The organism is Clostridium mucosae, assembly GCF_024622765.1.
Lineage (GTDB): Bacteria > Bacillota > Clostridia > Clostridiales > Clostridiaceae > Clostridium.
The window spans coordinates 115,343-173,013 of record NZ_JANKAF010000005.1; the positions used below are offsets into that span (position 1 = coordinate 115,343).

Here is a 57,671-nt window from a genome sequence, read left to right on the forward strand (position 1 = left end):
AAGAAGACATATTATATAACTACACCAATTTATTATCCATCAACTAAACTTCATATTGGAAACACTTATACAACTGTAGCAGCAGATGCTCTTGCAAGATATAAGAGATTAACAGGATATGATGTAATGTTTTTGACTGGAACAGATGAACATGGTCAAAAGATACAAAGAATAGCAGAAGAAAAGGGAATAACACCAAAGGAACACGTAGATGAAATAGTATCAGGAATAAAAGACTTATGGAAGATGATGAATATTAGCTATGATAAATTTATCAGAACAACTGATGATTATCATATAAAAGCTGTTCAAGATATATTTAAAAAATTATATGACAAAGGAGATATTTATAAATCATCATATGAAGGTTTATACTGTACTCCGTGTGAATCTTTCTGGACAGAAACTCAATTAGTTAATGGTAATTGTCCAGATTGTGGTAGACCAGTAGAAAAATCAAAGGAAGAAGCTTACTTCTTTAAGATGAGTAATTATGCTGATAAGTTAATGGAGTATATTGAAGCACATCCAGATTTTATACAACCAGAATCAAGAAAAAATGAAATGGTTAATAATTTCTTAAAGCCAGGCTTACAAGATCTTTGCGTATCAAGAACTAGTTTTAACTGGGGAGTTCCTGTAACTTTTGATGAAAACCATGTTGTTTATGTCTGGATAGATGCACTTTCAAACTATATAACAGCATTAGGATATGGTAGTGATAATACAGATTTATATGATAAGTATTGGCCAGCAGACGTACATTTAATAGGTAAGGATATTTTAAGATTCCATACTATCTATTGGCCAATTATGTTAATGGCATTAGATTTACCGTTACCAAAGCAAGTATTCGGACATGGATGGTTACTTGTTGATGGCGGAAAGATGTCTAAATCTAAAGGTAACGTGGTTGACCCAGTAACTTTAGTTGAAAACTTTGGTGTTGATGCAGTTAGATATTATCTATTAAGAGAAATACCATTTGGCTCAGATGGATTATTTAATAATGAGATATTTATAAAGAAGATAAATTCAGATTTATGTAATGATTTAGGAAATCTTTTATCAAGAACTGTAGCTATGATTGAAAAATATTTTGATGGAGTAATTCCAAATAATAATGTAAAAGAAGCTATAGATGATGAATTAATAAGCTTAGCATTAGAAACTCCAAAGAAAGTTAATAAGGCTATAGATGATTTAAGAATCCCAGAAGCATTAGAGCATATATTTGAATTAATAGGTAGAGCTAATAAATATATAGATGAAACAACTCCTTGGATATTAGCTAAGGATGAAGAAAAGAAAGAAAGACTTGGAACAGTTTTATATAACTTAGTAGAAAGTTTAAGATTCTCATCAGTTTTACTATCTGCATTCTTACCAGATACAAGTAAGAAAATTAATGAGCAAATAAATGCGAGCAATACTACATTTGAATCATTAGATAATTTTAATGGAACAATAGTTGGAACTAAGGTTCAAAAAGGTGAAGCTTTATTCCCAAGAATAGATGTAGATAAAAAATTAGCAGAGTTAGATGCATTAAGAGAAGCACAATTAGCAGCTAATAAAAAAGAAGAAAAAAGAGAAATAACTCCAATTAAAGAAGAAATAACTATAGAGGACTTCGAGAAAATAGATTTAAGAGTAGTAAAAGTATTAGAATGTGAGCCTATAAAGAAAGCTAAAAAGTTATTAAAACTAAAGGTAGATTTAAATGGAGAAGAAAGACAGGTAGTTTCAGGAATTGCACAATACTACAAACCAGAAGAACTAGTTGGTAAATATGTAGTATTAGTAGCAAACCTAAAACCTGTGACATTAAGAGGAGAATTATCACAAGGTATGATATTAGCAGCATCAACAGATGATGATAGCTTACTAAAATTAGTAAATCCAGGAGAACTACCAACAGGAAGCGTAGTTAGATAATTAAAGAATGAATAATGGATAATTGACAATGGACAATTTTGGATGAAATTTCTCCAAAAGGAGAAATTTCTAATAATATATTTATTACAAAAACTCAGCTATTAGCTGAGTTTTCTCCATAATTATCAATTGTGCATTATAAATTGTCAATTAAATATAAGGGGGTTTTTATGAATATAATTGTTGGAAACGCATGGCCTTATGCAAATGGTCCATTACATTTAGGAAGAATTGCAGTATTACTTCCAGGTGATATAATTGCCAGATATCATAGACTTATGGGAGATGAAGTTGTATTTTTATCAGGAACAGATTGTCATGGTACTCCAGTAACTATGAAAGCAAAGGAAGAGGGGATAACACCATTAGAAGCAACTATTAAATATCATGATAAGTTTAAGAGATGTTTTGATAGTTTAGGATTCTCTTTCGATGTGTTTGAGAAGACTCATTCTGATTATCACGAAGAAAAGGTTAAGGCATTTATCCTTGAATTATATAATAAGGAGTATATATATGAAAAGGAAATCGAGCAAACGTATTGTGAAAATTGCAATGAATTTTTATCAGACAGGTATATAGAAGGAAAGTGTCCACATTGTGGAGAGATTGCCTCAGGAGATCAATGTGAAAACTGCTTGGAGGTAATAGATTCAGAAGAACTTTTAGATAGAAGATGTAAGCTTTGCGGAAATGAAACAATATTAAAAGAAACAAAACATTTATTTTTCTCACTTTCAAGTTTTGAGAATGACGTTAGAAGACTTTTAATTAGGCAAAAGGGTTGGAGAGAAAATGCTCAAAAAATAGTAAAGAGATATTTAGATGAAGGATTAAGAGATAGAGCGGTTACAAGAGATTTTAATTGGGGAGTAGATGTTCCTTTAGAAGGATATGATGATAAAAAAATATTCGTTTGGATTGAAGCTGTAATGGGGTATTTAACAGCTAGTATGAAGTGCTTAGAAGAAAGAAATAAAGATTGGAGAGAATATTGGCAGGGAGAGGACTCAAGGGTTTACTTTGTTCATGGTAAAGATAATATTCCTTTCCATACTGTAATATTTCCAGCTATATTAGCGGGAATTGGAATAAAAAATCCTAATTTGAGAGTTATATCAAGCGAATATATGAAATTAGAAGGAAAAAATTTTTCGTCAGTTAAAAATTGGGCTATATGGGGTGACTATATAGTTGATAATTATGATGTTGATGAATTTAGATATTACTTAGCATTGAATTCTCCAGAAGTAAAGGATACTGATTTTACTTGGAGAGATTTTATAAATGTAGTAAATAGAGATTTGGTTAGTTCATTAAGTAATTTTGTTAATAAAACAATTGATTATATAAATGAAAATTATGATTCGAAGATACCTGATGGAAATATATCAAATGATTTCAAAAATGAAATACTAAATTTATATTTTGATGTAGGAGATAATATAGAAGAAGGAAAGTTTAAAAATGCAATTTTAGATATTATGTCTTATGTGAAAAAAATGAATAAATATATTGAAAATGAATTATTAAAGACAAGATCAGAAAAGAGTAACAAAGAAATTAAAAATAAGGTTTATGAGTGCATACAGTCAGTTGTAAATTTATCCAACTTATTAGAACCTTTTATACCTTATACTTGCAACAAGATAAGAGAATCTTTAAGTTTAGAAGAGCCTATATGGAGCTATGTAGAAAAGCAGAGTGGAGAAATTTTAAATTTAGAAATATTATTTAAAAAACTTGACAAAAAAAGGGCTTCTGAAGAAGTTAAAAGACTAAAAGAAGAGAAGTTTTAATATTAATTATAGAAAAACCCTAGATTAAATCACTTTGGGGAATAATTTAATCTAGGGACCATTAGATGGTTTTAGGGGTAAATAATAATGCTTTAACTACTTTACAGTTATTATAATACATTAATAATATGACAATAGTGTGACAAAAAAATAAATAAACTGTGAATACAATATAAATATTCTTCTTAAAATAACTAGATAAATTTCAAAATAAGGATAACTTTACATGCTATTTAATATTTACAATTTTAGCTATTAGTTGTATAGTAATTTTGTTAACAAAATATTAATTTTATGTTAACGGTTGAAATTATTTAAATTATAAGGAGAATAATTGATGGACAAGTTCGCTATTTTAACAGGTTTAATAGGTGGATTAGGCTTATTTTTATATGGCATGAAGCTTATGGGAGATGGTCTAGAAAATGCTGCAGGTGAGGGCCTTAAATCAATACTAGAAAAGTTAACGAGCAATAAGTACATAGGAGTTTTAGTAGGGGCACTAGTTACTGCGATAATACAAAGTTCCAGTGCAACGACAGTTATGGTTGTAAGCTTTGTAAATGCTGGATTAATGAACTTATTTCAAGCGGCAGGAGTAATAATGGGAGCTAATATAGGAACAACTATTACAGCTCAAATGGTATCTTTTGATTTAGATGCAATTGCACCATTATTCATAGGCGCAGGTGCTATAATAATGCTAATAGCAAAGAAGAAAAGAGTTAGAGATATAGCAAGTATAGCTTTAGGATTTGGGATTTTATTCATGGGTATGGGCGTAATGGCTGATGCTATGAAACCAATTGCTGAAGCAAGTTGGTTTAAAGATTTTGTAGTTGTAGTTGCAGACAATAGTATTTTAGGTCTAATGGCAGGGCTTGGTATGACAGCTGTTGTGCAAAGTTCATCAGCAACAACTGGTATTCTAGTTGCTTTAGCGACAACTGGTGCAATAGATATGCACTTGGTATTTCCTGTAATATTAGGTTGTAATATAGGAACTTGTGTAACAGCAATATTAGCATCATTAGGAGCAAATAGAACTGCAAAAAAAGCTGCATTAATACACTTACTATTTAACTCATTAGGAGCATTAATTTTCCTACCATTTATAAATCCATTTATAAGATTGGTAGAATCAACTGATCCAACAAATGTAGCAAGACAAGTTGCTAATGCGCATACTATATTTAATATTACTGTTACTGTGTTATTATTACCGTTATCAGCATATTTAGTTAAAATAGTTAACATGATTCTTCCAGGTGATTCTGAAATAGAAAAAGAAGGAGCTATTTATTTAGACAAAAATTTATTAGAAACTCCTATCGTAGCGAATGGACAAGTATTTAAAGAAACAATAAGAATGGCAAATAAAGCAAAAGAGAATTTAGAGTTAGCTATGAAAGCACTCACAGAAAATAGTACAGAATCAGCCGAGAAGGTATATAAAAATGAAAAAATAATAAATGCATTAGAAAAGGATATAACTGATTACTTAGTTGAGCTTTCACAACTGGATTTACCAGAAGAAGACATAAAATTATTTAGTTCAACATATCACGTAATTAATGATATAGAAAGAATTGGCGATCATGCAGAAAATATAGCAGATTTAGCCTTAGAAAAAATGAACAAGAACATTCATCTTGGAGATAATGCTAAAGAGGAATTATCTTTAATATTTGATAGAACTATTAAGGCTATTGAGATTGCTATTGGAAGTTATAATAGTAAAAATTCAACAGCTCCAAAGGAAATAGAGCAAATAGAAAATGAAATAGATAAATTAGAGAAAAAGTTTAGAGAGAATAATATAAAGAGATTAAATGAAAAATCATGTTCTGCAGCATCTAGCGTTATATTCTTAGATTTAATAAGTAATCTAGAGAGAATTGGAGATCATGCCAATAACATTGGAAATGCAGGGAAAAAGCATAATTTATAATAGTATATAAACAATATAAGAGAGTCTGCTTAATTTTTTAGCAGACTCTTTCTATTTTTAGTTATAAAGTCTAATATATATTAGATAAAGATAAAATGTGTATTATATCGCTTTTTGTAATATAATAATATTTATAATAATTTCAGAAGGGAATTGGAGGAATAGATATGGAAAATAAATATGTAATATTTGATACACATGCTCATTATGATGATGAAGCTTTTGATGAAGATAGAGAAAGTGTATTTAAGCAAATTAAGGAAAATGGAGTTATAGGGATATTAAATTGTGCATCTAGTTATGAAAGTATATCAAAAACAAATAAATTGACTTTAGAAAATGATTTTATCTATGGAGCTTTGGGAATACATCCAGAAAATGCAAATGAATTCAATGATGATGTAGAAGAAGAGATTTTAGATTTAATTGAAAAGAATAGAAAGATAATTGCTGTTGGGGAAATTGGATTAGATTATTACTGGGATGAGAATCCATCAAAAGATATACAAAAGAAAGTTTTTAGGCAACAAATGAAGCTTGCAGAAAAGTTAAACCTTCCTGTTGTAATACATGATAGAGAAGCGCACGGAGATACATTGGAAATTATGAAGGAATTTCCTAAAGTAAATGGAATAGTGCACTGTTTTTCAGGTAGTACTGAATTTGCTATGGAATGTATAAAACTTGGATACTATATTGGAATAACAGGCGTAGTTACTTTTAAGAATGCAAAAAAAATAGTTGAGGTAGTTAAGCATGTCCCATTAGAAAAATTATTGGTCGAAACAGATTGTCCATATATGGCTCCAGTACCAAATAGAGGAAAAAGGAATAAATCGGACTATATTGCTTATATAATAGAACAAATAGCTATAATAAAAGAATTAGAGCCTAAAGAAGTTAATTTGGCCGTAAATGATAATTTTAAGAGGTTGATTGGAAATAGTTTATAAAGTAAAATAAAAAAGTAATAATTTCAAAAATTTAACAATTTTGATGTTTTGTTATTACATAATGTTGAAATTGTAGAAAACTTAAGTCTACTTTTTATGAAAGGCTGCAAAGTTGCTATAATTTATAATTTATATTTTGAGTATGCATATGATGCATTTATCCGCAGTTTTATTAATGCAGGAGGTCTTAATTTGACAAAAGCGCTTAATTCAATTATAATGCAAAAGACGCTCTTGCCAAAGGAGGTAAAGTAGATGGTAGAAAAATGTAAGGAATACATGAAAAACAACTTTTCTAACGGTCCAAAGGCAAAAATACTGATAGGTGTAGTACTAGCTGCTATTGTTTTATCAGTGACGTTCATAAACATGAGAAAGACAGTAACAATGAAAATAGACGGTAAAGAAGAAACGTTTGTCACATATAAGGGGACTGTTAAAGATTTGTTGGATACGAAAGGGGTAGAAGTTAACCCTAAAGATAAGGTTCAACCAGCTTTAAATGGTAAGGTATCTGAAGGAGATACAATATCTATTAAGAGAGCTGTTTCAGTAGAACTGACTGTAGGAGATAAACAAGTAAAAATTGATACTGCAGAAGATACTATTGAAGAAATGCTAGAAGTAGAAAAAGAAGAACTTAAGAATCAAGGAATTGAATTTAATGAAAATTTGGACGAGATAGCTCCTGCATTAAGTACGAAAATTACATCGGATTTAAAAATTAACCTTGTTAAGGTTGAAGTTAAAAAAGAGTTAGCCAAAGAGGCTATTGATTTTGATGTAGTAGTTGAGTCAGACGAAAACCTTGATAGTGGACTAGAAGAAGTGAGACAAGATGGAGCTTCAGGAGAAAAGGAAGTCACTTATGAAATAGTTTATAAAAATGGTGCTGAATTTTCTAGATCTGTAAAAAGTTCCAAGGTATTAGCAGAGCCAGTTAATAAAGTAATTGCACAAGGAACAAGAAAAGCTTTTGCAAGTAGAGATGGTCAGCTATTAAATTATAAGAGCGTAATATATTGTGAGTCTACTGCATATAGTGGAGGTGGGATTACAGCAACAGGAAGTGTACCTGTTAGAGATCCAAATGGCATAAGTACTATAGCGGTTGACCCAAGGGTTATTCCTCTAGGAAGTTTAGTTTATGTAGAGGGATATGGAAAGGCTGTAGCGGCAGATACTGGTGGTGCTATTAAAGGAAATATCATAGATGTATATGTAAATTCTGAAGCAGAAGCATATACCGACTGGGGAAGGAAGTATAACGTTCCTGTTTATATTTTAGCTTATCCAGGAGAATGGTAAAATAAGAGGGTGCTCTAAAGTTAGAGCACCCTTTTATTTTCTAATTAATTTGACATAATAAGAATATAAGGATAAATTATTATTTAGATGTAATAAATAAAGTATATCTTTATTTACGGAAAGGAAGTAAATATTTTGATAAAAGAGGTTATTGTTGTTGAAGGTAGAGATGATATAACTGCTGTTAAACAAGCTGTTGATGCTGAAGTTATAGCCGTTGGTGGATTTGGAATAAATGCTAGAGTAATAGAAAGAATAAAAGAGGCTCAAAAAAGAAAAGGTGTAATAGTTTTAACAGATCCTGATTTTGCAGGAGAAAAGATTAGAAGCATAATAGCAAAAAGAGTAAAAGGAATAAAGCATGCATATATAGCTCAAGAAGATGGAATAAAAGGTGACGATATAGGTGTAGAAAATGCAACTCCTGAGGTTATCATAGAGGCATTAAATAGAGCAAAAATATCAGAAGAAGTAGTTAACGAAATATATACTTCAGAAGATATGTTTCATTTTAAACTTACGGGCGATGTTGACTCAAAAAGAAGAAGAATAATCTTAGGAAAAGAGTTAGGAATAGGGTATGGTAATGCAAACCAAATGCTAAGTAGATTAAATAAATATTCTATAACAAAAGAAGAATTTATTGCAGCAATAGAGAAAATAGAAGAAAATTTAGGGGTGAAAAAGTAATGGAGATACAAGATGTAAAAACGGCTGAGTTAGTTAAAAAATATAATTTTAAGTTTTCTAAGAGTTTAGGTCAAAACTTTTTAATAGATGATTCAGTTCCAAGAGATATAGTAGCTGGAGCTGAAGTAGATGAAAATGATTTAGTAATAGAGATAGGACCAGGAGTTGGTACGCTAACAGCTCAATTATTAAATAAGGCTAAAAAAGTAGTAGCCATAGAATTGGATAATGATCTTATACCTATTTTAAATCAAGAAATAGGAGATAATCCTAAATTTACATTAATACATAATGATGCTTTAAAGGTTAACTTTAATGATATAATCGGAGAAGAAAAAAGTGTAAAACTTGTTGCTAATTTACCTTATTATGTTACCACACCTATAATTGTTAAGTTATTAAAGGAAGGTTATAAATTTAAATCATTAACTATAATGATACAAAAGGAAGTTGCAGAAAGAATGAATGCAGATCCTGGGAATAAAGATTATGGATCTCTTTCATTATTAGTTCAATATTACTGTAATACTAAAATAGTTAGAAGAGTACCGCCTCAATGCTTCATACCAAGGCCAAAAGTTGATTCTATAGTTATAAGATTAGATAAATTAAGTGAACCGAAAGTTAAGGTTCAAAATGAAAAATTATTTTTTGATATAATTAGGAATTCTTTTAATATGAGAAGAAAAACTCTTTGGAATGGTGTGAAAAATATTGGATTAAGTAAAGAAAATTTAGAGTTAGCATTTAATGAAGCTGGAATTGATCCAAAAAGAAGAGGGGAAACTTTAACTATAGAAGAGTTTGCAACTTTGTCAGATAGAATATATGAAAAAATGTAGTATTTTTAATTCTTAACTTGAATTTATAAAATTATTTTATAGCTTAAATAAGGCTCGTGAGAAATTTGGTGTAATATCAAATAATCTCACGAGTTTTATTTTTAACATATTTAGATATGCAATGCATATAATGTATTGAATTAATGTAAAGTGGAGGTTCTAGAGGTTTGTCACAATTAAATAAGTTGTATAGAAATTTTATTATTTTACAAGAAGATGAAAGAGGTTACTCTAATTCTAATGACAAAACCTTATCAGGATATTCAAAGATAGAGGCAAGGGGAGATACATGCAAAATTTCTTTTTATGCTCAAAATCTAAGGAATGATGATGATTATTGCATTATGGCTATATGCAATAAGAAAGATACTAAGAAAATAGTAGACTTAGGCAAGATCACTATTTCAGATGGTGGCAAAGCAGAAATAACAAAGGAATATTCTGTTGATGATATAGCAGGATTAGGATTATCTTATGATAAGATATCAGGAGCGGCAATAGCTAAGGTGAAGGATGGAATTCCAATTATAATAATGTGTGGATTTATAAATGGAGAACAACCAAGTGAAAGTTGGAAGAATTACAAGATAGTAAAATCTGCTCATGAAAAAATAAAGGATAAGATTGAATACATTAAGAAAGATGAAAAGAAGAAAAAGGAAGAAAATAAACATCACGAAAATAAACATCATGAAGAGAAGAAAGAAGAAAAGATCTGTGATGAACATAGAGAAGAAGATATTAGAAGTGAAAGACCTATTATAGAGGAAATTGATAATATTGATCCTATAAATGTAGAAGATGAAGAATATTTAGAAGAAGCGAAAGAAGAAAAGGAAATTGCAGAAGAACCTACTGATTTAGAAGGGATTATTAGCGAAGATAATCCGTTTATTAATCAAAAGATTGCAGAAAATCCATTTGATAATAAAACTGGGGATCTTAACTATTATGGAATGAATTCATTAAATAGAGATAGTGATAAGAGTAATATTGATGAAGAAGAAACTATCAATGAAGATAATCCATTTGTTGATAAAGATATTGCAGAAAATCCATTTGAAAATAAAGCTGAAGGCATTAATTATTATGGAATGGATTCATCAAATAGGGGCAATAATAGAAATAAATTTGATGAATACGAAGAAAAGATAGAAGAAAAAGTAGAGGAAATGGTGGAAGAGGATCCAAAGGTATTTACAATAAGGGGAAGTGTCGGAGAATACTTCGAGGGAATTGCTAATGGATTTGAACACTGCAGAGGAGAATATCAAGAAATAAAATACTGTAAGTGGTATAAAATTCCGGTTCATGATTTGCATGAAATGTGCAATATGTCAAATTATAATAGATATACAGTAGCATATTATCCAATGCTTAATTATTATCCATATATAAGAAAGTATGGACATTTTATGCTTGGATATAAGTGTGATAAGGATGGAAATCTAAGATATATAGTTTATGGTATTCCAGGAAAGAAAAATAGGGATGAGCAACCTTATGAAGGAAAAACTGGATTTGTAACTTGGATTAGTAATGAAACTAGGGATGGAATGGGATGTTGGTTAATGTTCTACGATTTCAGAAATTCAACTGTTGTAGTACCTATGCAATAGAGTACTATAATAAGGTGTACTTATAAATCCTAATGAGTATATTAAATGAATAAGAAAAAAATCTATGTAATAACCCTAATGGTATTCCTGATGTTTCTTATAGTCTGTATGAAAAATCTATTTATAAATGATATAAGGAAAGTTGCAATTTCAAATAATAATATAGAAAAATTTGATGTTTATTTGTTGAGAGAGGGAAAATATAAAGTTTCACTACCAGTAGGGTGGGAAATAGATGATAATTCTAATAGTTATATAAATATTAATTTCAATGATGGGAATGATATTTATGGAAATATATCTATAACAAATGGTGATATTGAAACTATTTGTAATGATATAGCTATAAATAAAGATGATATAAAAATAGTAGAAGATGATAGTACTTGGCATATTATAAATAAGGAAAAAGACAATACTATAAATAAATATTATCTTAGAGATTACTCAGAGGGAAAAGTTCTTATGATTAAATATTCCTATATAAAAGGGAACGAAAAAAATAGCATAAATGTTGTCTTTGATAGTATATCAAAGAGTTTTCAATAATCATTTAATAAGATTTGCTATTAAAGAATTAAAGTATTATAATTTATTTATAATTAGGAGAAGCTAATGCTTCTCCTAATTAACTATAAGTTATTGTAGGGATACTATTGACTTTTTAATAGAGGGGGAAGGATATAATTGAAAAAGCCAATAAAGAATATAATCACTATATTAGTAATAATACTGTCGTTTAACTTAACATCTTGCGGGATGATAGATAATATAAAAAATAAATTTAGAAGTGACAATGGTTATTTTGATTACTTAGGAAGTGGAAAAGTAGACGTTATAAGTATTCAAAGTGTTAGGGATAAGTCATTCAAATTTCTTGTAACAGATGATAAAGCTATATTAAACATGTATAACCTTTTATCAAAAGCAAAGGTAAGTGAAAAAAAATCTGATTTACAGCCAGACTATATTTTTGAAGTGAAAATTGGTGATGAAGTTAAAACTTTTAATTATGTAGTTGGAGCTTATGATGGAAACTTTTATAACGATGATATAAGTTTTACAGTTTCTAAAAGATTAGATGAAGGGATTCTTCAAAATTTATCAATAATTAGGAAGCCTAGGGATTTTGAATACATATATTATAATCCTATATTAGATGTTATGAATTTGCAAAAAGAAGCTCTTAATAATGAGAATAATAAGATTGGAATTGATATACAAGAAGATGTAGATTGTTTAAAATATATATTTTCTTCAGATATAGAAGATTTTCTTACGAGAGCTAGAAAGATTACACCTAATGTAGAGATGGTAAATAATAATCAAAATGATTTTGATATTGTTATAAACATCAAAAATAGAGGTCATAATTCAACTAATTATAAGAGCAATATAACGGTGCAAGATAAGAAAAATAACATAGAGTATTATTATTATGTAGTTGGGGAAAATGAATTTAAGGAATGGAATATTTCGATTTATACAAAGGATAATATTCCAAAGGAAATAGAGAAAAATTGGTAGGAGGTAAGTGATATGTCAGGTTGTTCAACTTGTCCAAGTCAAAATAAATGTAGCTCAAAGGATACTGTTGGAGCACAAGGTTGTGGTAAGTTATTACCGAAGTATGGTGAAATAAAAAATGTAATTGGAATAATAAGTGGTAAAGGTGGAGTTGGTAAATCTACAGTTACTGGAATACTAGCAAGTACATTAAGAAAAAAAGGATATAAGGTAGGCGTTTTAGATGCTGATATAACAGGTCCTTCAATGCCAAGATTCTTTGGTATAAGTAATAAAAGAGCGGTTATTGAGCCTATTGATGAAAATAATTTTAAATATAATCCAGTAGAATCAAAAGGTGGAGTAAAGGTACTATCAATGAATCTACTAATACCAAAAGAAGATGATCCTGTTGTTTGGAGAGGTCCTATAGTTACAAGCGTTCTAACTCAATTATTTACTGATACGGTTTGGGGAGAACTGGATTACTTATTAATAGACATGCCGCCAGGAACATCAGATATAACTTTAACAGTAATGCAAAGCTTCCCTATTACAGAGCTTATTATTGTTTCAACACCACAAGACATGGTATCTATGATAGTTAAAAAGGTAATAACAATGGCAAATAAGATGCCTTTACCAATAAGAGGTGTTGTGGAGAATATGTCTTATATAAATTGTCCAGGTTGTGATACTAAAATGAGAGTATTTAGTAAGAAGTCAGCAGAGGAACATGCTGAATATTTAGGGGTGCCTTTAATTGGAGAACTTCCTATAAATGTAGATTTAACTGAAGCTTTAGAGCAAGGAATAGCAGAGGAATATGTAATAAATAATGATTTATATTCATTAATTTTTGAAGGTTTGTATTAGTAGGAAATACATAAAATATATATTGATGGGTAAAATATTATTGATATTAATATAGAAAGGAAGATTATAGTATGGAAGCTCATGTAGATAAAGATACTTGTATTGGATGTGGATTATGTACATCAATTTGTGAATCAATTTTTGAAATGGATGATGATGGGAAGGCTGTAGCTAAAAATCCTGATGTTCCTAGTGAATTAGAAGATGAAGCTAAGGATGCAGAAGCTAGTTGTCCAGTAAATGCAATAAGCGTATCATAATAAAAAGATGCTTGATATCAAGCATCTTTTTATTATTAAAAAAAATCTACTATTTTATCTTGAGTCATTTTAGGCTTATTACTAGTGCTACAGCTCAAGTTATTAGAATCAATATTAACTATTGCACCAACACTTAAATAATCACTTACTTGAGTAAGTGGAACTTTAACAACAGTATCATCATCTAAAGCCACAAAAGCTTCAAAATAATTATAGTCAATAATTTTACCTTTCAAAATAACACCACCTAAATATTGATAATGTTATTTTGTGCAAAATCAAAGAATATAATACAAGAAGTAAACTATTTATAAAGGTCCTTATAAATTATTTTAAATACCTTTAATGCTTCTTCTATCTTAGGTTTTAAAAGGTTCTTCCTAGATTCATATTCTTCTTTTCCCTTTTGAGTTAAGGAATAAACTTTTTGAAATTTCTTTTTAGGATCATCCCATTCACCAATTACATATTCATCTTTTTCTAGTTTTTTTAGTAAAGGATAAATACCACCAGTACTAGGAACCCAAAGTCCGTTTGTACGCTCACCTATCTTATTTGCAATGTCATTTCCATTTGAAGGACCAATGCTAAGTATATGAAGAACATATATAGGTAATAGTCCTTTAGTAAATACTTGACCAACGGATTCCTTTTCCTTTTGAATTTTTTTTAATTCTGAAAGTTTTCTTTTGTATTCTTCATGGAGTCTTTTTTCTTCCTCTTTTATATCTTCTATACTGCTTAGGTGAAGGTTGTAATTATCCATATTAATTAACCTTTTGAATTGCTAGTCCAAGTAACCCTGGTCCTCCATGTACTCCTAAAGCAGGGCTTATTTGAGAGATATCAAGACTAACTATGTTTTCTAAGCCCTTTAGAGATTCCATGAAATTTTTGGCTTCTTCTAGAGCTCCACCTTGAAGTACCCAAACTTTACAAGGTCCTAAAGCAAGTTCATCCTTTAATATATTTGTAAGCTTTAATATTGATTGTTTTCTTCCTCTAGCTTTACATACAGTATAGTAGATACCTTCTTCATCAACAGTTACAATAGGTTTTAAATTCAACATTTCTCCTATTGTACCAGATATCTTTCCTATTCTTCCGCCTCTTTTTAAGTATTCTAATGTATTTATCGTAAAGTATCCAGTAATACGTTTTCTTATTTTTGGAATTTCAGATACTATTTCTTCAAATGTTTTTCCGTCATTAATTAAATTAGCTACTTCTAATGCAACAATACCCTCAGGCATAGCTAAAATTTTTGTATCAAATACATAAGATGTTAGCTTAGGATGATCCTCTAGTGCTAATCTTATTGAGTTAAAAGTTCCTGATAGGCCGCTAGAAATAGTTACAGCAATAACATGGGTATATCCTTCATTTTCTAATGAAACTAAAATTTCTTCCATATTTTCTGCACTAGGTAAAGAGGTTTTAGGAACTTCTTTTTCTAAGTTATTGTAAATTTCGTCAGCAGATATATCTATCTTATCTCTATATTCTTTATGAGAATAAGCAATTCTAAGTGGAAGTAAATGAATATTTTTTTCTTTAAGTGTCTCAAGAGATAAATCACACGCGCTATCAACTATTAATGCTATTTTTTGCATAAAAATCCTCCTAATATCAAATCATTTAATATAATTCTATCATCTCAAAATCTTCAAAATCTATACATTTTTATTATATCATAGCAAATGTATATATCAATACTGATAATTAAAAACTATATCACTATTGATATAGTTTTGTTAAGAGAAATTTTTATTTGTCAACTTTAGATAAGTATAAAAAGAAGTAAATATAGAAGAAAATACCACGTATTGGAAGTATATCTATTGAAATCTAGTTATATTATAATTTGAAATGAATATTTTTAGAGCGTATAATGAATACTATAATAAATACAATATATTGTGTAACGGGGGTAGTTTAAGTGCTATATGTAGTAAAAAGAGATGGGAGAGAAGTTTCCTTCAATTCAGTGAAAATAGCTACGGCAATAAGAAAAGCAGGGGATGAAATAGGGGAAAAGCTTAAGGAAGTTGAATTATTAGATATTGTAAAAAAGGTAATAAATTATATTGAAGAAACAGGCAATGAAAAGATAACAGTTGAAGAAATTCAGAACTTAGTTGAAAAATCTTTAATTGATAGTAATTATAGAAATATAAAAATTGCATATTCGAGCTATAGAAAAGAGAGAACTAAGGTTAGAGAAATAAAATCAGATTTAATGAGGGCTATTGAACAGATAGGTATAGAAACTGATAGGGATAATGCTAATGTTGGAAATAATTTTAGTTCTAAATTATTAAGAATAGCATCAGAGTCTAATAAGTGGCATAACTTAGCTATGATGCCAAAACATCTAGCAAAAGCACATGAAAATGGAGATTTATATTATCATGATTTAGATAGCTATAATCTAACCATTAATTGTTTACACATACCGACAAAAGAAATATTAGAACGAGGATTTAATACAGGTTATGGAACTATTAAAGTCCCTAAAAGGATAGAAACAGCGGCGGAACTTTCTTGTATATTACTTCAATCAAGTCAAAATGATATGTTTGGAGGGCAGTCACATCCTGACTTTGATAATGATATGGCTGTATTTGTTGATCTTACAAGAAAAGAAATAAAGTTAGAATTAGAAGAGCTTGGATTAGATAAGGATAAGATAGAAAAATTAGCAGAAGAAAGATTAAAAAAGAAGATACATCAAGCAATGCAAGGTGTTGTTTATAATTTGAATACAATGCATTCTAGGGCAGGCTCACAGGTTCCTTTTAGTTCTATAAATCTAGGTATACCAAATTCAGAGGATGCAGCATTAATATGTGAGATATTCTTATTAGAATATGAGAAGGGATTAGGCAAGGGTGAACAACCAATATTCCCTAATATAATATTTAGAGTTAAAGAGGGAATAAATAGAGAGCCAGAAGATAAATATCATTATTTATATCAATTAGCATGCAGAGTTGCAGCTAAGAGGATGAATCCTACATTTATGAATATAGATGCTGATTTTAACAAGGAATATTATGATATGGGATATATGCCAGCAACTATGGGGTGTAGAACTTATTTAATGAAAAATATTAATGGAGAACCAGGATGCAAGGGAAGAGGTAATATTGCTCCAGTGACAATGAATTTACCTAGAATAGGAATTCAAGCAAAAGGAAATATTGATGATTTCTTTGATATCTTAGATAAAAGATTAGAGTTAGCAAAGGAATCATTACTTTATAGATATGACGTATTAAAGAAACTTAAGGTTAAGGATTTACCTTTTGTTGCAGGGCAAGGCTTACTTAAGGGGTCTGAAGGTCTATCTCAAGAGGATTCTATAGAACCTATATTAAAGCAAGGAACTTGGGGGATAGGATTTATTGGGCTTGCAGAAACTTTAATTGCATTAACTGGCCATCATCATGGAGAAGATGATGAAGCTAGAAAGTTAGGATTTAAGATTGTTAGTCATATAAGAAGTTTCATTGATAGAGCAACAGAAGAAACAAAATTAAATTGGAGTTGTTATGCTACACCAGCAGAAGGACTTTCTGGAAAATTTATAAAGAAAGATAAAAAATCATTTGGAATTATTAAAGGTGTAACTGATAAAGATTATTATACTAATAGTTTCCATATATCAGTTAAATATCCTATATCAATAAAAGATAAAATTGACATTGAAGCTCCTTATCATAAGCTATGTAACGCTGGACATATAAGTTATATAGAAGTAGATGATACTCCATCAGGAGAATCAATAATGGATATATTAAATTATGCATATAAGTGCACAAATATAAGTTACTTAGGAATAAACTTTCATATAAGATATTGTAAGAGTTGCGGAAAGTATTTAAATAGTAGTGAGAGAAAGTGTCCAGATTGCGGAAGTGAGGATATTCAAGGGGTTTCAAGAGTGACTGGATATTTAAGTCTTGATGAAAGGTTTGGACCTGGTAAGTTTGAAGAAAGAGCAGATAGGATATCTCATTCTGGAAGTAAAAAAAATAATTATAGAGTTTTATAGAAGTTTATAATTATTAAAAAAGTAGGGTTTTTAAATAACCCTATTTTTTTTATGCTTTAAATAAATGCAAGATTTTTTATTTTTATTGCAATTTATTGTATTTATTTAGGCTATTAAAATATAATGAGCATAAAATTTGAAATAATTTTCTTAAAACTTGCAATTTTTATAATAATTAACCTTGTTTTACTTGTTTGAAGCTAGTGGATATGATAAAATGATTATTAATAATTTTCAAAAAATTATGAATTATTATCTGGAGTTGGGGTTAATTAATTAGCAATAAGTAATAAGTAAAATTAAAGGGGGAAGCTTATGTCTGTTAAAAATTTAAATAATGGCAAAGAAGTCTTTATTGTAGATACTACTTTAAGAGACGGAGAGCAAACAGCAGGAGTGGTTTTTGCAAATGAAGAAAAAATTGAAATAGCATCTATGCTAAGTGAACTTGGGGTTGATCAACTAGAAGTAGGGATTCCTACTATGGGTGGAGATGAAAAAGAAGCCATAAAACAAATTGTAAAAAGAAATCAAAAATCAAGTATTATGGCTTGGAATAGGGCAGTTATAAGAGATATACAAGAGTCAATAGATTGTGGAGTAGATGCAGTGGCAATATCAATATCAGTTTCTGACATTCATATACAGCATAAACTTAAAACTTCTAGAGAATGGGTTTTAGACAATATGGTGAAATCCGTAGAGTTTGCAAAGAAAAATGGTTTGTATGTATCTGTAAATGGAGAAGATGCTTCAAGGGCTGATAGAGAATTTTTGATTCAATTTATAGAAGCTGCAAAACAAGCAGGTGCAGATAGGTTTAGATATTGTGATACAGTAGGAATAATGGAGCCATTTAAAATCAAAGAAGATATAAAATATCTATGTTCTCAAACAAATTTTGATATAGAAATGCATACTCATAATGATTTTGGAATGGCAACTGCAAATGCTATTGCAGGAATCATGGGCGGGGCATCTCATGTTGGGGTAACTGTTAATGGTTTAGGAGAAAGAGCAGGAAATGCCGCATTAGAAGAAGTTTTAATGGCATTAATGTTTGTATATAACTATGAAGGTAATATAAATACTACTATGTTTAGGGAAGTTTCAGAATATGTATCCAGAGCATCAGGTAGAATATTACCGTCATGGAAAGCTATTGTAGGAGATAACATGTTTGCGCATGAGTCAGGAATACATGCGGATGGGGCAATAAAAAATCCTAAAAATTATGAAGCTTTTGATCCTGGAATAGTTGGGTTAGAAAGGCAAATAGTTATAGGAAAACATTCCGGTAAAGCTGGAATTATAAATAAATTTAGAGAGTATGGAATAGAGTTAGATACTAATTCAGCACAAGATATATTAGAAATGGTACGAGCTACTTCAGTAAGATTAAAGAGAAGTTTATTTGATAAAGAACTTGTTAAAATATATAAAGAGTACTTGAGGATAAATGAAGAGAAAGTTAATTAAATAAAAGGGGGCAATAAATTAATGGGGGACAACTTAGTTTACAAGATACTAAAAAATCACTTGATTGAAGGTAGCGTAGGAGTTGGCAGGGAAATAGGAATTAAAATAGATAGAACATTAACACAAGACTCTACAGGAACAATGGCGTATTTGCAACTAGAAGCAATGGGAATAGATAGAGTTAAAACAAAGAAGTCTGTAGCCTTCATAGACCATAATATGCTTCAACAAGGATTTGAAAATGCTGATGACCATAAATTCATACAAACGGTGGCATCAAAATATGGTGTTTATTTTTCAAGGCCAGGTAATGGAATATGCCATCAAGTATTTTTGGAAAGATTTTCAGTTCCTGGAGATACTCTTATAGGATCTGACAGTCATACTCCTACAGCTGGTGGAGTTGGAATGCTTGCTATGGGAGCAGGTGGATTAGATGTAGCATTAGCCATGGGGGGAGGAGCTTATTATATAACTACCCCTAAGGTATGTAAAATTAATTTAATTGGTTCATTAAAACCAATGGTTACAGCTAAGGATATAATACTTGAAGTTCTTAGGATGATAACAGTTAAAGGTGGTGTTTCTAGAATATTTGAATATTGCGGAGATGGAGTAAAAACACTTTCAGTTCCTCAAAGAGCTACAATTACTAATATGGGAGCTGAACTTGGAGCAACTACATCTATATTCCCTAGCGATGAAAAAACATTAGAATACTTTAAAGCACAAGGGAGAGAAGAGGATTGGATAGAGTTTAAACCAGATGAAGATGCTGTATATGATGAGGAAATTACAATAAATTTAAGTGATTTAAAGCCTTTAGCAGCTAAGCCGCATAGTCCAGATAATGTTGAAGAAGTAGAGTCAATCGGAAAAATAAAAATAGATCAAGTTGCTATTGGAAGTTGTACAAATTCCTCTTATGAAGATTTAATGAAGGTAGCTAGAATATTAAAGGGGAAAAAGGTGCATAAAGATGTAAGTTTAGTTATAGCACCTGGTTCTAGACAAGTTATGGAGATGATAGCTAGAAATGGAGCTTTAGGAGATATAATAAGTGCAGGAGCAAGAATATTAGAAAATTCTTGTGGACCATGCATAGGAATGGGGCAAGCTCCTGGAACGGATGGAGTATCATTAAGAACCTTTAATAGGAACTTTTATGGAAGAAGTGGAACACTATCTGCTAAAGTATATTTAGTAAGCCCTGAAACAGCTGCAGTTTCAGCGATAAATGGAGTTCTTACAGATCCGAGAGAAATTGATGTAGATATTAATATAGAAATGCCAAAAGAATTCCTAATAGATGATTCTATGATTATAGCTCCTGAGGAAGAGGGAGATAAAGTAGAAGTTGTAAGAGGACCTAATATAAAGCCTTTTCCTGTAAATAAAGAGTTAGGCGATAAGGTTGAAGGAAAAGTGTTAATTAAGGTTGAAGATAATATCACAACTGACCATATAATGCCATCTAATTCAAAATTATTACCATTTAGATCTAATATACCTTATCTATCAGAGTATTGTTTCAATACAGTTGATGAAGAATTTCCAAAGAGGGCTAAAGAAAACAATGGTGGAATAATAGTTGCTGGTAATAATTATGGACAAGGCTCAAGTAGAGAACATGCAGCATTGGCACCTTTATATTTAGGAGTAAAAGCTGTAATTGCTAAATCTTTTGCAAGAATTCATAAGGCAAACCTTATAAATAATGGAATTATACCAATGGAATTTGAAGCAGAAGTAGATTATGATAAGGTAGGGATTTTAGATGAGCTTTTAATAAGTGATATTAAAAGAGCTTTAGTTGATGGTAAAGCTAGAATAAAAGATATAACCAATGGAACTAGCTTTAATGTATATATTAACTTAACTAAAAAGGAGATTGATGTAATAAAGGCTGGCGGAAGGTTAAATTATGTTAAGATAAATAGATAATAATAAAATGAATAGACAATAATAAAATGAATGGCATGCAAAATTTAATTGTTTTGTATGCCATTTTTTATATTTAATAGGATATAATAAAGGTAAAAGTGTATAACATAGGGGGAATTATGAAAAGTAAGGGAAAAAGAATCATTTTATTAATGGCTATGGTTATTATAGTGACAGTAGGGGTATTTTTTATTCCTAGAGTTGAGGTGTTATTAAATAACTTTAATAACAAAGCTGTAGAGGATACTGACAATATAAGCCCTGATGAATATTTAAATGAAGATATAGAAAATATAGAAGTAAAAGATAATGATATAAAAACCATAGAAATAGTTGCTACAGGGGATTTTTTAATACATAAGGAGATACTGGAAACTCAATATAATGAAGAAAATAATACATATGATTTCAAAAATACTATTCAATATGTAAAAGATTATTTAAATAGTGCAGACTTAACTATTGCGAATTTAGAAGGAACACTTTCTGGTATAGAGAATTATGGATATTCAGGGTATCCAAGCTTTAATGCTCCAGATGAATTAGCAGATGCTATGAAGTGGGCGGGAGTAGATGTTGTTAATAATATGAATAATCATTCTTTAGATAGAGATGTACGAGGGTTTAATAGAACTAGAAGTATTCTTAAAGAAAAAAGTTTTGATATAATAGGAACAAGAGAGAGTACGAATGATAATAGGTATGTAATAAAGGATGTTAATGGAATTAAGGTTGGTATAATATCATATAGTTATTCAATGACTGCTGAAGGTGGAGCAAGGGGATTAAATGGTACAACTATACCAGAAGAACTTTATCCATTAATGAATACATTTAGAGAAGATACATTAGATTTAGATCTTCAAGAAATGAAAGAACAGATACTTGATATGAGAAATAATGGAGCGGAAGTTATTATTTTTTATATGCATTGGGGAGAAGAATATGAATTAGAACCAAATAGCACACAGATAAATATGGCTAAATTTCTAGCAAATCAAAATGTAGATATAATATTTGGGACACATCCACATTCATTACAACCTATAGATATTATTAAATCAGAAGATGGGCTTAACGAAACAGCTGTAATTTATTCAATGGGTAACTTTTTATCAAGTCAAAGAACTGAGAGAATACAAAATCCATATACAGAAGATGGAATTATTGTATCAGTAAAATTAAAAAAGAACATCAATACAAATGAGATTGAAGTTGAGTACCCAACATATATACCGACTTGGGTTAATTGGTATGAAAAGGACGGAAAATTATTTTATGAAGTTGTTCCTGCTACTATTAATGATGCAGATTACTTAACTGAAGAAGGAAAAGGTAGAGTGATTGAATCATTAAATAGAACTAAAGGAATAATAGAAAAATATAATGATAAAATTAAAATAAGAGATTAATTTAAATAGAGGAGTAATTTAAAAATAAAAGGGGATGTAGTCATAGATGAAAGATACTATAAGACTTTCAGGGATAGCTTATGAAAGTTTAGTTAATGGTCCAGGAATAAGAAGAGTATTTTTTTCTCAAGGATGCAAACATAACTGCGAAGGATGTTTTAATCCGGATACACATGATTTTAATGGTGGAGAAGAACGTAATATAGATGAACTAATTAAAGATGTAGTAAAAAATCCTATGATTAAAGGAGTTACTTTTAGTGGAGGAGATCCTTTTGAAAGAGCAGAAGAGTTTGCATATATGGCAAAAAGTTTTAAAGAAAATAAATTAAATGTATGGAGTTATACAGGATATACTTTTGAAGAAATATTAATTAATTTAGATAAAAGAAATGGTTGGCGAGAATTGATTAGTAATATAGATGTTTTAGTAGATGGTAAATTTGATAAAAATAAGATGAAGGATGGTTTGAGATTCAGAGGCTCAACCAATCAAAGGATAATAGATGTAAAAAGAACTTTGCAAGAAAAAAAAATATGTGAATTAGAGTATTAGTTATATTTTGCGAATATAAAGGCGAAGGTAAATAGATATGTTCCATAAGCTAATAGTTGCGCAAAGAAGTACTAGGTTCAGAAAAACTACTATGCCAAGAGTTTTGGTTAACTCGCTAGGCTCAAACAAACCAACAACACTAAGGCATAGTAGCTTCTCTTTCACCAAGTACTTCTAATCGCTCGCTATAAGCTTATTTCTCATATTCTATTTAACTTCGCCAATTTATATTTATAATTTATAATACTAAGTTAAAGAGTTGAGGAAAAAAACTTACGGATTTTGTATAAAAGATGCTTTGCACTTATTGTTTTTAATCTTGCAGAATAAAACAACATTAACATTTCACTCTTTCACGCTTAAATTTTCACTAAATAAATTGCTTCGCAAAATACAACAATAGTGTTATAATAAATAAAAAAAATATACATATAGTATTCGTATATGCTTAAAGATATGGTTCAAGTGTCTCTACTAGGAAACCGTAAATATCCTAACTACGAAGATTCGATTATCGCCATGTAATTTGCTTTGGCCTTATTACTTGAATTATAAAAAAAGAAGACAAGCTTTTTAAGAATACTATAGAAAAGTAATAAAGGGGATAGTTATATGGAAAAGTTAAAAGAAAAAATAATTACTGAAGGAAAAGTAAGAGAAGGAAATATATTAAAGGTTGATTGTTTTTTGAATCATCAAATGGATATAAAGTTTTTAAATGAAGTAGGAGAAGCTTTCAGAGAAAGATTTAATGGTGAAAGAATAGATAAAATACTTACAATTGAAGCATCAGGAATTGGGATAGCAGCTATAGCTTCTCAATATTTTAATTATGTTCCAGTAGTTTTTGCAAAGAAAACAGAAAGCTTAAATCTTGATAAAGATGTATATGAATCAGAAGTGCATTCATTTACTAAGAAAAAGACATACAAAGTTAGAGTTGGAAAACAGTTTTTAAATGAAGGCGAAAACATATTAATTATAGATGACTTTTTAGCAATGGGTTGTGCAGCTAAGGGAATGATTGATATAGTTAAACAATCAGGTGCTAATTTAGTTGGAGTGGGAATAGTTATAGAAAAAGGATTCCAAGAAGGCAGAAGTATTTTAGAAAGTATGGGAGCTAGAGTTGAGTCATTAGCTATAATTGATAAATTTGAAGATAATAAGGTAGTATTTAGATAATTAAAAAATTAAGAAATTAAGAAATTAAAGAATGAAAGAATGAAAGAATTAGTGAAGAAACTCAACCTATGTTGAGTTTCTATTATTTATATAAAGGAAAGAATCTCAAGCAAATGCTTGAGATTCCACTATAATTCTATAATTTTTTACTCTTTCATTTTTCACTATTTACTAAGGTAGTATTCCATAACATTTCTTACCTTAGGTACAGTAACATGACTACTACCTCTACCTTTAACATCTTCTATAATCATAACTAAAGAAATTTTAGCTGTATCTGGATCTACGGATACAAACCAGCCATTTTCTGTTCCAGTAGTATCATCTTGGGTCTTCTTAATTTCAGCAGAACCTGTTTTACCTGCAACTCTAAAGCCAGGGACAGCTCCATCTGGAATAGTTGAACCAGAATCATTGATTAATGCAGTAAAAGAATCTATTAATGTTGGTAAGTATTCTTGTGCTATAGCACCTTGTTTCCAAACCTTTGCATCAGTATTTTCACTTATTACTAATCTTGGCTGCATTATATTTCCGCCATTTGCTAAGGCACTATAAGATAAAGCTACATTTAATGGAGTAACCATAAGCTCACCTTGTCCATATCCGGTATCTGCTAGTAGAATTTCTCTGTTTAAATTTCCATCATTAGAAATTTGAGATTCTTGCATAGGATATTCAAAGTTTAACTCTTCTCCGATTCCGAAATTTTTAATTCCATTTATAAACTTCTCACTACCTAGTTCTAGGGCCACTTGTCCGAAGTAAATATTATCTGAATGATTAACTGCATCTTTTAGATTTACAGCTTTTCCTGGATCAGTTACTCTAGTTATTTTAAAATCTCCCCAAGAACTATCTTTTTGCCAACCTAAGCCGCTAATATCTCTTGTTGCATTAGGATCTATAACACCATTTTGTAACCCTATTGCAGAAGTTAAAAGCTTCATAGTTGATCCAGGAGAATATGTTTTGTTAAATCTATTTATTTCATCAGCATTATTTGTTTCTTCCCATTTTGCTTTTTGAGTTTTAGTTACATAAGTTGTAAACACATTTGAGTCAAATGAAGGGGCACTCACCATAGCTAATACCTCACCGGTTTTAGGATTAACAGCAGTAGCAGCTCCCTTTTCACCAGTCATTTCACTATATATCTTACTTTGTAGTTCAGAGTCTATAGATATTTTTATATTCTTTCCATCTTCGCCATCTTTTTTTGCAATAGTTATTTTTTCTTCCCCACGTTCGATATATATTTCAGCTGAATCTCTACTCCTCAATGTATCTTCATAAACTTGTTCTAAGCCAGCTTTACCTATAAGGCTTGTGTCATGATAGTCTTTATCTTTATTAGCTTCAAGTTCCTCAGCTGTTATACTTCCTATATAACCTATTAATCTTCCAAAAGCTTCACCACCGACATATACTCTACCAGGTTTAGGTTGAATTAGAATTCCTTCTCCTTTTCTATTAGCTAACTTTGGAACTTTAGAGTCATTTTGTAATATATCAACCAATGGAATAAATTGCTCAGGATTAGTGTTTGCTTCAAGTTTTGTTTTTATGTTTTCTTCACTAATATCAAGAATACTAGCTATTTCAGCGATTTTAGAATCTATATCTGATAAATTAAACTTAGCAGGATATAAGCCTATAGTATCAATAGTCCCGTCTTGCGCTAATGGATTACCATCTTTATCAAATATACTTCCTCTTTTAGATGGAATAGTACTTACTCTTATTTTATCATCCTTAGTCATTTGAGGGAAAATTAAGCTTTCATCCCATTTTACTTTATATTCTTTATCTTCTTTAACTAATGTTAATTTATAATCTGCAAGAGTAACATCACCTGCTATAGTATTCATACTTAATTTAAAGGGAACAATAATTTGATTATCAGCTTTTTCTTTATCACCAGAAACATCTAAGGATAAATTACTAGCATTTATTGCAGAAAATATATTAGAATATCGTGTAGTAAAATCTTCTTCTGATATAGTTGATTTTGAATCATTTGTTAGCATTTGATACATACCTACATAGTCACTTTGAATCCATTTTTCAGTGTAGTTATCATAAGCCTTTTGAGCTTTATCCATTTTTGAACATCCACTGATTAATAGTATAAATGACAATAATATTGTAGGAATTATGATTATCCTCTTAATTTTCATATTCTCATCTACCTTCATAAATTATTATATTTACTATTAATTATATCATTTAAATTAATAGGTTTACATAATTTTGTATATTTTATATGAATAAATTAATGATATGTTTAGCTCATAACCTTATTGGATTTAACAGTAAGTTGCAAAGAAGAGTAATCTATTAAGAAAAGAAATTATTATAGTAAAATACTTTAAGAAGGCGATCTATATTATAAGATATTTGAACTCTTAAGATAATTTATAAAATAAAAAAGCGCCGAAGCGCTTTATAAATAAATGGGGGATGGGACCTGTATTAAACAGGTTTTGTATCTACATTAGTATTATTTACAGAAATAAAATTTTTATACAATAAAATAAAAAATTATTTAAATAAAATATTTTTTCAAACAAATAATAATTATTATCCATTGAATAGCTTTTATAATAGTGGTATTATGATTAAAAGATAGTTTTAGACGAGGTGATTAAATGAAGGTATCATATAGGGGCTTTACATGCTCTCAAGGAGATGTAAAAGTATTTTATTTATTTGAGAACAATATTAACTTACCAAAAGAAGAGATAAATAAACACGTTGTTTTAGCACAAAGTAGAAATTTATTTAATGGTAAAGAAGGAGAATTATATACATTTACAATAGATTCTAATGATTCAATTCAAACAATTATACTAGTAGGTTTAGGAAAAGAGGAAGAATTTACTGTTGATGTAGTTAGAAAAGCAACTGCAAAAGCCATTAAAAAAGCTAAGGAATTAAAAGTGAACTTAGTGTTCTTAAGACTTCCAAAGACTGAAACAATAGAAATTGAAGAATTAATTAAAAATGCAGAAATTGCAGCATTTTTATCAGAATATACATTCAACAAATATAAGTCTGATGTAAAAGAAGAAAATGAATTAGAAGTATCAATTGGAAGATGCGGAATTAAGGAAGCAACTCCAGAAATATTATCTGCAATTGAAGAGGGCAGAGAAATAGCAAATGGTATTATAGTTGCTAGAAATTTAGTAAATGAACCATCAAATGTAATTTATCCAGAAACTTTGGCTAATAAAGCTGTTGAAGTTGGAGCAGAAAGTGGATTTGAAGTTGAAGTTCATGGAGTAGAAAAAATTAAAGAATTAAACATGGAAGCTTTCTATAATGTAGCTAAGGGATCTTCAAAGGAACCTAAGCTTATAGTTATGAGATACTTTGGAGATAAGGATAATAAAGATAAGGTTCTTGGTTTAGTAGGAAAAGGCTTAACTTATGATTCAGGTGGATACTCAATAAAGCCAACTGACAGTATGCTAGATATGAAATCAGATATGGGTGGAGCAGCGTCTGTAATTGGAGCTATGTCAATTATTGCAAAAAGAGGTTTAAAGCTTAATGTAGTAGCAGTAGTAGCAGCTTGTGAAAACTTAATATCTGGAGATGCGTATAAACCAGGTGAAGTAATTGGATCTATGGCTGGTAAGACTATAGAAGTTGTTAATACAGATGCTGAAGGAAGATTAACTTTAGTAGATGCTGTTCATTATATAATAACTGAAGAAAAGGTTAATGAAGTTATAGATTTAGCTACATTAACAGGAGCAGCTTTAGTTGCACTAGGAGAAACTACAACAGCTGTAGTTACAAATAATGATAAGTTCTTTGATGAATTAAAATCAGCTTCAGAATATACTGGAGAAAAGATGTGGCAATTACCTGCATTTGATGATTATAAGAAATTAATTAAATCTGACATAGCAGATTTAAAAAATAGTGGTGGAAGATTTGCAGGTACAATAACTGCTGGATTATTTATTGAAGCATTCGTACAAGATAAGCCTTGGTTACATTTAGACATAGCTGGAACAGCTTGGGCTTCAGGTAATAGTGACTTATGTGTAAAGGGTGGAACAGGTGCTCCAGTTCACACATTATATGAATTAGCAAAGAGAAGAAGTAAATAATCACAATAAGATAAAATATAGATTTTTATAATCTTGAACTAATCCTATAAAGTGTACTTTTTTAGTAGTACTTTATAGGATTTTTTTATAATAAACTAAAGAATAAGATACAATATAAATAAAGTTATGAAGAAAGAGAGTGCTCGAGTATGTATAGCGAAAACAAGAATGCTACCAGTAATAAAACTTTAATTAATATTATGTATTATTTTGAATCATTAGTTTTAAATTCTATAAATAAGAAATTAAAAGATGAAAATAAATTATCTTTAAATAAAAATATTAAAGTAGGAAAGTTTTCGGCTATTAATGCAATTATACCCGAGGGTATAGATGGACTAAGTGGAGAGACGATTATAGAAGTAATATTGCATAAAAATAGAAAGGATTACTTTAGAGTAGATAAGGAACTCATTGAAAAGTTAAATAATTCAATAAAAAATTCAAAATTATCTATAAAAAGTATATTGTTTGTATTTGGAAGTGAATTTACACAAGAAGAAGTGTCTACGTTAGAGAAGATATATGGAGAAAAAATAGATTATAAGGTCAAAGTATGGGGGTTAGATGAATTATGTAAAATTGACAATAAGTTTAATAATTTTAGAAATGGGGATTTTTCAAAGATAGTTGAGTTTTTATTAAGCAACTTAGTAAGTGAAGCTTTAAATCAAAGTGACGATGGATGGAAGAAAATACGAGAAGAACGAATAAATGAACTTAAAAAGATATACAGTAGAGATGAATTAGTTTTATTCTTGGGGGCAGGTGTATCTAAGGAGGCTGGTATAGGAGATTGGGATGATTTAATGTCTGATTTATTAATACTTATGATAATGAAGGAGTTAGAAGAGAAAAATATTAGTATAACTTCCGAGGAAAAAGAGTTTATTATAATGAAAATGAAAGAAACAAATAATAAATCGCCTCTATTGCAATCGGCACTTATAAAATCAGCATTGGGAGATTCCTTTGAAGAAAGTTTAGCACAATTATTATATAAGAATATTAATAATGGTAATGGAAATTCAAGTTTATTAAATAGTATTTCAAAATTATGTTTAGAAGGAAATAATGGAACTGGAATTAAAGCTATTGTTACATATAATTTTGATGACTTACTAGAGGATAACTTCAATAAATATGGTATAAAATATAACTCTTTATATAGTGAATTAGATTACTCAACTTCTGATAAACTAGGAATTTATCATGTTCATGGATTTTTACCACGGAATCCTGATAAATATGAACGATTATCAGAAGGGTTATTAGTATTTTCTGAAGATAGATACCATAGTCTATATAATGATCCATATTCTTGGACTAATATAACTCAACTAAATTTTCTAAGGGAAAATACTACATTAATGATTGGATTATCATTAACAGATCCAAATTTAAGAAGACTTCTATCTATAAGTAACAGAAAGAATAAACTTAGAAAACATTATGCAATTATGAGAAAAAAGGACTTTAGATTATCAATGGAGGATTTTAGTATAAATGAAAATATCCTTAAATCTTTTAATAATATAAACAATGAGCTTCATGCAGCAGCTTTTGAACAATTAGGAATAAATATTATATGGGTAGAAAGTTATGATGAAATCTCGGATATAATAGATAGAATTAGAGAGAATTAAATGAAAGAAGTAAGCTTTATTACATTAAAAAGGTTAATATCTTATTTATATAAAGGGGCTCGCGTTTCGCGAGGCCCTTTATATAATGTCTGTAAATCTATCAAAAAAGTCAAAAATGCAACGATGTATACCACCATATAAATTAGATTTACCATCGAGTTTATTTTCAAGTAAAGTAATATCCTTAGAAAAAATAGAGTTGATTTTTTGGTTAACTAATGTTAAGTATTCAGGTATATAATCAATTAACTCACTATGTATAAATATGTTATCTGGTGCAAAAAAGTTAAATATATTGGTTAACCCCATAGCTATAAACTCTATATTTCTAGATATAGCCTCAATTGCAACTTTATCATTTGATTTATATAAATCACAAAGTTCCTTTACTGTAGATATTTTTTTTGTAGAGTTAATATTAAAGTCCTCCAATAAAGCAGGAATTGCGCAATATTGCTCAAAGCAACCATTATTACCACAAGGGCACTTTTTACCATTTGGTATAAGAACCATATGACCTACTTCGCCTGCGCGGCCTTCAAAGCCAGAATATAATTCACCATTAATTATTATTCCAGCACCAATTCCAGTATGTACATTAATTACTATAGAATTATTTAGAGATTCTGAAGAGTTTTGAAATTCTCCAATTGCAGCTAAATTAGATTCATTTTCTAGATGAAAACTTATATTTGGCATAATTTTAGATAGCTCATCCTTTAAATTAATTTTATCTAAATCATAATATGGAGTAAATTTAATTTCATCCATAAACACTCTACCATGTATGGAAAGACTAACACCTATTAATCCATAGTTGTATTCATTTATTATATATTGTAAAGAATTTATAATATCTACTATTGTTTCAACAACATTATTTTTTGTGATTTTTATTTCTTTACGCTCATGGGATAAAACATTTTTATTTAAATCAGTAAGTAAAAATCTAATATAATCAATGCCTAAATCAATCCCTAAGCTGCATCCAGCCTTTTCGTTTAATTTGAGTAATATAGGTTTTCTACCTCCACTCGAGCTCCCATTACCTATTCCAATCTCATAAACTATATCCTTTTCAATTAATAAACTAATAATCTCAGAGACACTAGCTTTATTAAGATTAATAAGCTTTGAGATTTCTATTCTTGATATATTAGGTTTACTATAAAGAAGGCTTAAGATTTCAACTATATTGGACTTCCTAATGTTAAACTTGTTTTCCATAGTGTACCATCCTCTTTGATTGTTTATAAATAATATAGCATAGGTATAAGAAAAGTTCAAAAATAATAAAATGCGAAACAGACAAAAAAATTAAATGTAAACATTGACATCGTTAAAATTAAGAGTTATTATTAAGTTAGATAGGAAAACTAACTAATTAAAAGAGGTGGGAAAATGGGATTTTTTAATAATATTGAAAAAATAAAATATGAAGGACCAGAAAGTAATAATATGCTTGCGTTTCATCATTACAATCCAGAAGAGATAGTAATGGGAAAGCCAATGAAAGAACATCTTAAGTTTGCAGTAGCTTATTGGCACACTTTCTGTAATGATGGATCAGATCCATTTGGAAAAGGAACTAACCAAAGAAATTGGATATCAGAAGATCCAATGCAAACAGCAAAAAATAAAGTTGATGCAAATTTTGAATTTTTACAAAAGTTAGGCGTTGAATATTTTTGCTTCCATGACATGGATGTTGCTCCATTTGGAAATAGCTTAGAAGAATTCTTCCACAACTTAGATGTTATAACAGATTACATGAAAGAAAAGATGGATAAGACTGGGATTAAACTTTTATGGAACACAGCAGATAGACATGCTAACCCTATATATGTTAATGGTGCAGCATCAAGCCCTAATATAGATGTATATGCAATGTCAGCAGCTCAAGTTAAAAAGGGAATAGATATAAGCAAAAAATTAGGCGGTAAAAACTTTGTATTCTGGGGTGGAAGAGAAGGTTATGAAACTTTATTAAACACAGATATTCAATTTGAAGAAGAAAATATAGCAAGATTATATAAAATGGCAATAGCTTACTGTGAAAAGATTAATCACAAATTAACTTTCTTAATTGAACCAAAACCAAAAGAGCCAATGACTCATCAATATGATTTTGATTCAGCTACAGCTTTAGCTTTCCTTCAAAAGTATGACTTAATGGAACACTTTAAGTTAAATATTGAAGCAAACCATGCAACTCTTGCTGGACATACTTTTGAACATGAATTAAATGTAGCTAGAAATTATAATGCTTTAGGTTCAATTGATGCTAACCAAGGAGATCCATTATTAGGATGGGATACAGATGAATTCCCAACTAATGTATATGATACTACTTTAGCATTAATAGAAGTGTTAAAAAATGGTGGACTACATGATGGTGGAATAAACTTTGATTCTAAAGTTAGAAGAACTTCTTTTGAACAAGAAGATTTATTTATAGCTCATATTGCAGGAATGGATACTTATGCAAGAGGATTAAAAGCAGCAGCTAGAATAATTGAAACTGGATTCCTAGACAATGTTAAAAAGGATAGATATTCTTCTTATGATAGCGAATTAGGTAAACAATTATTAAACAATGAATTAGATTTAGAAGTTTTAACTAATCATGCATTATCAGTTAAAGAAGTTAATAATAAATCATCACATATTGAATTTGTAAAATCAAGATTAAATGATTTAATATACTAAAATTTATATATAAATAGGGGGAGACAAATGTCTCCCTACTTTATTAAATACTGGGAGGATATTTTTATGGAATATGTTATAGGTTTAGATTTAGGAACGGGTTCTATCAAGGGGATAGCTTTAGATAAAGCTGGAGAAGTAGTATTGAAGCATTCAGAAAGTTATCCTTTATACAATAATAGAGATGGACATTCTGAACAAGAGCCAGAAGATTGGTATAATGCTTCAGTTAAGGTTTTGGAAAAAATAACTAATGATTTAGGTGGAGATGGATTAAGAGCTATAAGTATATCAGGGCAAATGCATAGCTTAGTATTATTAGATAATGAAAATAAACCTATAAGAAGAAGTATTCTATGGAATGACACAAGAACAACTAAGCAATGTGAATATATAATGAATAACTTTGGAGAAAAAGTAATTGAAATCACAGGGAATAAAAGCCTTGAAGGATTTACGCTTCCAAAGGTATTATGGGTAAAAGAAAATGAACCTGAAAATTGGGAAAAAACTAAAAAGTTCTGTTTACCTAAAGATTATTTAGTATTTAAATATACAGGTAACATATGTACAGATATATCTGATGCAGCTGGAACACAAATGTTAAATATTAAAGAAGGAAAATGGTCTGAAGAAATAGCAAATCTTTTAGATTTAGATTTAAATAAATATCCTAAGATATATAATTCAACTGAATGTGTTGGAGAATTAAATGAAGAATTAAAGGAAAAGTTAAATGCCAAAGGAAGTATTAAAATCTTCCCAGCAGGATCAGACAATCCTTGTTCAGCTTTAGGTTCAGGAATAATAAATAAAAATAGAGATTTATTAAGTATAGGAACTTCAGGTGTATATTTAAAATATGAAGAAGAGTATAAGAACTATGCTGGAAAACTTCACATGTTTAATAATGTACTACCAAATAGCTGTTACTCAATGGGGGTAACTCTTTCTGCTGGAGATTCTTTAAGCTGGTTTAGAAATACCTTTGCAAAGGATAAAGATTTTGATGAACTTTTAAGCGGAGTATCTAATGTTAAAGAAGGATCTAATGGATTATTATTTGCTCCTTATATAGTTGGAGAAAGAACACCTTATGCAGATAGTAATATAAGAGGAACTTTCATAGGAATAGATAAAAGTCATGATTTAAATCATTTTGCAAGAGCAGTAATTGAAGGAATAACTTTCTCATTAAAGGATTGCTTTAGCATATATGAAGATGATAGTGATAGAGAAATAATTTCAGTAGGAGGAGGAGCTAAGTCTAAGGATTGGCTTCAAATTCAAGCTAACGTATTTAATAAAAAGGTAATATCTTTAAAAATAGAAGAAGGTCCATCTCTTGGAGCTACAATCATAGCAGCTGTTTCATTAGGTTGGTTTAATTCTTTTGAAGATGCTGTAAAAGTAATAGTAAAAGAAAAAGAATGCTACTATCCAAATGAAGAAGCAGTAGAAACGTATAAAGAAGTGTATTCTCGTTATAGAAGAGTATATGAAAATATAAAGAATATATAGAAAGGCATAGATTGATTTTCATAAACTTTAGTATTATAATAATAAAAAATAGGAATAATTTTTGGGAATGAAGTTCTCCCATGAGAAATCTAAACCGTCAAGTAAGACTAATGACTTCTATGATTTAATCGTAGAGCATTAGTCTTTTTTATTATTTATAAATTTATATAGATGTACTTTTTTATGAAAAGGAAAGGTAGGCAAAAGATGAGAATTTTTAAATTAACTATTTCAACTATTATAGTTTCAATTGTAATGGGAATTATATCAGCAATATTTTTAAGATCATTAGAATTCGTTACAACCTTAAGAGAGGGATTTCCTTATCTAATTTTTTTAATTCCTATAATAGGAGTATTAACAGCATATACATATTCAAAGTATGGGAATGGATCTAATAGAGGAAACAATTTAATTATTGAAAGTGTTCATAAGGAGGTAAAAGTTCCATTTAGGATGGCAATCTTAACATTTATTTTTACTGTATTAACGCATTTATCTGGGGGATCAGCGGGAAGAGAAGGTACAGCAGTTCAAATAGGAGGAGCCTTGACAAATAAGGTAGCTAATATTTTCAAAATGGAGCATAAGGAGAAAAGAATTCTAATTATGTCAGGAATAAGTGCTGCGTTTGGCTCAGTCTTTGGAACACCACTTGCTGGTACATTTTTTGGTATGGAAGTATGTTTTATAGGCAAGCTTAGCTATGAAGCAATGATATATTGCTTTATTAGTTCGTATGCGGCTAATTTTGTTACAGAATCATTAGGTATAAATCATACAGTTCATTTAATAAAATCTGTACCAAGTATTACTATATATACATTGTTAATAGTAATAATATCATCAATATTATTTGGGGTTTTTGGAAGAATGTTTGCAAAAGGTATTCATTTAGTTAAAGGCTTTTATAATAAAAATATAAAAAATAATATATATAGAGCAATAATATCTTCAATAGCAGTTTTATTAGTAATTGTAATATTTAGATTATATAAATTTGAAGGACTAAGCACTTGGCTTATTGACAGCGGTTTTTCAGGAGAAGTAACTATTTTAGATCCAATAAAGAAATTAATACTAACAATATTAACTTTAGGGGCAGGATTTCAAGGAGGAGAGGTTACTCCACTATTTGATATAGGTGCTTCTTTAGGTGGTGCCATAGGTAACTTAACTAATATAGAGCCTTCATTATTAGCAGCTATTGGAATGATTTGTGTTTTTGGGAGTGCTACTAATACTCCACTTACTACAATTATGCTTGGAATAAATTTATTTGGAGGAGAAGCTGTACCATATTATATAATTGGAGCATTTATTAGTTATTATGTAATAGGGCATAACGGAATTTATGGAGCTCAGATTATTAATACGCCTAAGTTAAAAAGGTTTGAAGAGCATGAGGGGATTTCTTTGGAAAATACAAAAAAATGATATCTTAGTGCATTTATAAAAAAATTATAAATAGTCTCATAGATAAATAGTTATTATAAAATTATGGTGCTTTTAATATAGAACCCCTAGTAAATATAATATTCACTAGGGGTTCCTATATTAAAAGTCTGATTGTCCTGTAGTTCTTGGGAATGGAATTACGTCTCTGATATTTGACATACCTGTAATATACATAATAAGTCTTTCAAATCCTAAGCCAAATCCAGCGTGCTTAGTTTCTCCGTATTTTCTAAGCTCTAAATACCACCAGTAATCTTCTTCGTTAAGTCCAAGTTCAGCCATTCTCTTAGTTAAGATGTCTAATCTTTCTTCTCTTTGGCTACCACCGATAAGTTCTCCTATACCTGGAACTAAAAGATCTGTTGCAGCAACTGTTTTTCCATCATCATTTAATCTCATATAGAATGCCTTTATATCCTTTGGATAATCAGTTACAAAAACAGGTTTCTTGAAGTGTTCTTCAGTAAGATATCTTTCATGTTCTGTTTGTAGATCAATTCCCCATTCAACAGGGTATTCAAACTTCTTATCAGCTTTCTTTAATATTTCAACTGCTTCGGTATAAGTTACTTTTCCGAAGTCAGATGTCATAACATGATTTAATCTATCTAGAATTCCTTTATCAACAAATTGATTGAAGAAAGCCATTTCTTCTGGACATTCAGCTAAAACATATTCTAAAACATATTTAAGCATATCTTCAGCTAATTCCATATCATCTTGTAAATCAGCAAATGCTATTTCAGGCTCTATCATCCAGAACTCAGCTGCATGTCTTGCTGTATTAGAATTTTCAGCTCTGAAAGTAGGTCCAAAAGTATAAACATTTCTAAATGCTAAAGCATAACATTCAGCATTTAATTGTCCTGATACTGTTAAGTTACTTTCTTTACCAAAGAAATCTTGCTTAAAGTCTATTGCACCTTCTTCAGTTTTTGGAACATTGTGTAGGTCTAAAGTAGTTACTCTAAACATTTCTCCAGCACCTTCACAGTCACTTCCAGTTATTAATGGAGTATGAGTATAAACAAATCCTCTTTCTTGGAAGAATTTGTGGATAGCATAAGCTGCTACTGAACGTACTCTAAATACAGCTGAAAATGCATTACTTCTTGGTCTTAAATGAGCAATAGTTCTAAGATATTCAAAAGTATGTCTCTTCTTTTGAAGTGGATAATCTGATTGAGATAAACCTTCTATAACTATTTCCTTAGCTTGAATTTCAAATGGTTGCTTAGCTTCTGGAGTTGCAACTAAAGTACCTATAACTGTTATTGATGAGCTAATAGGTAGTTTTGATACATCTTTAAAGTTATCAAGTTTATTATCAAAAACTACTTGAACATTCTTAAAAAATGTACCGTCATTTACTTCAATAAATCCAAAAGCATTTGATGCTCTTAGAGTTCTTATCCAACCAGAAATTTTTATTTCTTTAGATAAATATTCATCTTGATTTCTGTAAAGTGATTTTACTAAAATAACTTTATCCATTATTGTTCCTCCTACCATGATTTTTTGTAAAATAAAAAACCTTTCATCCCTAAAATAGGGACGAAAGGATAATTTCGCGGTACCACCCAGATTGCTATCGTATAAATAGCCACTCTACTGACACAAGTAATGTCATTCAAATAATAACGGTTTGATTCCGTCTAAGTCTACTTAAGCGAATACAAAATTTAGAAGTTAATCTAATTTACACCTTGAATAAAAGGGTTTTTCATTTCCACTTGTTCGGTTAGAAACTCAGAGATGTTCTTCACTAAAGGCTTCGTATAAGGCTCACACCATTCCTTACTCGCTAAGACTACTTCCATATAGCTACTCTTCTCGTCATAGTAATAAAATTTATAATGTTTATTACGATTTTACACCAATTCACTAACATTTGCAACTTTAAATCATAATATAATTTTAGATAATATTTTATGGAGGATTATATGGATTATAAGGGGTTTTTAGAAGAAAAATTTATTGAATTAAATCAGCTAAAAAGTATGTTAGTAACATATCCAAAAGAATATAAAGAAAATATATTACAGGTTATGGATAGAGTTTGTAATCAAATTAGTTCATACTTAGAGGAGGTAAGTTTTTATAATAAAAATAGAGACGGAGAATTACTTCAATTAACTGAGGAAGAATTGTCTTTATATAATGGAGAAAATGGAATGCCAGCATATATTGCTGTAGATGGAACTATATATGATACGCGCGATATGCCTCAATGGAAAGATGGCAAGCATTTTGGAATTAAAGCAGGTTCCGACTATAGTGAAGCTTTTAAAAATTGTCATAACGGGGATAAAAATATTTTGTCTAAATTAATAGTAGTAGGGGTAATGAATTATACTAAAAAATGTAGTTGGGAAGAATAATAAAAAATTGCTACGTTATGTAATCGTAGCAATTTTTTTATTATTATTCATTTCCACTCTCGTAAGAGGAAACTAATTGAGCAGGAAAATTGAGCATTTGAGAATCTTTTACTATTCTTTTGAATTCATATTCTAGCTCTCTAAATTTAACATCCACATTTTTATCTTCATCAATATTAAGTATACAGTAAGTTGCGTTTGGACGACCTATTTTTGGTTTGCCAACACTTCCTACATTTATAAATATTTTATTATTAAATTTTTTATATGAAGGAATATGAGTATGTGCGCAAACTAAAATATCTTCTTCTAATTCACTCATTACCTTTTCAGTATTTTCTTTATCTTCAAATAAATATTCATTTATAGCATTAGGACTACCGTGAGTAAATTTAATTTTAACTCCATTAATATCATAGTCTAAATATGTTGGTAGTTGTGATAAGTAGTATTTATTGGAGGCTCTAACTTCTTCACATGCCCAAGGAAGTGCAAAGGAATTTATGCTAGTATCTCTTATGAATGTAAATCCTCCATCAACTACAGATGCATCATAATTACCTTTTATACAAGGTATTTCTCTCCTTTTAATTAAAGCGATAACTTCATTTGGGTGAGGACCATAGCCAACTAAATCTCCAAGGCAAATTATTAAATCAACCTTTTGTTCATCAATATCTTCTAAGACCTTCATTAGTGAATAAATATTTCCGTGTATATCTGAAATTGCAGCTATTTTCATGAGATAATCCTCCTAAATAAATATATAATTTTAAAGCTATTATTGTATTTAAATATATATGTTTTAATAATAAATTGCATAATTAAATTAATTTCATATTAAATGCTGAATATAATTATTTATATTCAAGTAAAATCTAAAATATATAAGTTATTTGGTTTATTTTTAATCGCATAATATATATTATATCATTTTAAATATTTGCTATAAATAAATTTAATAATATTATTATAAATAGATATTATCTACATGATGAGGTATATTATATTTATAGAAAAAAAATTAGGAGGTAAAATATATGAAATTAAATAGAGTTAACAATGTTTTAAAAGCAATGGAAGAGCAAGGATTAAATCAAATGATTATATCATCTCCTCCAGCTATTTTTTACTTAACAGGAAAGTGGTTTTCTCCTGGAGAAAGAATGATAGCTTTATATTTAAGTACAAAGGGAAATCATAAACTTATAGTGAATAAGCTATTTCCTATATATGAAGACCTAGGAGTAGATTTAGTTTGGTACACAGATATAGAAGATCCTATAAAAATATTATGCACAATTGTGGATAAAGAGAGTATATTAGGTGTGGATAAAAATTGGCCAGCACATTTCTTAATAAAACTTATGAATAATAACGGAGCAAAAGCTTTTGTTAATTCATCACCTATTATTGATAGATTAAGAATGATAAAAGATCAAGAAGAAATTGCATTAATGAAAAAATCATCAGAAATAAATGATAAAGTAATGCTTGAATTATGGGATAGATTAGAAGAAGGAAAGACAGAGAAGTATTATGCTAATTTATTAGTAGATTTATATGAAAAGCATGGGGTAAATGAATTTTCATTTTCACCTATAATTGCTGTTAGCCCTAATGGAGCAGATCCTCATCATCATTCTAGTAACGATACTATAAAAAAGGGACATAGTATCGTTATAGATATAGGCGGAGTATATAATTCATATTGTTCAGATATGACTAGAACTGTATTTTTTGGCGAAGCACCAAATGAAAGACATGCAAAAATTTATAATATAGTTAAAGAAGCAAATTTAAATGCTATAAGTAAGGTTAAAGAAGGAATGAAGTTCTCTGATATAGATAAGGCAGCAAGAGATTATATTGAAGATGCTGGTTATGGAGAATATTTTACTCACAGAACAGGACATAGTATTGGAATAGAAGATCATGATTTTGGGGATGTTAGTTCATCAAATCATGAGGAGATTAAAGAAGGAATGATATTCTCAATTGAACCAGGAATATATTTAAAGGATGACTTTGGTGTAAGAATAGAAGATTTAGTGTTAGTAACTAAAGATGGATGTGAAGTTCTAAATTCAGTAACTAAGGATATAACTATAATATAAAATTAAAATGGTCTCACGGTTCGTGAGACCATTTATAAAAAATAAGATATTAACTTCTTTAAGGCAATAAATCCTACTTGAAATTGAATAAATTTTATAGTTAATTTTAATATTTAAATATTGTTTATTTAAAATAATATTCCTGCTATTGTGGCTGTTAAACATGTTGCAAGCACTCCCCCAATAAGAGCCTTAAAGCCTAATTTAGCAATAGTTCCTTTTCTATCAGGAGCTAATCCACCTATACCAGCTATTTGTATTGCTATAGAACTAAAGTTAGCAAATCCACATAATGCATATGTTAATATCATTGTAGTTTTTGGTTGTAACATATCAAGTTTTATTAGATTTGCAAGTTCAGAATAAGCAACAAATTCGTTTAATATTATTTTTTGACCAAGTAAGCTTCCAGCTGCTGATATATCAACAGTAGGAACTCCCATAACAAAGGCTAATGGGGAGAATAACTTTCCTAGAATCCATTGAAAACTTAGCTCTGGGAATCCAAATAGGCCACCAATAGCTCCAATTATAAAGTTAACAAGAGCTAATAAAGCTATAAATGCAAGTAACATAGCAGCGACATTTAATGCTAATCCTAAACCATCGCTTGCTCCATTAGCAGCAGCTTCAACTATATTAGAAGCTGTATTTTCGACTGAAATGTCAGTTGAATTTTTAGTCTTACTTTCTTCTGTTTCTGGAACTAAAATTTTAGCAATTATTAATCCAGCAGGAGCAGCCATAATGCTTGCAGCTAGTAGATGCCCAGCATTTACACCCATAGCAACATATCCCGCCATAACACCACCAGCAACAGTAGCCATACCACCAACCATTATAGCTAAAAGTTCTGAACGAGTCATGTCTTTAACAAATGGTTTAACAAGGAGCGGTGCTTCTGTTTGGCCTAAAAAGATGTTACCAACTGCACTTAAGGTTTCAGATCCACTAGTTCCAAGTAATTTTCCAATAAATTTAGCAATAAACTTAACTATAAATTGCATTATTCCAAGATAATATAATACTCCCATTAATGCAGAAAAGAATATTATTGTAGGTAATATTTGAACAACCCATACAAATCCTATTCCATTAGAATCTGCAAGTGGACCAAATAAAAAGTCCGTACCTTCTTTAGTAAAGTCTAATAATTTTGTTATTGCATTACTAGCACCTTCAAAAATTGTTCTACCAACTGGAACTTTTAAGATTAATATTGCAAATACAATTTGTAATATTAATCCAGTTATTACAAGTTTCCAATTAATTTTCTTTTTGTTTTCTGAAAGTAAAAAAGCTATTCCGATTATAACTACGACCCCTATTATTCCAACTAATCTTTCCAATTTTATTTCTCCTTCGTTTATATCGATCTCTTCTTATGTGTATAATTTATATCGATTTCTTATTATGTGTATAAATAAATTAATTAATTTATTTAAAGTTATATTACTTCAATTATTTTATTCATAAATGTAGTGAATTTTTCTTTAACCATATTAGAAGTTTCTACTACTTCTTCATGATTTAATGGTTGTTCAAGAATTCCAGCAGCCATATTAGTTAAGCAAGAAATTCCTAAAACTTTCATTCCAGAATGGTTTGCTACTATTACTTCAGGAGCTGTAGACATTCCTACTGCATCACCACCAAGTATTCTTGCCATTCTTACTTCAGCAGGAGTTTCATAAGTTGGACCACTAAACATCATATAAACACCTTGTTTAATATCTATTTTTAAATCCTTAGCTACATTTAAAGCTTTACCTATAAGTTCTGAGTTATATGCATTTGACATATCTGGGAATCTAGGACCAAATTCTTTAAGATTTGCACCTATTAGTGGGTTGTCACCAGAGAAATTAATATGATCATTTATAAGCATTAAATCACCAGGCTTAAAACTTGTATTTACTGCTCCAGCAGCATTAGTAACAATTAATTTTTCAACACCAAGTAATTTCATAACTCTAACTGGGAATGTTACTTCGTTATAAGAATATCCTTCATAGTAGTGGAATCTTCCTTGCATTGCAACAACACATTTTCCATTTAACATACCAACAACTAATCTTCCAGCGTGACCTTCAACTGTTGATATTGGGAAGTGAGGAAGTTCTTCGTAAGGATAAAATTCAGGGTTTTCTATAGAATCAGCTAATGAGCCTAATCCTGAACCTAAAATTAAACCTATTTCTGGTTTGTATTTAGACTTTTCCATTATAAAATCTGCAGCGTTTTTAATCTTATTTGATAAATCCATAAAATCACCTCTATTTTAATATTTGTACTATGTAAGATTTTAAATAATAAAAAAATCATAGAATAGTACTTGTAGTTCTCGTAAATTATAAAATAAACTTGCTCAAAAATAAACATAAAAAGCAAATAATATCAATATTATTAGTATATTAGTCAAAAGATGGCAAAAAAACTATAAGAAGTAGATTTATAGATGAAGAAATCATATAATTCTACTTCTTATAGTATTTGTTAATAAGACAATAATATAAGTTTAAATTGAAATAATAATTATTTCAACATTATATCTGCAACTTTTACTACATCTCCAGCACCAATAGTTAAAATAATATCGTCATTGGAAGCTACATTTTTTAAATAGTTTGCAGCTTCTTCATGGCTATGAATATTAGTGCATTTAATTCCTTTAGCTCTTATTGCATCTCCAAGTTGTTCTGAGTTTACTATACCATTATCTTTTTCTCTTGCAGCATATATATCCATAAGTAACAGTTCGTCTACATCGGAGAAGCATCCAGTAAACTCGTCAAATAAAGTTTTTGTTCTTGTATAAGTATGTGGTTGGAATACAGCATAAATATTCTTATGAGGTATTATTGTTGCTGTATCTAAAGTAGCCTTAATTTCAACTGGATGATGAGCATAATCATCAATTATTGTAGCACCATTAAATTCACCTTTATATTCAAATCTTTTATGTGCGCCTTTACACTCTCTTAATCCTTCTATTATTGAAGTGTAAGGTATATTAAATATTAATCCAACACAGATAGTTGATAGGGCATTTAATATATTGTGCTTACCAGTAGTATTTAAAGTTACATCGAATAACTCATTATTATCTTTACATACAGTGAAGCTTGCACAACCTTTATTATTAAAAGATATATTTGTAGCTCTTACATCACCTTTATTTATACCATAACTCATTGTATTGCATTTAGCTTTGTTTAATATTTCATTTACATTTTCATCTTCACAATAACCTATTAAATATCCATCACTTGGTATTATGTTTGAGAATTTTTCAAAAGTCTCCTTTATGTGATTTAAATCTCTATAATAATCTAGATGATCTGCATCTATATTTAAAATAACTCCTATATAAGGATGAAATTTTAAAAATGATTCTTTATATTCACAAGCTTCCGTTATGAAATATTCACTATCTCCTATTTTGAAGTTACCGTTAATTACATCTAAGTCACCACCTACTAATATTGTAGGATCTAAGTTAGCTTTTAAAGTCACATGTGAAAGCATAGATGTACAAGTGGTTTTTCCATGTGTACCTGATATAGCAACATTATATTTATGACCTTTCATTATTAAACCTAGAAATTCAGCTCTATCCATAAGGTCGATATTTTTATCCTTAGCCTCAATTATTTCTGGATTATCTGATGGAATAGCAGCTGTATAAACTACTAAGTCTACATCTTTTAAGTTGTTTTTATCATGACCTATGTAAATTTCGGCACCTTCAGATTTTAATTTATTAGTAATTTCAGATTCTTTAGAATCAGAACCGGATACTTTAAACCCCTTTGTTAGCAAAAGTGCAGCAAGTCCGCTCATACTAATGCCGCCAATACCTACAAAATGAACTTTCTTATTTATATCTTTGCTTAAATCAAAAGACAAAAAATCAACCCCTTTATTATTAAGAATTCTTTTATAAAAATTACTGTAAATAGTTATCACCTTATAATTATATACAAATTTAAGAAAATGAACACATAAAAAAGCTTTATATTAATTAAATTGATAAAATTTTATTAAAAAAATAATAATTATAAGTTAAATAGGAGATAACTGATTAAAATCTATTGATATTGAGAAAAATATAGAATAAAATATGAATATTAGATGCTTGAAACTAACGAATAATTCGGAAAAAATTAAAATTGTAGGTGATATATTTTGGAAAAGCTAAGTAGAAATAGCAGAGTAGTGGCCATTACAAAAATTTTAACTGAAAACCCAAATAAGGTCATTGGATTAAATAAGTTTTCAGATTTATTAAATGCAGCAAAATCAACCATAAGTGAAGATATAGTAATTGTAAGAGAAATTTTAGAAAAATTAGAAATGGGAAAAGTTGAAACAATAGCTGGAGCAGCAGGGGGAATAAAATATATTCCTGGAATAGAAAATGAAAGTAGAAAAAAATTTGCTGAAGATTTATGTGAAATGTTGAAAGATGAAAGTAGAATTGTTCCAGGAAACTTTATATACATGACAGATTTAATGTATAATCCACAAATTATAAGTAAAGCTGGAGTTATATTATCTTCGGTATTTTATAATAAGGACGTAGATTATGTCGTTACAGTTGAAACTAAAGGAATTCCACTTGCTTATGAAGTTGCAAGAAATTTAGGAATTCCACTAGTTATAATAAGAAGAGATAACAAAGTAACAGAGGGATCGACTGTTACAATAAATTATGTGTCAGGTACTAGCGGAAGAATTCAACAGATGTCGCTTTCAAAGAAATCAATGAGAACGAAAAGTAAATGTATATTTATAGATGATTTCTTAAGAGGTGGTGGAACTGCACAAGGAATAAAGGATTTATTAAAAGAATTTGATAGTGAATTAATAGGAATTGGAGTTTTAGTAGATAACATAGGAGTGGCTCAAAAAAGAGTTGATAATTATATATCTATAGTAGAATTAAGACATCTAGGTGAATCAAAAGATTTAGAGGTTAGACCTTCAAATTTGATAAATAATTAAAAAAAATACGGTTAAGTTACACAAAGTTGTAAATTTTTAAAAAATTTAAAAAATTTTTAAATAAAAGAAGGATTTTTATATTTTTTATAGAATTTTATATCTATCAGAGCAACGGAGGTGTAGTGCGATGACAATAACCGATGTAAGAATTAGAAAGATAGCTTCCGATGGAAAAATGAAGGCTATAGTTTCTGTTACATTTGACAACGAATTTGTAGTTCATGACATCAAGGTAATCGAAGGACAAAATGGATTATTTATAGCTATGCCAAGTAGAAAGACACCAGATGGAGAGTTTAAGGATATAGCACATCCTATTAACACAGACACTAGAGAAAAGATTCAGAATTCAATACTTGAAGCTTATGAAAAAGCTAAGCTTGAAGAGGATTCTGAGGAAGTAGTTGGCTAAAATATGTTATTTAAAAATAAAAGGGTTAACCCTTTTATTTTTTTTGTAAAACTTTATTTTTGTGTTGATATATGTTGATGAAATTCACAAAATATATAGGTATAGTAGATATATATGAAAGGATAAATAGGTTGAAATACTTTTTCTAATACAATATAATAGAATGAGATGTTTACGAACATTTTTTTAATTAATTATAAATTTGTCCTTAACATTTTATAGAGAGGTGTTTTTTTATGTATAAATGTGCATTAATTTTAGCAGCTGGACAAGGAACTAGAATAAAATCTGATTTGCCAAAGGTTTTACATAAAGTATGTGGTAAAGAAATGGTTAATCATGTTATAGATACTATGAGAAAAGCTAATATAGATGATATAAATGTTATTATTGGAAAAGGAGCAGAGCTTGTAAAAGAAAAAACTTCATCCAGAAATGTCAGTTATTCATTACAAGATGAACAATTAGGTACAGGTCATGCGGTAAAATGTGCTATTGATTTTTTAAGAGGTAAAAAAGGTGTTGTAGGAGTTTTTTGTGGTGATGCACCTTTAATAAAAGCCGAAACAGTTGATAATTTATTTAAAACACATATAGAAAATAATAATAGTGCTACATTATTAAGTTCAATAGTTGAAGATCCAACTGGATATGGAAGAATCGTTAGAGAAAATGATGAAGTTTTAAAAATAGTTGAGCATAAAGACTGTACTGAAGAAGAGCTAAAAATAAATGAAATGAATGCAGCAATATATTGCTTTGATATAGAAATGCTTTTAAATTCATTAGATAAATTATCTAATAATAATAACCAAGGGGAATATTACTTAACAGATGTTATTGGAATATTAAAAGAAGAGGGTAAAAAAGTAGGAGCAGTTGTAATTGATTATGAAGAAACTATAGGTGTTAATTCAAGAGTACAATTATCAGAAGCAGAAGGAATATTAAGAAATAGAATTAATACAAAACATATGATAAACGGCGTAACATTAATAGATCCAAGCACTACATATATAGGTGATGATGTAGAAATAGGACGAGATACAATCATCTATCCAGGTAATGTTTTAGAAGGAAACACTAAAATTGGAGAAGGTGTTATTTTATATCCAAATTCAAGAATATCAAACAGTATAATTTCAAATAATGTAGAAATTCAATCTTCAGTTATTATTGATAGCCAAATTGGTGAAAGTACTACAGTAGGCCCATTTGCATATATAAGACCAGAATCTGTAATTGGATCTGGAGCAAGAATAGGGGATTTTGTAGAAATTAAAAAATCAACTATTGGGAATAATACTAAGGTATCACACTTAACATATATAGGTGATGCTTCTGTAGGTGAAAATTGTAATTTTGGCTGTGGAACAGTAGTTGTTAATTATGATGGACAAAAGAAACATAAAACTAAAATTGGGAACAATAGCTTTATAGGTTGCAACACTAATTTAGTATCTCCAGTTAATGTTGAAGATAACACATATATAGCTGCAGGTTCAACAATTACTAATGATGTAAAAGAAGGAGAACTTGCAGTAGCAAGAGCAAAACAAAGGAATATTGAAGGTTGGGTGGCTAAAAAAGGTCTTACTAACAAATAGTTATTTAGATAAACAAAAGTGCCAAAAATTTTAAGGAGGTCTTCACACAATGATAACCCATGGAAAAAATATTAAAATATTTACTGGAAACTCACATCCAGAATTAGCAAAAGAAATTGCTGACATTTTAGGTTTGCCATTAGGTAAAGCTAAGGTTTCAACTTTTAGTGATGGAGAAATATCAGTTGATATAGCAGAAACTGTAAGAGGAACAGATGTGTTCTTAGTTCAATCAACTAGTTCACCAGTTAACAATAATTTAATGGAACTTTTAATAATGATAGATGCATTTAAGAGAGCTTCAGCAGGTAGAATTACAGTTGTTATGCCTTATTATGGATATGCGAGACAAGATAGAAAAGCTAAGTCAAGAGACCCAATAACAGCTAAATTAGTTGCAGATCTTTTAACTGCAGCAGGAGCTCATAGAGTATTAACTATGGATCTACACGCAGCACAAATTCAAGGATATTTCAATATACCAGTTGATCATTTATTAGGATCACCAATACTAGCTAAATATTTTGTTGAAAAGGGCTTTGATGATAGAGATGATGTTGTAGTTGTTTCACCTGATTTAGGAAGCGTTACTAGAGCAAGAAAGTTTGCTGATAGATTACATGCACCAATAGCAATTATAGATAAGAGAAGACCAAAGGCAAATGTATCAGAAATTATGAACATAATAGGTGATGTTGAAGGTAAAAAGTGTATCTTAATAGATGATATGATAGATACTGCAGGAACTATAGCAAATGCAGCAAATGCATTAAAAGATTTGGGTGCTAAAAATGTTTATGCATGCTGTACTCATGGAGTTTTATCAGGTCCTGCTTTCGAAAGAATTAATAATTCTGCAATAGAAGAGTTAGTTATGTTAAATACAATTAAGTTACCTGAAAAAGATGGTTTAGTGAAATTTAAATCATTATCAGTAGCACCATTATTTGCAGAAGCAATAAAGAGAATATATGATGATGAACCAATAAGCAAATTATTTGAAGTTTAATACATAATAGGATAAAAGGCCTCTAAAAAGCACAAACTTTTTAGAGGCCTATTAATTATGTCAATGATTAATAATTTGTAACAATTATTAATTATTGTTTATAATTAATATAATAAATTTTATATAGGATATAAATGAATTATAATAAACATGAGGACGGTGTTATTATGGATAATAGATTAGGTAGAGTATTAATTGTTGACGATGATGAAAACATATGTGAAGTAATAAATATGTATTTAATAAGCTCAGGATATGAAACTAGAAGATGTCATAATGGAAGAGAGGCTTGCATTGCTTTTGGAGATTTTAAGCCAGACTTAATACTTTTAGATATTATGCTACCTGGAGTGGATGGAATAGAGGTTTTAAAGTGGATTAGAAAATCAAGTGAAATCCCGGTGATAATGTTGACTGCAAAGGGGGACACATTTGATAAAGTTTTAGCTTTAGAACTAGGGGCCGATGATTATATAGTGAAGCCATTTGAGCCGAAAGAACTTTTGGCAAGAGTTAAAGCTGTTATGAGAAGATATAATTATGATGAAAAGAATACTGAAATAATAAATTATTCAGATTTAGTTATAGATGCAAATTCTTATAATGTTGTTTATAAAGGTGTTGAAATAAAAATGCCGCCTAAAGAATTCGAACTACTTCATTATTTAGCAAGCAATAAAAATAAGGTGTTTACAAGAGAACAGCTACTTTGTGAAGTATGGGGATATGATTATCCAGGAGATTCTAGAACTGTTGATGTTCATATTAAAAGATTAAGAGAAAAAATAAGTTGCGGAGAAAATTGGCAAATAGAAACTGTTTGGGGTGTTGGATATAAATTTGAGGTGAAATGATGAAAAAGAAAAGTGTAATATATAAAATTTTAATTACCTTTTCATCTATTACAGTAATAGTATTAATATTGATAGGAATGGTTTTATCAACTTGGATTAATAGAGAATATTCAATTGAAAGATCTGAACGTATAAGTAAATACATGGATATAATTCAAGGTTCTACAGAAGAATTTTTAAATGAAAATAGTGAAACTAGGTATGATGATTTAAAAAGTGTAATGAATATAATAAAAATTTCTGTTGATATGGATTCTATAATTTTAGATAATCAAGGTTATGTATATGCCGTATCTGATGAGAGTCTTGGGCACTTAATGTATAAAAAAATAGACATATCTGATTCAGATTTAAAAATATTAAAATCTGGGCAGATGTTAGAAAAAAAATTTTTTTGATAAATCTAATAAAAAACTTAAGCTTTATTCAACTCCATTATTTAATGAAGAAAGCTTTAAAGGTATAGTAGTAGTTTTCGAAGACATTGAAAGTGATAGAGCTTTAAAAGATTTATATAGTGTGATATGGATATCTGTATTAGGTGCTGTTATTTTATCGAGTGTAATTGCATACTATTTCTCTCGAAAAATATTAATAAATCCTTTATCTGAAATTAATAGTGCAGCTAAGAAACTAGCAAAGGGTGAGGTAGAGAAGCGAGTTTATATAGATTCAGATGATGAAATAGGAGAATTAGCAAATTCATTCAATGTAATGGCAGAATCTTTAGAAAAGGTCGATAATGTGAGACGTGAATTTATCTCAAATGTATCGCATGAATTAAGGTCTCCAATAACATCAATTAAAGGTTTCATAACAGGTATTATTGATGGGGTTATTCCAAAAGATAAAGAAAATTATTATTTGAATATAGTAAATGATGAAGTTTGTAGATTATCAAGGCTTGTGAATGATTTGTTAGATATATCAACTATGGAATCAGGAAAGTTTAAGTTAAAAGTGACTAAGTTAGATATAAATGAAATAATAACATTATGTGCATTAAATCTAGAAGGAAAGATAAATGATAAAAAAATTAAAGTTGAGGTCATATTTAGTGATAGTCATGAATACTGCATGGGTGATAGAGATAGAATAATACAAGTTGTAACTAATCTTCTTGAAAATGCCATAAAATATGGAGATGAATATGGAAAGATACAAATAGAAACATATGCAAAGGGTGAAGTTGTATATGTTAGTATATTTAATAGTGGGCCAAATATCCCTAAAGAGGATGTTAATAAAATATGGGAAAGGTTTTACAAGATGGATAAGGCTAGAACCAATAAAATAAGTACAGGACTAGGACTACCGATAGTCAGATTGATATTATCTCAGCACAATCAAGATATTTGGTTTAACAACATAGAAGGAAAAGGTGTTAAGTTTACTTTTACACTTAAAAGATCGATTAAATAAAGTTAATGTTGGAGGAGGGGTTTTATGAATAAAAAGTTGAAGGATAGATTTAGTGATAAAGATGAGTTGGTAAATGAAAGCTTCCCTTCAATAAAATTTAAAAGAAAGAGAACAAAATCTAACATTAAGATGCTTAGTAAGTTTTTAAGTTTATTAATTATAGCAGGATTATCAGGGGCACTATTTTCAAATTTATTTATTGAAAGCAAATATAGAGATTTAATTAATGAAATCAATGATAAATCAGAAAAAGGTACTGTTTCTTTAGAGTATTCTGAATTGATAGAAAAAGTAAAACAATCTCTAGTAACAATAAGCGATAGTGAGGTTAATTTAACACAAAATAAATATTTTGACAGTAATACAACTGGAGTAATAATAGAAAGTGATGGGAAGATATTAACAAGCTATTCAAAAATAAAGGCTTTTAAAAATATATATGTAAAATTACCATATACAGGGGTTAAGCCTATAGAGGCTAAAATAGTTGTAGCAGATGAAGATATAGATATTGCACTTATACAAGTGAATTATAATGAGGAATTAACACCAATTAAATTTGTAGCAAAATCAGATATATTAGAAGGAGACAGGATACTTCTTATTAGTAATTCCACTGGTAGCGATTACATAGATAATATAATACCAGGAATAGTAACAGCAACTAATAGAAGCATAAATACTAATAATATTAGGCATAAGTTATTAGAAATTAGTACTCCAGTAACAGCTATGAATACTGGAGGAATAATAAGTAATATAAATGGAGAAATTATAGGTATTGCCAGTTATAAAATAACGAATGAGATGAATCAAAATGGACTATACTATGCTGTTGATTTTAGTTCTCTAGAGGAAATAATAAGTTCAACAAATAAGATAAAAGATATGCTAGGTATTTCAGAAGGAGGATTTATTAACGGTGAGGAGTATACTGACGCAGCTGGTTTTTATATTGCAGCAATTAACCAAGAGGGAAGTTCATATAAATCTGGGCTACGTCCTACAGATATAATATTTGAAATTGATGGAGAAAAGATAATTAGTATTAGTCAAATATCTGAAATATTAAAAAATAAAGCACCAGGAGACATATTAAAATGTAAAGTAATGCGTTCTGGTGAAGTAAAAGACTTAGAAATAAAGATTTATAATAAATAAAAATAAATATAATTGTTTGCAGCTCTATTTAAGGGTTGCAATTTTATTTTAAGTACTTTTATTATTGTAAAAAGCTAGTATAATAATAAATATGCTAATAGCAATTAGGAGGCAGCATAATATGTTTTTGATTGTCGGATTAGGAAATCCAGGAAAAGAATACGATGGAACTAGACATAATATAGGATTTGAGGCTATAGACTATATTTCAGATAAGTATAATATAGATGTAAATAGGACAAAATTTAAAGGAGTATACGGAGAAGGATTTATAAATAATAATAAGGTTATTTTGTTGAAGCCAACAACTTATATGAATTTAAGTGGTGAAAGTGTACGAGAAGTTATAAATTTTTATAAATTAGAAAATGATGAAGTTATAGTTATATATGATGATATTAGTTTAGAAGTTGGAAAACTTAGAATTAGGGAAAAAGGAAGTGCTGGTGGACATAATGGTATAAAGAGTATAATAGCTAATATGGGCACAGATATTTTTCCAAGGATTAAAATAGGCGTAGGACAACCTACAGGTGATTTAGTATCTCATGTTTTGGGCAGATTTAACAAAGAAGAAATGGATAGTTTGATGGAAGTTATAGATGCCTCTTCAAAATCCGTAGAAGTTATAATAAAAGATGGAACAAAGGAAGCAATGAATAAATTTAATGGGTTTAAATCATCAAAAAAAGAATAGATTAAGGACGGTGTATATTAATGAGATTAAAGGGGGTACTACAACCTTTAAGAGATGACTCTACTTTTAGTGAAATAATAGCGGGTATTAATAAAAGAAGATACCCGATTAATATAAATGGATTATCGGATTCAGGAAAAAGCTATGGTATTTTTGGGATATATGAAAGTATAGATTCTCCTATGATAATACTTACACATAGCGATATGGAAGCTAAGAATATATATGAAGACTTAAGTTTTTATACGAATGATATTTATTATTTTCCTGCAAAAGAGGTAGTTTTTTATAATATAGATGCTATTTCAGGAGATTTAAGATGGGCAAGGCTAAAGGTAATAAAAGAAATTTTAGATAATAAAAATAAAATAATAGTAACATCAATAGATTCTTTAACATCAGTTTATACTCCTAAAGAATTATTTATGGAATATACCTTTAAATTAAGTGTAGATGATGATGTTAATTTTAAGGATTTATCTAAAAAACTATTAGAAAGCGGTTATGAAAGGGTAGAATCTGTAGAAGGAAAAGGAGAATTCTCTTTAAGAGGAGGAATTCTTGATATATTTCCACCAATATCTACCTATCCATATAGAATAGAGCTTTTTGGAGATTCAATAGAGTCTATAAGAACTTTTAATACCGAATCACAAAGAAGTATTGAAAAGGTTGACAATATTGAAATATTCCCAGCAAAAGAAATTATACTAAATGAAGAAGCATTAAATAGAGGAAAAGAAGCTATTTTAAAAGAATTCCAAGAAATTAAGGATAAGAATAAAGGGAATGACGAAAGAATCCAAAAGTTAGAATCAATTATAAGTGCTAATATAGAATCTTTAACAGAAACTTTAACATTTGAAACTTTAGACAGTTATTTACCTTATTTCTATGATAAGACAGATAGCTTTTTTAACTATGTAAAAGATTATGTATATATAATTGATGATGTTAAGAAATGCGAAGGTAAGCTAGATAGTTGTTATTTTGAATTTAGTGAAAATTATGAAGCTTTTTTACAAAGAGGAGGAATTTTACCATCTCAAAGTAAGCTTTTATTAAATAAAGATGATTTAATTGAAAAATTAGAATCTCAAAAATCAATAACTTTAGATGTATTTGCTGTTAATAGTAAAATTTTAAATCCTATAGAAAGATATTCATTTAATGCATCAACTCTAAATAGCTATCAAGGTCAATTAGATTTGTTAATAGATGATATTAAAGAGAAAAAGTCAAAGGGATATAAGACGATAATATTATCGGGAACAAGGACTAGGGGAGAAAGACTTGTAAATACATTAAGAGATAGGGAAATTGAAAGTTCTTACAGAGAGGATATAAAATCAATAGAGTTTGGAGAGGTTGTTATTACCTTCGGAAATCTATTAAAAGGTTTTGAGTATCCTGATTTAAAACTGTGTGTAATATCAGATAAAGATGTTTTTGGAGAAGCTAAAAGAAAAATATCTAAAAAGGCTAGTTCAAGAAAAGGTATAGGGAAAATAAAAAGCTTTGCAGAGCTTAAGCTTGGAGATTATGTTGTTCATGCTAATCATGGAGTTGGTGTTTATAAAGGAATAAAGCAAATTGAAGTTGGTGGACATACAAGAGATTATTTAGATATTGTTTATGATAAAGGTGATAAATTATATGTCCCTGTTGATCAGTTAGATTTAGTTCAAAAGTATATAGGAAGTGAAGGTAAAACTCCTAAGGTAAATAAACTTGGAAGTAATGAATGGAATAAAGCAAAAGCAAAAGTTAAAAAATCTATAAATGAGATAGCAGAAGATTTGGTTAAGCTTTATGCTACAAGGGCTACTTTAAAGGGATATAAGTTTAGAAAAGATACAGAGTGGCAAAAACAGTTTGAAGATGAATTTCCGTTTGAGGAAACTCCAGATCAATTAACATCTCTAGAAGAAATTAAGCATGATATGGAAACTGATAAACCTATGGATAGACTTCTATGCGGTGATGTTGGGTATGGAAAAACTGAGGTTGCTATTAGAGCAGCATTTAAAGCTGTTATGGATGGTAAGCAAGTAGCATTCCTAGTACCTACAACTATACTGGCAGAGCAACATTATAAAAACATGACAAAGAGATTTTCAGATTTTCCAGTAAAAATAGATATGATAAGTAGATTTAGAAGTGCAAAAGAGCAAAAAGCAACACTTCAAGCTGTAAAAGAAGGGAATGTGGATATATTAATAGGAACTCATAGATTAGTTTCTAAGGATATTGTTTTTAAGGACTTAGGACTTCTAATAATAGATGAGGAGCAAAGATTTGGAGTTGCTCAAAAAGAAAAAATAAAAGGATTAAAGAAAAATGTTGATGTATTAACTTTAAGTGCAACACCAATCCCAAGAACTCTTCATATGTCATTAACAGGAGCAAGAGATATATCTGTAATAGAGACACCACCAGAAGAGAGATATCCAATACAAACTTATGTAGTGGAGCAAAATGATCAACTAGTAAGAGATGCTATATTAAGAGAAGTAAATAGAGGCGGTCAAGTTTACTATGTCTATAATAGGGTTGAAAGTATAGAAGGCATGGCTAAATACATTAGTGAATTAGTTCCAGAATGTAAAGTTGGAATAATACATGGGCAAATGACTGAAAGACAACTTGAAAAAGAAATGGTAAGCTTTATGAATAAGGATTACGATATCTTAGTGTGTACAACAATTATAGAAACAGGTATAGATATACCAAATGTTAATACTATGATAATTCATGATTCAGATAAAATGGGATTATCACAACTTTATCAATTAAGAGGTAGAGTTGGAAGGTCAAATAGAATAGCATATGCTTACTTTATGTATACTAAAGATAAAATATTAACAGAGGTAGCTGAAAAGAGATTAAAAGCTCTTAAGGATTTCACAGAGCTTGGATCAGGTTTTAAGATAGCAATGAGAGATTTAGAAATAAGAGGGGCTGGAAATATGATGGGTTCAGCTCAACATGGTCACATGGCTGCAATAGGATATGATTTATACTGTAGAATGCTAGAAGATACAATAAAAATTATTAAGGGTGAAATAGAGAAAGAGCCTATAGAAACTACAGTAGATATAAAGGTAGATGCATATATACCAGGAACTTATATTGAAGATGAAATTCAAAAAATAGAAATATACAAGAAGATTGCTGCTATTGATGGATTAGAAGATTATATGGATATAAAATCTGAACTTGAAGATAGATATTCAGAAATTCCAGACCCTGTATATAATTTAATGGATATAGCTTATATTAAGAGTAGGGCAAAACTTATTTCTATTGAAGAAATAAAGGAAACACCAAAGGAAGTTAAGTTTATATTTGCGGATGGAATTAAGAACTTAAATATCATATATAAATACTTGTTAGAAAATTATAAAGATAAGGTATTTTTAATGTTTGGGGAAAAGCCATATTTTGCAGTAAGAAGTTCGGAAATAAAGAAAGAAACGGCATTAGGATTTTATAAGGAAATGTTAGACAATTTAACAAAAAATATGTAAAGATATTTATATAAATTGAATAACTGACACAATATTGATATACTAGTTATGTATAATGGTATTGAAACAAATTAAAAGAAAAGTGAGGGAACATAAGTGATTAAAATTAAGAAAATTATAGCTGCAGGAGCTTTAAGTATATTTGCTTTTTCAGCAGTTGGATGTGAAATGATACAAAAGACACCAGAAGCAATAAAAAATACTGTGTTAGCAAAGGTTGGAGATGTAAAAATAACTAAGGGAGAAGTAGATGAAATCGCTGATCCGTATTTACAACAATATGGATCTGATTATGATACTAATCCAGATATGGCAGAGCAAGTGAAAGCTTTAAGAACTCAAGCAATAAATTTATTAGTTGAAGAAAAAATGATGCTTAAAAAAGCAGAAGAATTGGGATTAACTCCAACTCAAGAAGAAATTGATGCTGAGGTTCAAAAGTATATAGAAAATTTAAAGACTAGTTATGGCAGTGATGAACAATTTAATGCAGCTCTTGAGCAAGCTGGAATGACTTTAGATGAATATACATCTAAGCTTACAGAAAACATGAAAAATCAATTAGCTACTCAAAAAGTAACTGAAGATTTATTTAAGGATGTTAACATATCAGACGATGAAATAAAAACATATTATGAAGAAAATAAAGATAGTTTTGGTGAAGCTAATGTTTCTCATATTTTAATAAAAGATGAAGCGAAAGCTAAGGAAATAAGAGAAAGAGCTGCAAATGGTGAAGATTTTGCTGCACTAGCAAAAGAATTCTCAGAAGATACAGGAACTAAAGAAAATGGAGGGAACTTAGGAGTTACTCCATATAATACAACTCAATATGTGCAAGAGTTTACAGATGCATTTAAAAAATTAAAAGATGGCGAAATATCAGAACCTGTAAAGAGCCAATTTGGTTACCATATAATTAAAGTAACTGATGTTAAGCAAGGAACATTTGATGAATCAAAGGATTCTATAAAGACTACATTAGAAAATGAAAAGAAAAATGAAATTTATTCAAATTCTATTGAACAATGGAAAAAAGATTATAATGTAAAGACATATGAAGATAAACTTTAATATAAGAGGTTATTAAAAAAGGATTGTATTAAAATAAATTTTGATATTAGCTGATAAAGAGGGAAGTTCTAATTCGAGCTTCCCTCTTTGCGTATATATAAGTAATAAATAAAATTTATGTTTAAGTTTAAAAATGCTTTTAAGTAAGTAAAATCAATGGTTTAAAAGGGGGTCGCGAAACGCGAGCCCCTTTATAAAAATAAGAGATTAAATTTTTAAAGGCAATGAAGATTATTTGAAATTAAATAAGTTTTATATTAAATAAATTTCTGAGATTGAGTCTTTTCTTGTATTATAAATTAATTATAACTTTATATATTTTATATATTATTTAAGAAAACTAGCAATATGATATCGTTTTATAAATTTTGGTTATATGTGTATAAAATTTCTAAGAAGTCAAATAATAATATTGCAACTAATTATTATTAATAAAAGGAGGTAGCTCATAATAATGAAGGCAACAGGAATTGTTAGACGTATTGATGACTTAGGTAGAGTTGTTATACCAAAAGAGATAAGAAGAACATTAAGAATTAGAGAAGGGGATCCATTAGAGATTTT

47 protein-coding genes, 2 riboswitches and 1 other annotated feature (2 of these 50 running past the window's edge) are annotated in these 57,671 nt (G+C 29.2%); of the genes, 37 read left to right on the forward strand and 10 right to left on the reverse strand.

The genetic code is table 11. From position 1 onward, the window contains the following. The 12 genes from metG (NSA50_RS08125) to NSA50_RS08180 all read left to right on the forward strand — a co-directional run. On the forward strand, positions 1 to 1,938 hold the 3' portion of the coding sequence (gene metG, locus NSA50_RS08125) for a methionine--tRNA ligase (RefSeq protein WP_195429624.1). It extends 6 nt beyond the left edge of the window; only the last 1,938 of its 1,944 coding nucleotides appear in the window; its start codon lies beyond the left edge, outside the window; the stop codon is at positions 1,936 to 1,938. Between the two features lie 170 nt (positions 1,939 to 2,108). Further along, positions 2,109 to 3,737 carry a methionine--tRNA ligase gene (gene metG / locus NSA50_RS08130; protein ID WP_257444357.1) on the forward strand — a complete coding sequence of 543 codons (1,629 nt, stop codon included), beginning with the start codon at positions 2,109 to 2,111 and terminating at the stop codon, positions 3,735 to 3,737. Positions 3,738 to 4,074: 337 nt separating this feature from the next. Further along, on the forward strand, positions 4,075 to 5,688 hold the full coding sequence (locus NSA50_RS08135) for a Na/Pi cotransporter family protein (protein WP_257444359.1): 1,614 nt from the start codon (positions 4,075 to 4,077) through the stop codon (positions 5,686 to 5,688). A gap of 167 nt (positions 5,689 to 5,855) precedes the next feature. After that, entirely contained in the window at positions 5,856 to 6,641 is a 786-nt protein-coding gene (locus tag NSA50_RS08140) for a TatD family hydrolase (protein WP_195263851.1), read from the forward strand. A gap of 255 nt (positions 6,642 to 6,896) precedes the next feature. Beyond that, positions 6,897 to 7,949, forward strand: a complete 1,053-nt coding sequence (locus tag NSA50_RS08145) for a G5 and 3D domain-containing protein (RefSeq protein WP_257444362.1) — start codon at positions 6,897 to 6,899, stop codon at positions 7,947 to 7,949. A gap of 135 nt (positions 7,950 to 8,084) precedes the next feature. Continuing rightward, positions 8,085 to 8,639: a ribonuclease M5 gene (gene rnmV, locus NSA50_RS08150; RefSeq protein ID WP_195429621.1), complete on the forward strand. Its 555-nt coding sequence runs from the start codon at positions 8,085 to 8,087 to the stop codon at positions 8,637 to 8,639. Beyond that, the gene (gene rsmA, locus NSA50_RS08155; RefSeq protein WP_195263848.1) at positions 8,639 to 9,481 is read left to right on the forward strand and encodes a 16S rRNA (adenine(1518)-N(6)/adenine(1519)-N(6))-dimethyltransferase RsmA; all 843 of its coding nucleotides are present in this window, start codon (positions 8,639 to 8,641) and stop codon (positions 9,479 to 9,481) included. Before rnmV ends, rsmA begins: the two co-directional genes overlap by 1 nt. 167 nt (positions 9,482 to 9,648) lie before the next feature. After that, positions 9,649 to 11,100, forward strand: a complete 1,452-nt coding sequence (locus NSA50_RS08160) for a DUF7922 domain-containing protein (protein WP_257444365.1) — start codon at positions 9,649 to 9,651, stop codon at positions 11,098 to 11,100. Between the two features lie 108 nt (positions 11,101 to 11,208). Then, the gene (locus NSA50_RS08165) at positions 11,209 to 11,649 is read left to right on the forward strand and encodes a hypothetical protein (protein ID WP_243242076.1); all 441 of its coding nucleotides are present in this window, start codon (positions 11,209 to 11,211) and stop codon (positions 11,647 to 11,649) included. Between the two features lie 138 nt (positions 11,650 to 11,787). Continuing rightward, positions 11,788 to 12,627 carry a hypothetical protein gene (locus NSA50_RS08170; RefSeq protein WP_195263845.1) on the forward strand — a complete coding sequence of 280 codons (840 nt, stop codon included), beginning with the start codon at positions 11,788 to 11,790 and terminating at the stop codon, positions 12,625 to 12,627. A 12-nt stretch (positions 12,628 to 12,639) separates the two neighbouring features. After that, complete coding sequence (locus NSA50_RS08175; protein ID WP_195263844.1) at positions 12,640 to 13,482, forward strand: Mrp/NBP35 family ATP-binding protein; 843 nt, start codon at positions 12,640 to 12,642, stop codon at positions 13,480 to 13,482. 71 nt (positions 13,483 to 13,553) lie between these two features. Beyond that, entirely contained in the window at positions 13,554 to 13,742 is a 189-nt protein-coding gene (locus NSA50_RS08180; protein ID WP_008681536.1) for a ferredoxin, read from the forward strand. Between the two features lie 35 nt (positions 13,743 to 13,777). Here the strand turns inward: NSA50_RS08180 and NSA50_RS08185 are convergent, their stop codons facing one another. The 3 genes from NSA50_RS08185 to NSA50_RS08195 all read right to left on the reverse strand — a co-directional run bounded on the left by NSA50_RS08185 (position 13,778) and on the right by NSA50_RS08195 (position 15,355). Next, the gene (locus tag NSA50_RS08185) at positions 13,778 to 13,978 is read right to left on the reverse strand and encodes a hypothetical protein (protein ID WP_195263843.1); all 201 of its coding nucleotides are present in this window, start codon (positions 13,976 to 13,978) and stop codon (positions 13,778 to 13,780) included. A gap of 68 nt (positions 13,979 to 14,046) precedes the next feature. Then, a complete protein-coding gene (locus NSA50_RS08190) occupies positions 14,047 to 14,508 on the reverse strand; it encodes a PadR family transcriptional regulator (protein WP_257444367.1) in 462 nt (153 codons plus the stop codon). Between the two features lies 1 nt (position 14,509). Further along, the gene (locus tag NSA50_RS08195; RefSeq protein WP_195263841.1) at positions 14,510 to 15,355 is read right to left on the reverse strand and encodes a DegV family protein; all 846 of its coding nucleotides are present in this window, start codon (positions 15,353 to 15,355) and stop codon (positions 14,510 to 14,512) included. Between the two features lie 326 nt (positions 15,356 to 15,681). On the opposite strand from NSA50_RS08195, the gene nrdD reads away from it, so the two are divergent. The 6 genes from nrdD (at position 15,682) to NSA50_RS08225 (ending at position 24,375) form a co-directional block, all read left to right on the forward strand. Next, entirely contained in the window at positions 15,682 to 17,799 is a 2,118-nt protein-coding gene (gene nrdD / locus NSA50_RS08200; RefSeq protein ID WP_257444368.1) for an anaerobic ribonucleoside-triphosphate reductase, read from the forward strand. 315 nt (positions 17,800 to 18,114) lie between these two features. Beyond that, positions 18,115 to 19,278, forward strand: coding sequence for a homocitrate synthase (gene nifV, locus NSA50_RS08205; protein WP_195263839.1), 1,164 nt, complete (start codon positions 18,115 to 18,117; stop codon positions 19,276 to 19,278). A gap of 21 nt (positions 19,279 to 19,299) precedes the next feature. Beyond that, positions 19,300 to 21,222 carry an aconitate hydratase gene (locus tag NSA50_RS08210; protein ID WP_257444369.1) on the forward strand — a complete coding sequence of 641 codons (1,923 nt, stop codon included), beginning with the start codon at positions 19,300 to 19,302 and terminating at the stop codon, positions 21,220 to 21,222. 119 nt (positions 21,223 to 21,341) lie between these two features. Continuing rightward, positions 21,342 to 22,634 (forward strand): CapA family protein, encoded by a 1,293-nt coding sequence (locus NSA50_RS08215; RefSeq protein WP_257444371.1) that lies wholly within the window; start codon positions 21,342 to 21,344, stop codon positions 22,632 to 22,634. 46 nt (positions 22,635 to 22,680) lie between these two features. Further along, positions 22,681 to 23,190 (forward strand): anaerobic ribonucleoside-triphosphate reductase activating protein, encoded by a 510-nt coding sequence (nrdG, locus tag NSA50_RS08220; RefSeq protein WP_195263836.1) that lies wholly within the window; start codon positions 22,681 to 22,683, stop codon positions 23,188 to 23,190. 418 nt (positions 23,191 to 23,608) lie between these two features. Further along, a riboswitch (purine riboswitch) is annotated at positions 23,609 to 23,710 on the forward strand. Positions 23,711 to 23,802: 92 nt separating this feature from the next. Further along, the gene (locus tag NSA50_RS08225; protein WP_257444373.1) at positions 23,803 to 24,375 is read left to right on the forward strand and encodes a xanthine phosphoribosyltransferase; all 573 of its coding nucleotides are present in this window, start codon (positions 23,803 to 23,805) and stop codon (positions 24,373 to 24,375) included. Between the two features lie 164 nt (positions 24,376 to 24,539). Here NSA50_RS08225 and NSA50_RS08230 read toward each other — a convergent pair whose 3' ends face one another. Further along, the gene (locus NSA50_RS08230) at positions 24,540 to 26,480 is read right to left on the reverse strand and encodes a penicillin-binding transpeptidase domain-containing protein (RefSeq protein WP_257444375.1); all 1,941 of its coding nucleotides are present in this window, start codon (positions 26,478 to 26,480) and stop codon (positions 24,540 to 24,542) included. Between the two features lie 546 nt (positions 26,481 to 27,026). Here NSA50_RS08230 and NSA50_RS08235 point away from each other — a divergent pair. Both NSA50_RS08235 and NSA50_RS08240 read left to right on the forward strand, forming a co-directional pair. After that, positions 27,027 to 28,502: a leucyl aminopeptidase gene (locus NSA50_RS08235; protein WP_257444377.1), complete on the forward strand. Its 1,476-nt coding sequence runs from the start codon at positions 27,027 to 27,029 to the stop codon at positions 28,500 to 28,502. 149 nt (positions 28,503 to 28,651) lie between these two features. Continuing rightward, on the forward strand, positions 28,652 to 30,148 hold the full coding sequence (locus tag NSA50_RS08240) for an SIR2 family protein (RefSeq protein WP_257444379.1): 1,497 nt from the start codon (positions 28,652 to 28,654) through the stop codon (positions 30,146 to 30,148). A 78-nt stretch (positions 30,149 to 30,226) separates the two neighbouring features. Here NSA50_RS08240 and NSA50_RS08245 read toward each other — a convergent pair whose 3' ends face one another. Continuing rightward, positions 30,227 to 31,375 (reverse strand): ROK family transcriptional regulator, encoded by a 1,149-nt coding sequence (locus tag NSA50_RS08245; RefSeq protein ID WP_195429605.1) that lies wholly within the window; start codon positions 31,373 to 31,375, stop codon positions 30,227 to 30,229. Positions 31,376 to 31,549: 174 nt separating this feature from the next. Here NSA50_RS08245 and xylA point away from each other — a divergent pair, with 174 nt between their 5' ends. From xylA to NSA50_RS08260, 3 genes are all read left to right on the forward strand, one after another. Further along, on the forward strand, positions 31,550 to 32,857 hold the full coding sequence (gene xylA, locus NSA50_RS08250; RefSeq protein WP_195265975.1) for a xylose isomerase: 1,308 nt from the start codon (positions 31,550 to 31,552) through the stop codon (positions 32,855 to 32,857). Between the two features lie 66 nt (positions 32,858 to 32,923). After that, entirely contained in the window at positions 32,924 to 34,378 is a 1,455-nt protein-coding gene (gene xylB / locus NSA50_RS08255) for a xylulokinase (protein WP_257444383.1), read from the forward strand. Between the two features lie 54 nt (positions 34,379 to 34,432). Then, positions 34,433 to 34,505: riboswitch (Fluoride riboswitch) on the forward strand. Positions 34,506 to 34,585: 80 nt separating this feature from the next. Next, complete coding sequence (locus NSA50_RS08260; RefSeq protein WP_257444384.1) at positions 34,586 to 35,815, forward strand: chloride channel protein; 1,230 nt, start codon at positions 34,586 to 34,588, stop codon at positions 35,813 to 35,815. A 120-nt stretch (positions 35,816 to 35,935) separates the two neighbouring features. Here NSA50_RS08260 and asnS read toward each other — a convergent pair whose 3' ends face one another. After that, on the reverse strand, positions 35,936 to 37,330 hold the full coding sequence (gene asnS, locus NSA50_RS08265; protein ID WP_195265969.1) for an asparagine--tRNA ligase: 1,395 nt from the start codon (positions 37,328 to 37,330) through the stop codon (positions 35,936 to 35,938). Between the two features lie 53 nt (positions 37,331 to 37,383). After that, positions 37,384 to 37,685: a binding site (T-box leader), on the reverse strand. 94 nt (positions 37,686 to 37,779) lie between these two features. Here asnS and NSA50_RS08270 point away from each other — a divergent pair. Continuing rightward, the gene (locus tag NSA50_RS08270) at positions 37,780 to 38,217 is read left to right on the forward strand and encodes a cytochrome b5 domain-containing protein (protein ID WP_257444387.1); all 438 of its coding nucleotides are present in this window, start codon (positions 37,780 to 37,782) and stop codon (positions 38,215 to 38,217) included. Positions 38,218 to 38,260: 43 nt separating this feature from the next. Here the strand turns inward: NSA50_RS08270 and NSA50_RS08275 are convergent, their stop codons facing one another. Beyond that, the gene (locus NSA50_RS08275; protein ID WP_257444389.1) at positions 38,261 to 38,959 is read right to left on the reverse strand and encodes a metallophosphoesterase family protein; all 699 of its coding nucleotides are present in this window, start codon (positions 38,957 to 38,959) and stop codon (positions 38,261 to 38,263) included. Between the two features lie 298 nt (positions 38,960 to 39,257). Here NSA50_RS08275 and NSA50_RS08280 point away from each other — a divergent pair, with 298 nt between their 5' ends. After that, positions 39,258 to 40,334 carry a M24 family metallopeptidase gene (locus tag NSA50_RS08280; protein ID WP_257444391.1) on the forward strand — a complete coding sequence of 359 codons (1,077 nt, stop codon included), beginning with the start codon at positions 39,258 to 39,260 and terminating at the stop codon, positions 40,332 to 40,334. A gap of 128 nt (positions 40,335 to 40,462) precedes the next feature. Here NSA50_RS08280 and NSA50_RS08285 read toward each other — a convergent pair whose 3' ends face one another. From NSA50_RS08285 to murC, 3 genes are all read right to left on the reverse strand, one after another. Then, on the reverse strand, positions 40,463 to 41,683 hold the full coding sequence (locus NSA50_RS08285; RefSeq protein WP_257444393.1) for a NupC/NupG family nucleoside CNT transporter: 1,221 nt from the start codon (positions 41,681 to 41,683) through the stop codon (positions 40,463 to 40,465). Between the two features lie 98 nt (positions 41,684 to 41,781). Next, positions 41,782 to 42,600: a purine-nucleoside phosphorylase gene (locus tag NSA50_RS08290; protein WP_195265959.1), complete on the reverse strand. Its 819-nt coding sequence runs from the start codon at positions 42,598 to 42,600 to the stop codon at positions 41,782 to 41,784. 269 nt (positions 42,601 to 42,869) lie between these two features. Then, a complete protein-coding gene (gene murC / locus NSA50_RS08295; RefSeq protein WP_195429597.1) occupies positions 42,870 to 44,243 on the reverse strand; it encodes a UDP-N-acetylmuramate--L-alanine ligase in 1,374 nt (457 codons plus the stop codon). A 279-nt stretch (positions 44,244 to 44,522) separates the two neighbouring features. On the opposite strand from murC, the gene purR reads away from it, so the two are divergent. The 12 genes from purR to spoVT all read left to right on the forward strand — a co-directional run. Next, positions 44,523 to 45,341, forward strand: coding sequence for a pur operon repressor (gene purR / locus NSA50_RS08300; protein WP_195265955.1), 819 nt, complete (start codon positions 44,523 to 44,525; stop codon positions 45,339 to 45,341). 127 nt (positions 45,342 to 45,468) lie between these two features. Next, positions 45,469 to 45,753, forward strand: a complete 285-nt coding sequence (spoVG, locus tag NSA50_RS08305) for a septation regulator SpoVG (RefSeq protein WP_008681625.1) — start codon at positions 45,469 to 45,471, stop codon at positions 45,751 to 45,753. Between the two features lie 236 nt (positions 45,754 to 45,989). Beyond that, positions 45,990 to 47,360, forward strand: a complete 1,371-nt coding sequence (glmU, locus tag NSA50_RS08310) for a bifunctional UDP-N-acetylglucosamine diphosphorylase/glucosamine-1-phosphate N-acetyltransferase GlmU (protein WP_195265952.1) — start codon at positions 45,990 to 45,992, stop codon at positions 47,358 to 47,360. Between the two features lie 49 nt (positions 47,361 to 47,409). Next, positions 47,410 to 48,369: a ribose-phosphate diphosphokinase gene (locus tag NSA50_RS08315; RefSeq protein ID WP_195265950.1), complete on the forward strand. Its 960-nt coding sequence runs from the start codon at positions 47,410 to 47,412 to the stop codon at positions 48,367 to 48,369. 167 nt (positions 48,370 to 48,536) lie between these two features. Further along, complete coding sequence (locus tag NSA50_RS08320) at positions 48,537 to 49,223, forward strand: response regulator transcription factor (protein ID WP_195265948.1); 687 nt, start codon at positions 48,537 to 48,539, stop codon at positions 49,221 to 49,223. Beyond that, positions 49,223 to 49,621: a hypothetical protein gene (locus NSA50_RS08325; RefSeq protein ID WP_257444395.1), complete on the forward strand. Its 399-nt coding sequence runs from the start codon at positions 49,223 to 49,225 to the stop codon at positions 49,619 to 49,621. Before NSA50_RS08320 ends, NSA50_RS08325 begins: the two co-directional genes overlap by 1 nt. A 121-nt stretch (positions 49,622 to 49,742) precedes the next feature. Further along, on the forward strand, positions 49,743 to 50,645 hold the full coding sequence (locus tag NSA50_RS19875; protein ID WP_257444397.1) for a HAMP domain-containing sensor histidine kinase: 903 nt from the start codon (positions 49,743 to 49,745) through the stop codon (positions 50,643 to 50,645). A 24-nt stretch (positions 50,646 to 50,669) separates the two neighbouring features. After that, positions 50,670 to 51,806, forward strand: coding sequence for a S1C family serine protease (locus NSA50_RS08335; RefSeq protein ID WP_257444399.1), 1,137 nt, complete (start codon positions 50,670 to 50,672; stop codon positions 51,804 to 51,806). Between the two features lie 121 nt (positions 51,807 to 51,927). Then, complete coding sequence (gene pth / locus NSA50_RS08340) at positions 51,928 to 52,503, forward strand: aminoacyl-tRNA hydrolase (protein WP_195265944.1); 576 nt, start codon at positions 51,928 to 51,930, stop codon at positions 52,501 to 52,503. 20 nt (positions 52,504 to 52,523) lie between these two features. Beyond that, complete coding sequence (mfd, locus tag NSA50_RS08345; RefSeq protein WP_257444401.1) at positions 52,524 to 56,033, forward strand: transcription-repair coupling factor; 3,510 nt, start codon at positions 52,524 to 52,526, stop codon at positions 56,031 to 56,033. A 96-nt stretch (positions 56,034 to 56,129) separates the two neighbouring features. Next, positions 56,130 to 57,107, forward strand: coding sequence for a peptidylprolyl isomerase (locus NSA50_RS08350; RefSeq protein ID WP_195429594.1), 978 nt, complete (start codon positions 56,130 to 56,132; stop codon positions 57,105 to 57,107). A gap of 454 nt (positions 57,108 to 57,561) precedes the next feature. Beyond that, positions 57,562 to 57,671 carry the beginning of a stage V sporulation protein T gene (spoVT, locus tag NSA50_RS08355; protein WP_195265938.1) on the forward strand. 439 nt of this gene lie beyond the right edge of the window, so 110 of the gene's 549 nt are visible here — the first part of the coding sequence; its start codon is at positions 57,562 to 57,564; its stop codon lies beyond the right edge, outside the window.

Bases quoted from the DNA above. Each gene is read 5' to 3' on its own strand.
- NSA50_RS08315 (WP_195265950.1), top strand. From the start codon at position 47,410: ATGATAACCCATGGAAAAAATATTAAAATATTTACTGGAAACTCACAT.
- nifV (WP_195263839.1), top strand. From the start codon at position 18,115: ATGTCTGTTAAAAATTTAAATAATGGCAAAGAAGTCTTTATTGTAGAT.
- NSA50_RS08165 (WP_243242076.1), top strand. From the start codon at position 11,209: ATGAAAAATCTATTTATAAATGATATAAGGAAAGTTGCAATTTCAAAT.
- NSA50_RS08225 (WP_257444373.1), top strand. From the start codon at position 23,803: ATGGAAAAGTTAAAAGAAAAAATAATTACTGAAGGAAAAGTAAGAGAA.
- pth (WP_195265944.1), top strand. From the start codon at position 51,928: ATGTTTTTGATTGTCGGATTAGGAAATCCAGGAAAAGAATACGATGGA.
- NSA50_RS08135 (WP_257444359.1), top strand. From the start codon at position 4,075: ATGGACAAGTTCGCTATTTTAACAGGTTTAATAGGTGGATTAGGCTTA.
- NSA50_RS08180 (WP_008681536.1), top strand. From the start codon at position 13,554: ATGGAAGCTCATGTAGATAAAGATACTTGTATTGGATGTGGATTATGT.
- NSA50_RS08335 (WP_257444399.1), top strand. From the start codon at position 50,670: ATGAATAAAAAGTTGAAGGATAGATTTAGTGATAAAGATGAGTTGGTA.
- NSA50_RS08270 (WP_257444387.1), top strand. From the start codon at position 37,780: ATGGATTATAAGGGGTTTTTAGAAGAAAAATTTATTGAATTAAATCAG.
- NSA50_RS08275 (WP_257444389.1), bottom strand. From the start codon at position 38,959: ATGAAAATAGCTGCAATTTCAGATATACACGGAAATATTTATTCACTA.
- asnS (WP_195265969.1), bottom strand. From the start codon at position 37,330: ATGGATAAAGTTATTTTAGTAAAATCACTTTACAGAAATCAAGATGAA.
- metG (WP_257444357.1), top strand. From the start codon at position 2,109: ATGAATATAATTGTTGGAAACGCATGGCCTTATGCAAATGGTCCATTA.
- NSA50_RS08245 (WP_195429605.1), bottom strand. From the start codon at position 31,375: ATGGAAAACAAGTTTAACATTAGGAAGTCCAATATAGTTGAAATCTTA.
- NSA50_RS08175 (WP_195263844.1), top strand. From the start codon at position 12,640: ATGTCAGGTTGTTCAACTTGTCCAAGTCAAAATAAATGTAGCTCAAAG.
- NSA50_RS08320 (WP_195265948.1), top strand. From the start codon at position 48,537: ATGGATAATAGATTAGGTAGAGTATTAATTGTTGACGATGATGAAAAC.
- spoVG (WP_008681625.1), top strand. From the start codon at position 45,469: ATGACAATAACCGATGTAAGAATTAGAAAGATAGCTTCCGATGGAAAA.
- nrdG (WP_195263836.1), top strand. From the start codon at position 22,681: ATGAAAGATACTATAAGACTTTCAGGGATAGCTTATGAAAGTTTAGTT.
- rsmA (WP_195263848.1), top strand. From the start codon at position 8,639: ATGGAGATACAAGATGTAAAAACGGCTGAGTTAGTTAAAAAATATAAT.
- mfd (WP_257444401.1), top strand. From the start codon at position 52,524: ATGAGATTAAAGGGGGTACTACAACCTTTAAGAGATGACTCTACTTTT.
- NSA50_RS08140 (WP_195263851.1), top strand. From the start codon at position 5,856: ATGGAAAATAAATATGTAATATTTGATACACATGCTCATTATGATGAT.
- NSA50_RS08235 (WP_257444377.1), top strand. From the start codon at position 27,027: ATGAAGGTATCATATAGGGGCTTTACATGCTCTCAAGGAGATGTAAAA.
- NSA50_RS08145 (WP_257444362.1), top strand. From the start codon at position 6,897: ATGGTAGAAAAATGTAAGGAATACATGAAAAACAACTTTTCTAACGGT.
- NSA50_RS08240 (WP_257444379.1), top strand. From the start codon at position 28,652: ATGTATAGCGAAAACAAGAATGCTACCAGTAATAAAACTTTAATTAAT.
- NSA50_RS08195 (WP_195263841.1), bottom strand. From the start codon at position 15,355: ATGCAAAAAATAGCATTAATAGTTGATAGCGCGTGTGATTTATCTCTT.
- NSA50_RS08210 (WP_257444369.1), top strand. From the start codon at position 19,300: ATGGGGGACAACTTAGTTTACAAGATACTAAAAAATCACTTGATTGAA.
- glmU (WP_195265952.1), top strand. From the start codon at position 45,990: ATGTATAAATGTGCATTAATTTTAGCAGCTGGACAAGGAACTAGAATA.
- xylB (WP_257444383.1), top strand. From the start codon at position 32,924: ATGGAATATGTTATAGGTTTAGATTTAGGAACGGGTTCTATCAAGGGG.
- xylA (WP_195265975.1), top strand. From the start codon at position 31,550: ATGGGATTTTTTAATAATATTGAAAAAATAAAATATGAAGGACCAGAA.
- NSA50_RS08215 (WP_257444371.1), top strand. From the start codon at position 21,342: ATGAAAAGTAAGGGAAAAAGAATCATTTTATTAATGGCTATGGTTATT.
- NSA50_RS08280 (WP_257444391.1), top strand. From the start codon at position 39,258: ATGAAATTAAATAGAGTTAACAATGTTTTAAAAGCAATGGAAGAGCAA.
- NSA50_RS08325 (WP_257444395.1), top strand. From the start codon at position 49,223: ATGAAAAAGAAAAGTGTAATATATAAAATTTTAATTACCTTTTCATCT.
- NSA50_RS08290 (WP_195265959.1), bottom strand. From the start codon at position 42,600: ATGGATTTATCAAATAAGATTAAAAACGCTGCAGATTTTATAATGGAA.
- NSA50_RS08230 (WP_257444375.1), bottom strand. From the start codon at position 26,480: ATGGATAAAGCTCAAAAGGCTTATGATAACTACACTGAAAAATGGATT.
- NSA50_RS08190 (WP_257444367.1), bottom strand. From the start codon at position 14,508: ATGGATAATTACAACCTTCACCTAAGCAGTATAGAAGATATAAAAGAG.
- NSA50_RS08260 (WP_257444384.1), top strand. From the start codon at position 34,586: ATGAGAATTTTTAAATTAACTATTTCAACTATTATAGTTTCAATTGTA.